The organism is Paenibacillus sp. FSL H7-0323 (assembly GCF_038002725.1).
In the GTDB taxonomy this organism is placed as follows: domain Bacteria; phylum Bacillota; class Bacilli; order Paenibacillales; family Paenibacillaceae; genus Paenibacillus_AQ; species Paenibacillus_AQ odorifer.
Window position 1 is genome coordinate 5,536,030 of sequence record NZ_JBBODB010000001.1, and the last position, 57,671, is coordinate 5,593,700.

The window sequence follows — 57,671 nt, forward strand, 5'->3', positions numbered from 1 at the left end:
GGAGTCGGGGTACCATAATTTATGGTGGCAGTGACCCCTTATTTGGTGAAGAGCATTCTGGTGAAATTAGTGGGCTGAATCATTTGAAGGTGTATAGAATCGATGATGCCAATCATTCGCTGGAGGTAGGCAGTGTCAACGAGTCACTAGCAATACTGCTGGTCATCATTAATTTCTATCATGAATTTTTCCGGGATGCTTTAAATCCATAACTTTAGGAGATGATGAGTGTGATTTTGGAAGCTGCGATGCTGCAAGTGAAGCCTGGTTTGACTACTGAATTTGAGCAAAGCTTCAAGGAGGCATCAAGCTTAATCTCCTCGATAGAAGGTTATATGGGCCATGAATTACAACATTGCTTGGAGGAGGATCATAAGTATCTGTTGCTGGTGAAGTGGAGAACGCTTGAAGACCACACTGTTGGGTTTAGAGAATCCAGCCAATATCAGGAATGGAAAGCACTCCTTCACCATTACTACGACCCATTTCCGGTAGTTGAGCATTTTACCCGCATTAATCTGGACTAAATGGAGGATGCCGAATGAAGGCGAAGCTTGTTGGGGAAGGCAGAACAGCGGAGATCTGGCAGCATGACGATCAGAGGATTCTTAAATTGTACCGGGAGGATATAGCAGAGCAACACGTCAGCCGGGAATATAAAATCAGCCAGTTTGTACATGCGCGGGGTGTTCGGACCCCCCAGCCTTTTGAGCTTATTTCTGAACAGAATCGACAAGGTATCGTTTTTCAACAAATTCAGGGTCCCTCTTTACTAAAGGTGATGGGTGAGAAGCCTTGGAAAGTTACCCAATATGCCAGGCTGATGGCGGGGCTTCATTGTGATTTACATAAGCTTGAAACTACAGAGGAAATCGGCCAGCAAAAGGATATGCTGAAAAGTCAGATCATGGTTGCCCCTATGCTGAGCGAAGAGGAAAAATCCGTCATTTTGAAGTATCTGGAGAAGCTGCCGGAAGGCACTCGTTTATGTCATGGGGATTTTCATCCCGACAATGTGCTTATGGATGAACAGCTCTGGGTGATCGACTGGATGACGGGTGTAGTGGGAGAACCTGCTGGAGATGCTGCGCGTTCCGTAGTGATGTTCAGTTTGGGAGCTATGCCTCCGGGAGCTTCGGCCTTCTCCAAATTAATGTTAGGTTTTATAAGAAAAAGATTAACTAAGGGATACATTCAAGAGTATCTCAGATTATCAGGACACACTTATGAGGACGTAGACCGCTGGATTTTGCCGATCGCTGCCGCACGTCTGGTGGAGGGGCTTTCGCCTCCAGAGAAGGAGCTGCTGGTAAAAGAAGTTCGTAAACGTCTACACACCTTAGCCGCAGAGGTAAGCTGATCATGGCACAAAAACGGAGGCGTATTCTATGACTACCTATATAGCGCTGCTGCGTGGAATTAACGTGGGCGGGAACAAAATTATTAAAATGTTGGACCTGAAGGCGATGTTTCAAGCGCTTGGATTTGCAAATGTACGAACGTATATTCAGAGCGGAAATGTCGTGTTTGAGAGTGATGAAGGTTCGGTGAGCCTGCTTAGCGGAGTCATTGAACGTCAGATTCATGAGGTTTTTGGATTCGAGGTCTCTGTTATTATCCGTACTTTAGCAGAAATGGAGAATGTGATCGCTAACGATCCCTTTCAGCTGTCCGAGCCAGAGGAATTCAAAAGATGGTATGTTACTTTTTTACCAGCCGAGCCTTCAGCGGAAGCATTGGATAAACTGCGCACTTATGAGAATGGACCGGATAAAGTGCATTTTGTCGGCAGAGAGATGTATATATTATATGAGGTCAGTGTGAGCCAATCGTCGCTTTTTAAAGTCCCTTTTGACAAAATACTCGGGATGCCCATTACCGCACGCAACTGGAACACGGTGAATAAGCTTGTTGCCATAGGCAAGATGGAATAACATAGTTTGGATTGAACAGGGTACCGAAAGGCTCCACATTGTGGGGTCTTTTTTGCGTGCCGGCAGCCTCATTTATTCAGCAAACATTCAGCTTGCACTCATTGAGAGTTAAGGTATGGATGAAATAATACACCTACGGAAAGCTTGGGCCGGAGTTACAGAACTGCCGGCATATAGAATGATCAAGGGATAGGAGTGAAATGGAGATGAGTTTTGCTAGAAAAATAAGCTCGGATCTTATACTGTGGCTCATTTTAATACTCGCTGCTTTTTTGTACGGTTATGGAGTTTGGAATGACCACTATGTGAATACATACTACACCACTGCTGTGGGAAGTATGCTGCAAAACTTTCATAATTTCTTCTTCGCTTCACTCGACTCTGCAGGTTCAGTCACGGTGGATAAACCACCAGTCACCTTTTGGATTCAGACTCTTAGCGCACTCATTTTCGGGCTGCATGGCTGGAGTGTGATTTTACCTCAGGCGCTTGGGGGCGTGGGCTCCGTGTTGCTCGTATACCTTCTGGTAAAACCTACCTTTGGTAAAGCAGCAGCACGTTTAGCAGCGCTGGCCATGGCAACAACTCCAGTAGCGGCGGCTGTTAGCCGGACGAATAATATTGATGCTCTGTTAGTATTCACGTTACTGTTGGCGGTTTGGTTTTTATTTAAAGGAACGAAGAGTAATAAGCTGGGCAGTCTCCTTGCCGCATTTGCTTTAATCGGTGTTGGGTTTAATGAGAAGATGCTGCAGGCTTATATGGTTTTGCCGGCATTTTATCTCTTTTATGTCTTGGCTGCGAAAGTGAACTGGAAGCGGAAAACCGGAGTATTAGCGGCCTCGACAGCTATATTACTCGTGGTCTCGTTATCCTGGGCAGTGATAGTGGATTCAATTCCCGCTAGTAAACGACCTTATATCGGCAGCAGCGGTACTAACTCCGTGCTCAATCTTGCCTTTGGTTATAATGGTGTCGCCCGATTGACGGGTGATCGGGGGACAGGTGGTGGCGGAGGTGGAATGCCTTCAATGAATGATGGTGAGATGCCGAACATGAATGGCGAGATGCCAGCTATGAACGGTGAAAGACCCGCTATGAACGGGGCAGATGCTGAAAATGGTACGGATAGCGGACGTGGAGCATTTTCGGGTCGGCAAGGTATAAATTCAACCTCAGACAGTCAAAATGGCGCCGATGATGGAGGTTCTCCAGGGCAACCACCCGGCGGTGGAACAGATAATCAAAACCGGCAATTTGGTGGTGAAGGTGGGGGCCAAGGACAACGCGGCGGCATGAATGGCGGCGGTGGAGGAATGTTCAATACTGGAACCGCAGGTCCACTGCGCCTGTTCCAATCAGAGCTGTCAGGTCAGGCAAGCTGGCTGCTGCCTTTTGTATTGTTTGGTTGTATTGGATTATTCGCTAATCTGCGGAGAAGGAACTTTACGCAAGGGCATAAAGAAGCTCTATTCTGGTTAGCATGGCTGGTGCCGGTGATGGGATTCTTCAGTATTGCGGGATTCTTCCATCAATATTATCTGGTGATGATGGCTCCGCCGATAGCCGCGCTGGTCGGTGCAGGCTGGTCAAAGCTCTGGAGTCTGTATCGCGAGCACTCTGGTTGGCTGTCATGGCTATTACCAGTTGCAACGCTGGTTACAGCAGCTTTTCAGTGGTACATTATTCATCCTTATGACGATACGATTGGCAGTGGCTGGTCGATTGGTATTCTGGCTGCCGGTATAGTTGTTTCTCTGGTGCTGGTCGTTCTTAAAGGCAAACAGAAGCCATTTGTTTTCTCGGCAAGTATTGTTGCTGTACTAGTATTGTTAATTGGCCCGCTCTACTGGGCAGCTACCCCAATTACTTATGGCCTGAACAGTCAAACCCCTGAAGCAGGACCAGGCAGCAGTGAGGGCAGAGGAGGAATGGGCGGCAATTCTAGCAACTTTGGACGTAATAGCGCCACAAGTGCGAATGAGAGTCTGTTGTCCTATCTGGAGGAAAATAATACTGGGGAGCCTTATCTGTTTGCCGTATTGGATTATGGCACAGCAGCTCCTTATATCGTCGATAAGGGGGCATCGGTTGTTATTCTGAACGGGTTTTCCAATTCGGACACAGTATATACCACAGATACCCTAGAGGCGTTAGTAGAGAGTGGAAAGGTGAAATACTTCCTGCTGAGCAGCGGCGGTATGGGGGGGGGACGTGGAGGGAACTCTACGCTATCTACCTGGATTACCGACAATGGTACAGAGGTTCCAGCAGCGGATTGGGCAGGAAACGATGCTGGTAACAGCGGAACGTTATACAAAGTTACAGTTAACTAGTTCAGTGTTTTAGAGTACGAAGCGTGCTAATACATTTGCAGGCACGCTTCAGCATTCAAATTAAAGGAGGAGCTGCTCATGAGTATCAACGTGCGCTATTCCATTATTATACCGATGTTTAATGAAGAGGCAGTCATTCAGGAAACGTATCGCCGTATTAAAAAAGTGATGGCAATGACGGAGGAAGTGTATGAGCTGATCTTCGTGAATGACGGCAGCACCGACAACTGTGCCCAGATGATCGAGGAATATAGCTATTGGGATGAGAGTGTGAAGCTGATCGATTTGTCACGTAACTTCGGACATCAGATCGCTATTACTGCCGGAATGGACTATGCCCTTGGGGATGCAGTTGTCATTATTGATGCTGATTTGCAAGACCCGCCTGAGCTGATCTTGGACATGATTGCGGAATGGAAGAAGGGGTACGAAGTTGTATATGCTAAACGGGTGAAGCGTAATGGTGAATCCTTATTCAAAAAGTGGACGGCCAGCCTCTTTTATAGAATTCTGCGTTATTCAACCGATATTTCTATCCCTGTGGATACGGGTGATTTTCGGCTTATAGATCGTAGGGTCTGCGAAGAGCTCAAACGTCTACCGGAGAAAAACCGTTTCGTGCGCGGACTGGTCAGCTGGGTTGGTTTCCGTCAGAAGGCGATTGAATATGAACGGGATGAACGTCTGGCGGGGGAAACTAAATATCCACTAAAACGTATGATCAAGCTCTCTTTGGACGGAATTACCTCCTTTTCCTATAAGCCGCTGAAGCTGGCAGGATATTTGGGCGCACTGCTGTCGGCTTCTGGTTTTCTGTACCTTATGTATGTTTTGTACCTGGTGATTTTTACAGACTCAGTTGTTAAGGGCTGGGCTTCGATGATTGGAATTACGCTGACCTTCAACGGATTTGTACTCATTATGCTAGGAATACTAGGTGAATATGTCGGCCGGATTTATGACGAAACTAAGGGACGTCCGCTTTATATTGTCCAAGAGTTCTATGAAGGTAAGGGGCAGCAAAAGAACATTCGTGAGCACCCTGTGACCCATCTCCGTAAATAAACTGCAAGGGAGGGATTCATGATGAAGATTAGAAAAGCTGTCATTCCCGCCGCGGGCTTAGGCACTCGTTTCCTGCCTGCCACTAAGGCTCAGCCAAAAGAAATGCTGCCCATTGTGGATAAACCAGCGATTCAATATATCGTAGAAGAAGCCGTCCGCTCTGGTATTGAAAGTATTATCATCGTGACCGGCCGCAATAAGAAGTCGATTGAAGATCATTTTGATAAATCGGTGGAGCTGGAGCAGACGCTTTTGGAAAAAGGGAAAGAGGATCTACTTCGTGAAGTACAGCTAATCAGTGAGCTAGCGAGCATCCATTACATTAGGCAAAAAGAGCCGCTGGGACTAGGCCATGCCATCCTTTGTGCGGAACAATTTATCGGTGATGAACCTTTTGCTGTTTTGCTTGGTGACGATATTATGGTTTCGGAGGACCCGGCGCTGCTGCAGATGATGAGATTGTATGAGCAAGAGGAGCAGACTATCGTCGGTGTGCAGCAGGTGCCACGGCAGGAGGTTAACAAATATGGGATTATAGCCTCCAGCGGCTCACTAAATGGAGTTCATGAAGTAAAAGGACTGGTAGAGAAGCCCTCGCCTGAAACAGCACCTTCAGAATACGCCATTATGGGGCGATACATTTTAGAGCCTTCGATATTCTCAGTGCTGGCTAACCTCAAACGTGGAGCGGGCGGTGAATATCAACTGACGGATGCTTTGCACGAGGTATCCCGGCAAGAAGGCTTGCTGGCGCTGGATTTAATCGGCAAACGTTATGATATTGGTGATAAATTTGGTTACATTAAAGCCACGCTGGAGGTAGGTTTGATGCGGGAGGATTTGCGCCCATTATTGGTTCCGTATTTGCAGGAGCTGGCTGCTAGTCTTAAGGGAAGAGAAGAAGAAGTGGATTCCTTGCATTGGAGTATACACAGTTGAGGGAGAGGAACTGTTTCAAACGATCATAACATCGGCTTCGGTGTTGGGATGAGGTTTTGAAGCAGTTTTTTTGCGTGTGGTGTTCAAAGGACGGTGAGGGACGAGCAAATAAGTGTACTTTATACAATTAAAAGTATGGGGGGACAGCTGCAAATCGATTTAGTTGCACTTGATACATCTATATCTTTACATTTTAGCTAGAATGCTCAGTTAGCCTGTTTTTAGTTGCATAAAATACACTTAAAACAGCCGTGTGGGTGTTATTGTATGAAATAGCTGCATCAAGTGCAGTTATTTTAAAATTTCGTAACTTGTTTCTCCTGGGTGACGAAAAAATCCGAAAGACCGATTCCTAAGAATCATCCTCCGGATTTATGTTTTGAGTATAGATTAAGCTTTCAGCACATCATGATCAACGTAACGCGTACCATTTAACTCGCTAATTACATTAATAGCTACCTTCGCACCATCGCCTGCGGTAATAATGGCATGTACACTTACTCCAGCAACAGTACCAGCAGCCCAAATACCTGCGATATTCGTTTTGCCTTCAGCATCAACGGCTACTACAGTTTTGATTCTTGGCTCTGTACCATCCTTAGTCTCCACACCAGCTTTGGCAGCTAGATCTGTAAGGGCGCCGGTGGCAAGAATGACATGTTTTGCTTCATAGATAATTCCATCTTCAGTTTCAATGACAAAACCATTGCCGCTGGAGGTGAGGTTGATAGCCTGTTCGGAAACCAGCTCAGCGCCAAATTTAACGGCTTGCTTATGGCCGGTTTCGACCAGCTCAGGACCACCTACTTCGGAAATTCCATAAAAGTTCTCAAACCAACCTCTGCGGGTCATGCCCTTATCGTTGTCGATCAGCAGCGTTTTTTTGCCCGCCTTGGCGGCGAACAGGGCTGCGCTTGCACCGGCAGGACCGGCGCCAATTACGGCGATTTCGTACATGTATTTACCTCCTAAAAGTTTTGTGGAGCGATGCTCCTTAGAATGGACTACATAGCAAAACTGGCAACGAAAGCATACGCTTAAGTTTTGTGGAGCGATGCTCCAGTTCCTCTTAATTATAACGGTTGTTACTCTTCCTTGGCTAATCCTTCCTCGCAAGGCAGACTAACCGTAAACGTTGTCCCCTCGCCAACGGTGCTATTTACACTAATCTTGCCGTGATGTGCCTCGACAATAGATTTTGTGATGGAGAGACCCAACCCTGATCCGCCGTATTTACGTGTGCGAGAGGAATCACTGCGGTAGAATCGATCAAAGATATGTGGGATATGCTCCGCGGCAATTCCGTAGCCATTATCCCGCACGCTTAATAGAGCTTGATTTCCTTCCGCTTGTAAAGAGAGATGAATGCTCCCTGTCGTGGCATCGGTATGCTGAACTGCATTGTGGAACAGATTCAGAATCACCTGCTTGAGCTTATAGGGATCATATTTACCACGGATGCCATAGGAAATATCAAATGTAACTTTCCGTTGATCTGCGAGCAAAAGCAGATGCGGCTTCATTTCGTGAATTACCTCGCTGAGAATCAGATCAGTCATCTGCAGTTGTGGAGCTCCATCCATTCGAGCGAGCAGTAGCAGATCCTCGACCAGCTTGTTGATCCGTTTCGATTCACCATGCATGCTTCGCAACGAGTTATATAACTGTTCTTTATTATCGGCGGCGCCCCGCAGCAAGACCTCAAGAAAACCGTGTATTGAGGTAAGCGGAGTTCTAAGCTCGTGGGAAGCATCGGCAGCGAACCTGCGCATCTGCTCCTTGGCCTCCCGTTCATTATGAAAGGATATTTCGAGACGTTCGAGCATACCATTGAATGAATGAGCAAGCTTGTCGATCTCGGCCTGTCCTTGGTCAACTGGAAACCGAATGTCCAAATTACCGGCATTAATGATCTCAGCCGATTCTCCCATATTAGATAGAGGAACTAACGTCTTTCGCAGGGCCGGTAAGTATAGGAATAATCCAGTCAATAAAGCAATCACTGACAAACCTGCGTAGATCAGCAGCTGCTGCATTATCACATCCGTCAATGGCCCTGTGCTCACACTCATTTGCAGCAGCAATCTAGTATTTCCAGGTCTATAAAGATTCATGAATATAGCTAGATGTTCAGTTCCGTCTTCAGCTTGGATGAGCTTGTAATTTCCTGTTGCCCTATCCGTGGTGTGAATCAGCAGCGCATCGTATTGCTCATTGGTCAGCCTGGGTGCTGCTATATCTGAGAGGGTTAATTGCTGTAAATCCCTGAAGGTGCCATCCGAGCTGTACATGGCGAGAGTTGTATGGGCATCAAGCAGAAGCGGGCGCCGGTTCTCGCCAGTTCGCAGCCCACTTGGCATTTTATTCATGTCTTCTCTTTCCAACGGGAAATTGCTGTTAAACTCGTTGTTCGTGTCATTTATACCTGTGCTGTCCTCGTCATAGGAATTAAAAAAGTTAAAAAACATCTCACGGGGGACAGAACGTATTTGCGCTTCCATAGACTCGGCTCTATTGCTGTATATAAAATCTCGCATAAGGATATATTGTAAGACTCCAATTAGCAGCAGCAATCCTGATAGAATAAGCAGCGATGTGGCAAGCAGCTGTTTACGCAAGGAACGTGGTGCAGGCAGTCTGCGAAGCCATCTGAAGATGGGAGTGCTCATAGATCCACCCGGTAGCCTGCACCCCGCAGGGTACGGATAATACGGTGCTCCTTATCTCCGAGCTTCTCACGAAGCGAACGGATATAGACCTCAACAATATTTTCCTCACCGCCAAAATCATAGCCCCACACTTTATCAAGAATCATAGGCTTGCTGAGTACAAGGCCGTGATTGATAACGAGATACTGTAATAACTCGTATTCCGTAGGGGAGAGTTCAAGTACTTCCTCCCTGAAGCGAATTTCCTTTCGCCGACTGTCAATTCGGAAAGGACCGCAGCGGACCTCACCTAGCAGCCCCGGAAACTGATTCCGCAGCCGCGCTTGGATCCGCGCTAGTAATTCATCAAAGCTGAAGGGCTTGACCATATAGTCGTCAGCACCAATAGATAGTCCTTTTACGCGATCATCCACTTCGTCTTTTGCAGTAAGCATGATGACAGCTACCTCTGTCTCTTCTGAGCGCAGATAGTGACATACCTCGAATCCATCCATACCCGGCATCATAACATCCAGGATAGCTACATGGGGCTTGAATTCAGCTGCAATCGAAATGGCGCTTAGCCCGTCCGACGCGGTTCGTACTTCAAAACCTTCGTTAAGGAGACCCAGCTCCAGGAACTGTAATATATGAGGCTCATCATCTACGAGCAGAAGTCGAACTCCTTGTACTGCTTTCATCATAGGTTCCTCCAAATCGGTGATAGATAGCTTCATTATGCCATATCCGGTTGAATGTTTGCTGAAGACCGAATGATTCTTTTTCTAGAATAAATGAGTGAATTTCTTTCACATGGCTTTAAATTGGTTAATCTAGTTATAAGGAATATTAACGTGTTTAATGACAAACAGGGTTAAAAATTCCGGATTTTCGGAATTGCGATAAAGGGTTTTGACGAAGAATATAGAACACTTTACAATAAGGATAATCTCCTGATTCAGGCTCCTGATTTTGGAGAATGCTCTCCCTATTTTAGGTTAGATCATCCGAACGTGTAAAATTTCCTTCCTCGTTTTTTCAACTTTGTCATCTTCCTATCAAGGCTCATTTCTTTCTGGTGTATTTCTTTTCTAATTCACTTCTTTTTGGAATTCTGTTCATTCATCCTAGGTTTGCTGAACTTTATATTACCCATAAGTCAAGGGAGGCTTTTCCATGAAGAAAAAAGAAATGGTAGCCATGCTATTGGCTGGAGGCCAAGGCAAAAGATTGAAAGGTTTAACCAAATCGCTTGCCAAGCCCGCTGTCTATTTTGGGGGCACTTATCGGATCATCGACTTTCCTTTAAGTAACTGCTCCAACTCGGGTATTGATACTGTTGGTGTATTGACACAGTATGAGCCACTTATACTACATTCTTACATCGGAGTAGGCAGTGATTGGGATTTGAACCGTAAGAATGGTGGAGTATTCGTATTGCCACCGCATGAACGTGAGAATGGAAGCAGCTGGTATCGGGGAACAGCCGATGCGATTTATCGAAATCTTAAATTTGTAGATCAGTTCGACCCCGAGCATGTTCTTATTCTATCCGGTGATCACATTTATAAAATGGATTATCATGCTATGCTGCAATACCACAAGGAGAGAAACGCAGATTGCACGATTTCTGTGATTGACGTTCCGCTGGAGGAAGCAAGTCGATTTGGAATCTTAAATACGGAGGACGATCTGAAAATTTACGAATTTGAAGAGAAGCCTGCACAGCCAAAAAGCACGCTAGCTTCTATGGGTGTGTACATCTTTAAATGGGAAATTCTCCGCAAGCATTTGCTGGAGGACGGAGAGAATATAGGGTCATCTCACGATTTTGGTAAAGATATCATTCCTTTGATGCTGGAAGATGGGAACTCTTTATTTGCGTACCCTTTTGAAGGGTATTGGAGAGACGTTGGTACGGTAGCAAGCCTGTGGGAAGCGAATATGGATTTACTGAGCGATAATCCACCGCTTAATCTAAATGATCCCAGCTGGCGCATATTTACACGTAATCCGAATCAACCTGCCCAATATGTCGCGCCTGGGGCGAAAGTGTCAGGATGCATTATTAATGAAGGCTGCATTGTGCATGGTGAAGTGAAGCACTCGGTTCTTTTTTATGGCGTAGAGGTAGGTGAAGGCAGTGTGATTACGGACTCCGTAATTATGCCTAAGGTTAAGATTGGTAAGAACGTACGCATTCATAAAGCGATTATTAGTGAGAATACGATAATCGACGATTATATGGAAATAGGCATCGAGCGGGAGAACGAGAACGAAATTCTGCTGATCGACAATAAAAGCAAGAAACGTAAATCAGCTGTGGCCAAAACCATATAATCAAGCTAAAACGCCTTCGGCGTCCTTCTAGGGACGGTAAGCGTTTATGCGAGATTTATAAGGATAAAGTATATAGTGAAACTTATACTTTCTTATAAATTATAAGAGGACGGTGGATTCCGATGAAGCAACTCATGGGTGTAATTAATCTGGATCATGAACTCGATAAACTAAATGAACTCACTTATTTCCGCTGTGGTGCAGCCGTACCTTTTGCCAGTCGTTATCGGTTGATAGATTTCGTGCTTTCCAATATGATGCGTGCGGATCTGGAGAGCGTGGGCCTGTTTGTTCGCCGTAAATACCGTTCTTTAATGGACCATTTGGGTGACGGGAAATCTTGGGATATGAATCGCAAGCATGGGGGACTATTTATTTTGCCTCCGGACTGGAATGATCCCACCGATACTTCTCTTGGCGACCTTCAGCATTATCATAATAATCTGGATCTTTTTAAACGGGGATCTGCAAAATATATTGTGTTTTCCGGCAGCCAGCATATTAATACTATCGATCTCCAGGACTTGTACAGCTACCATTTGGAGAAGGGTGCCGATGTTACAGTAGTATACAAAAAAATAGAGCAATTGCAGCCAGAGCATGAGTTATGCCAGCGTATTGAAGTGGACGAAGAGAATAATGTGACCAATATCCATCATGAGAAGGATCATCCCAATTTATATCTCGATATCTTCATTATGGAGAAAAAACTGTTCCTGGAGCAGGTGGAACATTGCATTGCACATGGGGAGAGCTACTTTTTCCGTGATGTCATTCAGAAAAACCGCCATAAATTCAAAATCGCTGCTTATGAGTATCATGGCTATCATGCCGTAATTAATTCATTGGAAAGCTATTATAAGAATAGTCTGGAGCTGCTTCAGCAGGAGAATTACTTTAGTCTGTTCAAAGAAAGTCCAGTACAGACGAAGATTAAATATGAGGCTCCTACCCGATATTTAGAGAGCGCAAATGTCAGCAATTCACTGGTGGCTAACGGCTGCATTATAGCGGGAACGGTGGAGAACAGCGTGATCTTTCGTGGGGTTCAGGTACGTAAAGGAGCGAAGATCATCAACTCTGTAATTATGCAGAAGTGCATTATAGAGGAAGATGCTGTTATTGAGAATGTGATCATGGATAAGGACGTACATTTAAGTAAGAATCGAATTCTCGTCGGGGATAGTAAACGTCCATTTGTCATCGCCAAGAGCAGCAAAATATAAACCAACTGGATTAGATGAAACGAAACAGTATAACCTATCTGATCTACAGGCATAGTCTAATGCATCCCTAAAAAAAGCTTTTGTCAGGAGGAACCTGCTGTTGTTTAACGATAAAGAAACTTTCAAACAGGTGTTTCGCGAGACGCTCATCAGCAAATTGGGCAAACCTTTGGAGGAAGCCTCGAATGCTGATGTCTATAAAATATTAGGCAACATGATTCGCGAGAATGCCGGGAAAAATTGGGCGGATACCAATCAAAAGTACAAGACGGATAAGGATAAGCAGGTATACTATTTTTCTATGGAGTTTCTGATCGGAAGACTTCTGGGGAACAATCTGCTGAATATGGGCGTGCTGGAGGTCGTGCGTGAGGGATTGGCCGATCTTGGTTTCTCGCTGCAGGATATTGAGGAGGTAGAAGCCGACGCTGGGCTTGGCAATGGAGGACTTGGACGTCTAGCTGCTTGTTTCTTGGATTCACTGGCCTCCCTGCAATATGCGGGGCATGGTTGCGGCATACGTTATAAATACGGCCTGTTCGAGCAGAAAATCGTTGACGGGTATCAGGTGGAACTGCCCGATTACTGGCTGCAAAATGATAATGTATGGGAAGTGCGTCGTGAAGACAAGCAGGTAGAAGTAAGGTTCTGGGGCGTGATTGAGACTCGGGAGGAGAACGGGCGGCTTATCTTTGAGCATAGTCAATATGAGGCCGTTCGTGCAGTTCCGTATGATGTGCCTATCATTGGTGCAGATCGGCGGCATGTGAATACACTGCGCAACTGGAGCGCGGAGTCCATCACCCAGCCTACCAGAACCTTTGGCTCTTTTGCCGGATCAGACTATCATAAATTCCTGGAATATAAACGTTCCGTAGAATCCATCTCGGAGTTCCTGTATCCGGATGACTCTCAATACGAAGGCAAGCTGTTGCGGTTGAAGCAGCAATACTTCCTCTGCAGCGCTGGCCTGCAAAGTATTCTGCGAACCTTTGGAAAGCTTGGACTCCCTATACAATCGCTGCCCGACAAGGTTGCACTTCATATCAATGATACACATCCGACGCTTGTAATTCCTGAATTGCTGCGGATTCTGATGGATGTACATGGATTAGGATGGGATGAAGCGTGGAGTATTACAACTCGTATGGTGTCCTATACAAATCATACGATCTTGAGCGAAGCCCTGGAGAAATGGCCTATTCAAATGGTCAGGGACTTGCTTCCACGTATTTTTCTTATTATTGAAGAGATCAATGCCCGCTTCTGCGGCGAGCTGATGAGTCGTTATCCCGGTGATCAGGACCGGATTTCACAGATGGCAATTATTCATGACGATCAGGTTCGCATGGCTCATCTGGCGATTGTGGCGAGCCATAGTGTCAATGGGGTAGCAGCGCTGCATACAGAAATATTGATGAAACGCGAAATGCGGCTCTTTAATGAAATGTACCCGCACCGCTTCAATAATAAGACGAATGGGATTACTCACCGGCGCTGGCTGATGCATGCCAATCCGGATCTGGCTAACCTTATCAATCAATCGATAGGAACCCGCTGGATGAGCCATCCGCAAGAGATGATTGGCTTGATTAAATATTGTGAGGATGCATCCTTCCAGGAACAAGTGGCCAGCATTAAACGGCGGAATAAGCTCAAGTTGGCTGAATACATCTACAGCAAGCATTCGGTACATGTAGACCCCGACTCTATTTTTGATGTCCAGGTGAAGCGCCTGCATGCTTATAAGCGGCAGCTGCTAAATATTTTGCATATTCTGCATATGTACAACCAAATCAAAGATAATCCTTCGATGGATATGGTACCGCGCACATTTATATTCGGAGCAAAGGCGGCACCAAGCTATCATTTGGCGAAGCGAATTATCAAGCTGATCAATACTGTGGCGGAGGCTGTCAACAAGGATCCGGATGTTAAAGGCAAGATCCGTATCTTTTTCCTTGAGAATTATTCGGTATCCTTGGCCGAGAAGATCATTCCTGCTGCGGATATTAGTGAACAGATCTCTACTGCGAGTAAAGAGGCCTCCGGCACGGGGAATATGAAGTTTATGATGAACGGTGCATTAACCGTAGGTACGATGGACGGTGCTAACGTGGAAATGCATGAGATGGTAGGGGACAACAATATGTTCCTGTTCGGTCTTCGTGCTGAGCAGGTAATGGATTATTATCAGCATGGCGGCTATCACGCACGTGATATCTACAATGGGGATAGCCGTGTGAAGGAAGTATTGGATCAGTTGGTTAATCCGGGACCTATATGCTGTCATGGTGCGGAGTTTGAGACCATTTTCCATTCTCTTTTGGATAATAACGATGAATTCTTTGTGCTTAAGGATTTCGCAAGTTATGTCGAGACTCATGTCGAGATTGACCGGGCATACCGCAACCGTCAGGAGTGGCTGAAAAAGTCTATTATAAATATTGGTCATTCCGGTAAATTCTCAAGTGATAACACGATTAGCCGCTACGCGGCGGAGATTTGGAATATCAGTCCGGTACGGCTATAGGCTCAACAAGAATAGGCTGTCTTATAAGTAGGAGATTCCTACAAATGAGACAGCCTATTTCTTATGCTCTATAGAGCTGCTTTAGATAACTTCCGATACCAGGGCTGCGAACCGCTCCAGGAACCGGCGTTCCTCATCATCAAAACGATCTTTCAGCGGACTGTCGATGTCGAGTACGCCAAGCAAACGATCATCCTTGATCAGCGGGACAACAATTTCGCTGTTTGAAGCGGCGTCACAGGCGATATGTCCCGGGAATGCATGCACATCTCCAACTACTAACGTGCGTCGTTCCGCAGCAGCCGTTCCGCAGACTCCACGAGACAACGGGATGCGGATGCAGGCAGGAAGACCTTGGAAAGGCCCGAGCACAAGCTCCTTGCCATCAAATAAATAAAAACCGGCCCAATTCGTATCCGGCATAGCGTGTTTAAGCAGTGCCGAAGCATTGGCCAGGTTGGCCGTAGCACTTGGTTCGTCCTTTACTAATGCTTCTAGTTGGATTAGAACCGCTTCAAACTGCTCGTTGCGTGTTCCATCGTAAGGCATAGCTTGAAACATGAAGCATCACCTTCCTGTACTTTAAATTCAAATATGAAATCCTAACTGTAATTATCAACATAGTACAGCTAGACATGATACGTCAAGCGACAATACCAATCTGTAACAATATGGAATGTTCCTTGAAGTCCATGAAATGCGGAACAGCTACAATAATGTTTCCGAGGATCGGTCAGAGGGTAATGCTAGTATAAATACCGAAGGCTATATAGCCGGAAGAGGTGGAATATGCGCGCTGATGTACAGAACTTGTTCATAGGAATTCATATGCTTTATTGTGCACGGGATAAAGATGTGACGATCTCAGAGATGCTGCTCGGACTTGAAGATCTGGGGTATCGTGTAGGAGAACGCGAAGTGAAACAGGAATTGGAAAAGCTGACACTGGACAACTTTCTGACTGCCCATACCGAAGGGTACAGTATTACGGGGACTGGAATTGAAGAGTTCAAGGATATTCGCGCCAAACTTCAGGTGTTATGCAGTGAAGTTATTCATGAAACGGAATGAAATCATTGTAGTTAAGTTTAATAAAAAGCGTCTGTATTTAGGGAGTGTTTGCTCCCTGTTGCAGACGTCTTTTTACGTTAACACATAGAATTTGTTCTTTTCAATGTTAAAGAATTTAGAACTTTTATCTTAAGGATATACTCTTGAATGATGTATAATTGATAAGTTGAAGGGGGGCAGAGACTTGTATATCTGCAATGGAGTGATACCTACACTGGTCGGCAGTAGAGTGAAGCTGTGTGCTATGACTACTGAACATGCTTCAGCATTATATCAGGTCTGGTCTCATCCAGAGGTCACCCGCTGGCTGGGGGCTCCAGCATTATCCTCTATCGAAGAGACTAAGCAACTGATTGCATTTTTATCACAGATGGCTCAGGAAGAGGACAGCTTACGCTGGAGTATTGTAGGACCCGGAGGTGAAGTTATAGGGAGCTGCGGGTATAACTATTGGCAGTTACAGGGAGCTTACCGCGGGGAAATTGGCTGCGATCTGGCGCCTGCCTTTTGGGGGCTTGGATATATGAAAGAAGCGCTTGGTTTAGTGCTCAACTTCGGCTTCAATAGGATGGGGCTGAATCGGATAGAAGCGCTGTGTCATCCTGCTAATAATCGTGCGGAGAGGCTGGTTCAAACGCTCGGCTTTCAGAAGGAAGGTATACTGCGTCAATATCGCCAGACCCCTTCCGGCTTTCAGGATGTGACTCTACATGCGCTTCTGCGTGGGGAATGGCAATGATTTTATTACATAAAGAGAGGGTTTGGAACATTGAAGTCAACAGGGGATTTAGAACGTAAATTAATACTGATAGGGGTGCTGCTAGCTACCTTTCTGGCTGCGATTGAAGGAACGGTAACAGGACCAGCGGGTCCAGCTATCGTAGGTGAATTTCAGGGAATGCAGTGGCTTAGCTGGATATTCACTTCTTATTTGCTGGCAATGGCTATTACTACTCCTATTTTCGGCAAAATCAGTGACCTCTTTGGACGCAAGCCGGTGTTCATGTGGGGGGCAGCTGTTTTTTTATTAGGCTCATTATTATGCGGTATTTCGCAAAGTATGGAACAGCTGATCCTGTTCCGGGCAATACAGGGGATTGGCGCGGGTGCGCTCATTCCAATGACCTTTACAATCATCGGGGATATTTACAGTATTGAGGAGAGAGCGAAGACACAAGGATTACTTAGCTCTGTATGGGGGATTTCCTCTTTGGTAGGCCCTCTTCTTGGAGGATATGTTGTAGATTACCTAAGCTGGCGCTGGGTATTTGTCTTTAATCTGCCATTTGGTTTACTAGCAATGGTATTTATTGCCCGTTATTTGAAGGAAGAGAAGGTACGTCGGAAAGCACAAATTGATGTGGCAGGGGTGCTGCTATTCGCTGCTGGTATGGGCGCATTACTCTTCGGTCTCTCCACAGGAGGACAGAATCTGGAGTGGACATCCCCACTGCTAATTGCAACTCTAAGTGTGGCTGTTATCCTGCTAGTTTTATTTTTCTTTGTGGAGCGTCGTGCTCCTGAACCTATGTTGCCGCTGGGTCTATTCTCGAACCGCAACATAGCGGTGTCTACTGGGGCTAACCTGCTGGTAAGCACATTAATTATTGGGCTTTCTACGTATGTGCCATTATGGGTGCAGGGTGTATCCGGAAAAAGCGCCGCCATCTCAGGTTTGCTACTGGCGCCGATGTCGGTAGGCTGGATGTTTGGTTCGATCGCCGGAGGGCGGATGATTCTAAAAGCGGGTTCGCGTCGAACCGCAATGCTTGGGTTGATTATGATCGCTGCGGGGGCTATTGGCCTGGCTTTCTTAACAGGGGAGTCTTCACAGCTGCTGCTCTTATGCTTGATGCTGGTCTGTGGAGTTGGCTTTGGGTATTCTTCTACAGTCTTTACGATTATCGCGCAGTCCTCTGTTGCGTATGAGCAACGGGGAGCATCTACAGCGCTTAATGCGTTCACGCGTTCTTTAGGACAGACTGTTGGGGTGGCTATTTTTGGTTCCTGGCTGAACTTGAATATTGATAAGCTGTTAAGAAAACAACCAGATTCGAACATCTCAGGAGATGATATTAATAAGCTGCTTGGATCACATGCAGGAACCAACCTGTCTGGGGAAGTATCAAACAGTCTGCGTGATGCCCTTGAAGGTGGTCTTCATTCATTATTTATCGTAATGGCAGTTTTCGCTGTTTTGTCGCTGATAATTTCCTGGGGTTTGCGCAAGGGTGTGCCTTCAGTAGAGGATGCTTCATCGTCCTTGAAAAAGGCATAACTTATTAGGTAGATAGCGTGTTAAAGTGGTTGAACCATACGAATTAACTCCCTGGAGTGGCGTACGGAGTGACGCATGGAATGACCGACGGTGTGGCTATGGAATGACGCATGGAGTGACGCATGGACTAACGGAGAGTATCACATGAAATGACGCATGGACTAACGGACGGAGTAGCACATGGAATGACGTATGGAGTGACACATGGAATCACGCACGGAGTAGCACATGGAATAACGGACGGAGTGGCGTACGGAATGACACACGGAAAGACGCACAGAGTGACGCATGGAATGACACATGGAGTGACGCACGGAGTGATGCATGGAATGACACATGGAATAACGGATGGGTGGCACGCCAGATTGATGTAACCTCTTGAGTAGAGCGTCGATGGAAGCAGTGGAAGCAATCGTTAGGCAAATTTAGTTGTATTTTGTACAACTATAATCCTGCCGTTAACTCTTCAATGGATATAGCTGTATTTAGTACATCTATTTTCTTGATTTACTCGCCTAGGGGTACTTTTTCTGGTTTTTAATTGTACAGAATACACTTAAAGTTAGAATAATCCGATTTGCATACGAAATAGCTGTATAGAATGCAGTTATTCCTTTAGTTACTGCTCAGGTTCCCATCAAGATCGGGCGCTGAAAATATAGCGGGTTATATCAAAAGTGGATTTTACCGAAAGTGGGTTTTACTGAGAGTTATAGTTACGGTTAGCTAGAAGGGACGTCCAATCGGAAGTGTGCTCGCCAAGTCCAATCGGAGGTGTGCTACGCCAAATCCAGTCGGAAGCGTGCACGCAAGTCATGCCGAATAAGGATGACGATGATCCGAGGTTTGCCAAAAGCGGACCTCAAAGTCCGTCTTCGGCATCGACTTACTGCCCTAACTGATCAGTTCCCAACTAATGTTCGGCTAACGGAGGCTGTAAAAAGGCACTCAAATTTTGCTCAGAGGGGTCATAAGGACTTATATCATCTGCTCAAGTAAACTGCCGCAGAACAAAAGAAAACCAATGGGCGATTCTCAAATAAATCGGAGAATCGCCTATTGGTTTTCTTTTTACCATTAACAGAAATCAACAACAGCTTGTCTAAAACACATAAATAAGCGACTCTTACTTACGAGGAAGAGGGGATAGCTTCTCAGCTTGTAGACCCATCTTTTTGAGCAGAACAATCATTTGTTCCTTCTCATCATCATTCAGACCGCTGAAAGCAAGATGCAGGCGTTCTGAATATTTCGGATACATCTCATTCATGAGACGTTCACCTTCCGTAGTCAGCTCCGCAAAAATCACACGGCGGTCGCTCGGACAAGGCTTACGCTGCAAATAGCCGCGTTCCTCAAGCTTATCGATTACGTAAGTAACGTTGCCGCTTTGCAGCAGCAGCTTGGCGCCAATTTGTTGAATGGGTTGTGGTCCCTTATAGTACAACACTTCCATAACGGCAAAGGCAGTCGGATTAAAACCTTCAATTTTGCTGCCGGTAACAGCATGTTCATTAATGCTCTTAAAAGACTTGGCAAATACCCGGTACAAATGTAGTGTTAATTGCGTATCACGTTCGTAAGATTGTATCATGCTTCTCCACCCTCTATCGTTAATCATGTGTGAACTCATCGCACAGTTTGCAATCAATAGTCATTAGTGCACGGGTTACCTGTGCAACGAACCTTGAGATAACCTTAGAATACGTGAAAGAGCGAATGAAGAACATGTGATTTGTCACAATGAGCACACTTTTAATTATTAAAAATCAAACAATTTTTTGAATGCGATAAAAACGAAGGTTTTTTTGATTTCAGTCTTTGAAAGGATAAGAATTTCAGTCTTAGGTTCAAGCGCTATTTACGCCTTCAGACGGATGATTGATGTTCTCCAATATTTTACTATTACTTCATCGAGAAATAGTAACGGGGAGTGAAGTAAGATGGAGGAACAACTGGCTCATGATTCAAAAGAAGGAAAGCTAACGGCGAATAAGCCCTTTATGCTGCTTATTGCCGCACAGCTTGTATCGAATGTGGGAGACTGGTTGCATATCCTAGCGCTACTGACAATGGTAGGTTTTAAATGGAATGCGACACCGTGGGAAATTACGGCTATATCTTTATGTATGGCTGTGCCGTTGCTCTTAGGAGGACCGTTCGCAGGTTATTTAAGTGATCGTTTTAACCGCAAGGCGCTGATGATTGGTTCGGATCTAGCTCGTGCCGGAATCGTTGTTTGTTTGGTATTTGCAGGTTCTCTCTGGCAGGTATATGTCCTGCTGGTGGCTAAAGGGATCATGGATGTACTCTTTTCACCAGCCAAAAGCGGAAAGCTCAAGGAGCTTGTCCCTGCGGCCCAGATGGATAAAGCCATGGCGCTTAGCTCATCTATCGAACAAATAACCAAAATTGTTGGTCCTGCTCTAGGTGGACTGCTGGTTGCCGCATTTGGTATTGCCGCTTGTTATGTGATTGACTCGGCTACCTTCATTTTATCGGCGGTCATCTTAATAGGACTGCCGCGTGCGGCTGCACTGAAGAAAGATGCAGCAGAGGATAACACAGGGGAGAATGGTGCTCAGAAGTCTTTTCGCCAAGAAATGTCGGCGGGTCTGCAGGTGATCGTGGGAATGCCAGTAGTACTTTGCGGGATTGCTATGCTGGTACTAGTGCTGCTAATGCTGCAAATTGGTGATTCGCAGATTGTAACGTTATTCCGGGAAATTCCGGGTGTGAACGGTGATCTGCTGGGTTGGTGTGTGGCAGCCAGTGGTCTTGGCACCTTACTGTCAGCCTTGCTTGTAAGCCGTATAGGCAGTGGTAAACATACGCTCGTCTTCATGGGATTGGGAGCTGTAATTATGGGGGTTGTTTTCTCAAGTGCAGGAATTGTAACTGCCCACGGTCAGGCTGGATTATGGATGAACATCGCTTTATTTGGTTCTTTTATGTTTGCTGGTGTGGGAGCAGGCCTTGCGTTCATTCCCTTCAATTCTATGCTGCAACAGCGGACCCCTGCGGAATACACGGGCCGTGTATTTGGAACTATAGGCAGTCTAACAAGTGCGGCTGTTATCTTGGGACCTGTGGCCGGTGGGGCTTTAGTTACAGCGTCAGGACCTGTCCCGGCTTTCATTCTCTCTGGTTTGCTTACAGCCCTGCTCGGAGTGTTACTGTTAATGCTGCGTGGTAAAGTCGAGCGTAGAGATGAAGCGGCAATTAAACGTGAAGAAGAAATTTCAGCAACAAATAACCTAGAGCTTCTCGGACAGACCTCTCTTTAATGGGAGGTTTCTTTTTTAAATAGGAGAGTAGTTCTCTGAGCTGTGAAAAAATCAGTTTGCTTCCTTGGAGAAAGTATATATAGTACGATTAGAGAAGCTATCTTTCTGGATTGGAATTTCGATAATAATATTCATTAGAAATATTTAGGAGTTGGCGAATATGGAGAATGTAGAAATAACAGGGGATACCGAGAGCGACGAAGAGATTGTACTCGATGTTGAGATCGATGAAGCAGGCTATGAAGCAGGTGCCCCATGCATATTCGATATTTCATTTCAGGTGCGGCGTGGACAGCTGCTCGGACTGATCGGACCAAACGGTGCGGGAAAAAGTACTACAATCAAAACACTGCTCGGTTTGCTTAAGAATACCAAAGCTAAGGTCTCCTTTAATGGAGTTAATAAATCTTATGCTTATGTACCGGAGCAACCGGTGTTTTATGAGGACCTGACCTTATGGGAGCACTTAGATTTGGCTGCTGCTGCTTATGGACTAAAATATGAGCAGTTTCAAGAAACGGCGGAGAGGTTACTGAAGCAGTTCGGCATGAACCATGTCCGTGATGATCTTCCAGCTGGTTTCTCTAAGGGTATGAAACAGAAAATGATGCTGATGCTTGGCTTTTTGGTGCAGCCGGATGTTTATATTGTGGACGAGCCTTTTATCGGCTTGGATCCTCGGGCCACTAAAGATTTCCTGCGACTGCTGGAAGCGGAGCGGCAGCGCGGAGCTGGTGTATTAATGTCTACGCATGTATTGGATACTGCTGAGAAAATTTGCGATGATTTTGTGCTGATCTCGGGTGGCAGGGTTGCCGCTGCTGGAACGCTCGAAGATATACGTGATTATGCTGGGTTGCCGGAGGCGTCGTTGTTTGATTGCTTCGACGAACTGACATGAGTAAGCAGAAGCAGCGAGGGTTTGCTTTTCCTACCTCCAAAAAGCTATTCTGGCGGCGATTATTTTCTCATTGGCGTGAGCAATCTGCTATTATCCGTACGGCTGCCGATTGGACTGTGCTGTTATATATACTGATTCCCGGGGGATTTCTGGGAGGACGGTTATATTACGGGTTCTGGAACGAGGCATTGCCAGCTTGGAGTGGAGATTTGCCGTTTATGCTCATTCCTTCATTATTAGTGCTCCTGCTCTGTAGAGGGGGACTGGTGCTATTATTGCAGGAAGGCGATCTATTATTTCTAAGACAACGGCAGCGATGGATAAATACGATTATGTTTCGCGGGTTGCTGTACAGCCTGATCGTAACATCGTTGAAGTTCTGTGTAGCTTTTGTGCTGTTATTACCTTTTCTGGTTCGGGGATATGGAATGCTGTCATCCGAGGTATGGGCGCTGTTCGCTCTGACTCTGGCATGTAGCTGGTGCATTAAATTACTGGGGCATATTGTAAAAGTACAAAAGCAAGGCTGGCGGCGCTGGCTGTGGCTGATTCTGGCCGTCTCCGTTCCTTGTGGGATTTATTTCCGTGCAGCTACGTTTTGGAACAACAGTCCAGTTTTTATGCTGCTGATTGCAGCACTCTTTGCAGTCGTAGCGGTAATCGCTCTTCGGCGGCGTATGGTGATGCGTGGGACATTCATGAACGATGTGCGTGAAGATTATAAGCAGCGGATGAAAATAGCGGCCCTATTACTCCGCGGCGTACTGGATAAGCCACGTCCGACCCGCCATAAGCCGTGGATTTTCCGGAAATCACAGCCTTTGCTAAAATCAAAAACTGCCGAGAGCCGTTTCTCTGCGGCAGCGATTAAGGCACTTGTACGGAATCCGGCTCATTTAAAGCTCTACTTATCGTTTACTGCTGTGTCCCTTTTAGCGATATTTATCATTCCATCAGGGTTCAAATGGCTGGGCTTTATAGTTTTAGTTTCTCTCATGACCAATTGGCTGTTGTCGTTCTGGTCGTTATTCGTGGGAGATGATTACATCGGAATTCTGCCGTTTTCAAAGGAACAAAAAGCCGAAGCGGGGCTGCGTGCGGTCCCTATCTTACTGCTTCCTTTTTCAATCATTTGTTCTGCGCTGATCTGTATTTCCTTATATGGATGGTTTGGGATTATCCTGTTCATCCCGCTAGGTTATATCGTTGCACTGTTTAGCTCTAGAATATTTGGAACATTTCGCTTAGCGAAATAAAGATATAAATAGAACGGAAGAGTGCCTCATAAGCCGTGAAAAGGCTGCTGGGGCACTCTTCTTTTTTTGTCTTGATTCGATCTATTGCACGCACGTACGTATGAGGTACCTAGCTAGCCTATCGGTCACAGCTGCCCCTAAACATACTATTTTTCCACTTTTGGGATGCTAACGGACTCCATAGTTGCTATTGCCATGAAAAACACCATATATGAGTCTCGTTATAATGAATAGCGTCGTTGGAGTCCGAAACACTGCCCATAAGGTGATAAATTCGCAAATAACGTCATCTGGGTCCGAAGCCGCAGTAGCTGATTAGGACAGACGCTCCACATAGCAGCTGAGGAACCCAAAACAGAGGAGCGATTCTCCAATTAATGAGAGAATCGCGCAGACCGCCATTTTCAAAGTAGTAAGCTGCTTGGAGGATATTCACGTTGCATTAGAGATTATTCCAGTCGAATGTCAGCAGCGTGCTTGCCTGCTGTATATCCTGTTGAGAAGGCCGCTGTTATATTGTAGCCTCCTGTATAGCCATGGATATCGAGTACCTCGCCGCAGAAGAATAACCCCGGCATAAGCTTCGATTCCATTCTTTTGGGATCGATCTCCTTCAGGTTTACCCCGCCCCCGGTAACAAAGGCCTCGGATAGGGAACGGGTGCCATGCACATAAACCGGCATGCGTTTCAAAATCCCAGCTAATAGAAGCAACCCATTCTTGGAGACGTGATGGCCAGTTGTATCCCCATCTAAGTCAGCTTTAGTCAGCAAGAGGGGGATGAGACGTTCTGGCAACAGTCCTTTCAGCGAATTGCGGATCGCTTTCTTAGGTTCCTGATCCAGCTTATCCTGCAACATAGATTCTACTTCCTGTGTGTTCAGATCAGGGAAGAGATCAATGGACATCTCCACCGTATCTGTGCCGGATTTACGTTGGACTTGTCTCAGAAATTGGCTGCACCGCAGTGCAATGGGCCCTGATAATCCAAAATGGGTGAATATCATATCTCCTCGATGAGAGATGACCTTCTTTCCTTTAGGATTCCACACAGTGAGGGCTACATCACGTAGCGACAGGCCTTGCAGCTCGCCGGACTTAATCCATTCTTCCCGTGAAAGAATCGGCACCTCTGTCGGAAACAGCTCGGTGATCGTGTGCCCTGCGGCTTCTGCCCAAGGGTAGCCATCTCCAGTGGAGCCGGTCTGTGGTACAGACTTGCCTCCGGTGGCGATGATAACAGCAGTGCAGGCGATCGTCTTGCCCGAGCTCAGCTGGACTCCCTTAACAGCCCCTTCGTTATAGATTATTCTTGAGACGGGACTGTCGGTCATAATCTGCACGCCTAGACTCCGTACTTTGCTAATTAAGGCAGATACGACACTAGAGGCCTTATCGGAAACGGGAAACATCCGCCCGTTATCTTCTTCTTTTAATGCAATGCCTAAACCTTCAAAAAAGGCGATGATATCCTGGTTATTAAAATGGTCGAAGGCACTATACAAAAAACGCCCGTTTCCTGGAATATGGGCGATTAGCTCGTCTCTTTCCTTGACGTTGGTAACATTGCAGCGTCCGCCACCAGATATTCCGAGCTTTCGGCCTAGTTTTGCTCCCTTGTCGATTAGCAGAACGGATGCCCCGTGTTCTGCAGCGGCCACGCTTGCCATTAGACCCGAAGGGCCGCCTCCAATGACGATCACATCGTAATTGCTCATGAAATTTTACTCCTTTACATGTTAAGACACGGAAGCGATTTCCGCGGGTATTCCTAACGGAATCATACCATTCTGATTCACATGTAACCAGTCTTGTCCAATCATTAGGTGATTATCGTTGTCAGGAGAGTAATCCTGTGCTTTAATCTAAGCATGTAGGGTAATTTGTCCATTTTGGGGTGTGATTGTAATTATTGGTGCGGTTAAGGATATCTTATTGCAAATATCGGCAGCATGCTCCTTTCTTTTTCTTTTTCAATGGTGGGTGGACCGTAGATTTGTGACTCGGAAAAAGGGGAAGCTCCCAAATGATCAGACCTTTTTAATTTTGGCATGTACGTTTAGTCTTATCCTGTGCTCTCTTCTTTCGACAACTCTGTTTGGTGTAGCCTATTTGAATTTAGGATTAATCCCTGCGTATATTGGTATTTTATATGGAACTACCCGTTCGGGCATTTTGCTGTCCATTTTCTTGCTTATCTGCAATGTAATCATTGCGGAGCCTACAGGAATCAGTAACGTGATATTGAATTCAGGGGTTTTATTATATCCGCTACTGTTTGGACTGGCCAAACCTTTTAAGAAAGGTACAGTAGTTGAGAAGATCGGTATGTTATGGATGATTCTTTGTCCAAGCATGCTATTTATTGCGTTAGTCCCGATTATAGGCGGGGAAAATATATATGAATCAAATTCCGTACAAGCATTTCTGATTACGGTGTATCTGTTTTTTACCATCGCGCTAGGTGGTGTTTTTGTATATTTTGTTGAGATGGTTAGAAGTAGATTGCGGGATAAAGTACAAATGGAGAGTATCAGTGAAAGTTTCCAGTGGGAGTCCGAGAAGCTGCAGCAGATTACCAATGTAGTCCCTCTGAGTATTATGTCTCTGGATGAACACGGAGTTGTAACTGATCTTAATGATTGTATGTTAGGAATGATGAGGACTCATTATCCCAATTTGCGAAAAGAGGATATTATTGACGAACCGGTAAAAAAGTTTTTTCACAGCTCAGTGGATACACAGGCATATATGCGGGTAAGTGATAATATCCGCTCTAAACGGCGTTCCAGTGAAAAAATGATTCATGAGTCGCGCATCTATCAGATTTATTCAGCGCCGTTAATGCATAAGAGCTCAGGGGTAACAAGTGGTGCTGTAATTATTGTGCAGGATATGACCAATGAGGAAAAACTACGTGTAGAGCTGGATCATGTGGAACGTTTGAGCTTGGTCGGGCAGATGGCTGCTGGAATTACCCATGAGATTCGTAATCCTATGGCGGTAGTTCGGGGTTTTTTGCAGCTGATGAGAGAAAAGAGTGCTCAAGAATTGGATTCTTATTATCAGATTGTGATGGAAGAGCTGGACCGCGCTAATAGTATTATTAATGATTTTTTATCCTTGGCACAGAGCCGGGTTTCTGATAAAGAGAAGGTGCTGCTGCACCATATTATAGAAGAAGTTAGTCCATTGCTGTGGGCTGATGCTAATCTTCGCGGTCAAAGTGTGGAACTGAAGCTGAGCCCATCACTGCATGAATTGGAGCTAAATGTCCGGGAAATCAAGCAGCTTATTCTCAATTTAGGACGTAATGGTATGGAGGCTATGGGACCCAAGGGGGTGCTGACGCTGGAGACACGCAGTACTCATGATAAAGTGGAGTTGATTGTCACCGATAGCGGCGTTGGTATGTCAGAAAGTCAACGCGAGAAGCTGTTTTTACCCTTTTTTACGACGAAAATTCAGGGAACAGGTCTAGGCTTATCCTTGTGTCTTAGTATTGTGGAGCGGCATAACGGTAAAATAAATGTAGAGTCTGTAGAAGGAGAGGGCACGGTATTTACGATCTCCTTCCCATTGAATAAGGAGGAACCCAGCGAGGTTCGCTCTTAGATTGAATCACCCTCTACAGCATCTCTTGCTTTCACAGAGTATGAATGTATAATAAAGTTAGTAAGTACTGCTGTAATATTATCTGACAAACAGTTGAAAAGTGAAGGAGAGTGCAGAGAAATGTCCATGTCTTTTAATCAATATATGAGAGATTCAATTCAGCCTATGCGTGATGACCTGACAAGTATCGGGTTTCAGGAGCTTATGACTCCAGAAGAGGTGGAAGCAACTCTTCCAACCGCAAAAGGAACATCGCTTGTAGTCGTAAATTCGGTCTGTGGTTGTGCTGCTGGACAATGTCGTCCAGGTGTAGCTCAGGCTTTGCAAAATGAAATCACTCCGGATCACTTGTTCACAGTGTTTGCAGGTCAAGAGAAAGAAGCTACTGCTAAAGCACGTGAATATTTTGCTCCTTATCCGCCATCCTCACCTTCCATCGCACTGATGAAGGATGGAGAACTCGTTCACTTTATTGAACGTCATGGTGTAGAAGATCGTTCGGCTGCTGAAATTGCTGCTGAATTGAAAGAAGTCTTCAATCGTTTGTGCCAGTAAAAACAGTTATTCCATATAATCTCGCATCAGCCGGTAAATCGGCTGCATGCGGGATTTTTCAAAATATAAGAGCAATAATGGGATAGAATATGCTTAGAAGCATGAGCTTCGTTTTGGGTGGATATTTTGATGGATATGGAACCATTTCTGATGGAACGAGGTGTGTTTGGTGAGTTTACAGAAAGAAATTATTGCGGATCTTGGCGTGAAGCCAACGATTGATGTAGAGGTTGAGGCACGAAAACGGGTTGATTTCTTAAAGTCGTACGTGCTGAACGCAGGGGCTAAAGGATTATTGATCGCCATTAGTGGTGGAGTGGACAGTGCGGTAGCCGCGGGTCTTTGTAAACAGGCTACGGACGAGCTGTCGGCAGAAAAAGGCACAGAGTATATGACGCTTGGAGTATTCCAGCCTTATGGGGTTCAGGAAGATATTCAGCACAGCTACGATGTTGCCAAAGCTTTTAATCTGACTCATACTGTGGAGACCAACATTGAGGAAGCGGTAAATGAAATTGCCCTTGAAGTTGAGCATGGTCTGAAATCAATAGGCCAACACCGTCATATGACGCATCAAGGCAAAGGAAATGTTAAAGCCAGAACACGTATGGTTATGCAATATGCACTCGCTTTTGAGAACAATCTGATTGTAGTAGGAACGGATCATGCTTCTGAAGCGATTACCGGCTTCTACACGAAGTGGGGCGATGGCGCTGTAGATATTACACCACTATCCACACTTAATAAACGTCAGGTACGTCAATTGGCTGCACATATCGGTGTGCCTGCGGATATTGTCACAAAAGCACCTACGGCGGGCTTATGGCCGGGTCAGACGGATGAAACCGAGCTGGGCATTACTTATGACGATAACAGCGACTATCTGGAAGGTAAACAGGTTAACCCTGAAGTAGCTGAGAAGCTTGAGAATTATTACCGGAGAACGGCACATAAGCGTAATGTTATTCCGGGGATTTAGAATAGGTTGAACTAGAAATCGCCACGGGTCTGCGTAGCAGCAGAGCTCGTGGCGGTTTTTGTGAGTTGGATAGCTGGATAGACTAAGAAGAATAATTATTCTGTAAGCGTAAGTGTCTGATCGATAAAATTAGTTGTCGCAGCAATCGCGAACTCTAATTGCGGAGTCGTGCCAGCAAAAGGATGCACAGTGTTGAACGTATGATTACCCTCAGGAACCTGCACCCAGCTAATATCTGGCCGAAGTTTGATGAGATGCTCAGATCCTTGGCGGAGATGTACTCCATCTTGACTGCCTTGAATAAGGACAACTGGGAAGGACGCTTTCTGTATGCGTTCAAGGATGTTATAGCGTTCTTTGTTGTTCTCCATATCTTCTAAAATTACAGCATCCAGCGGCATTTGTTGGCCAGTACGTCCATTAAGGACATAGGTTCTTCCTGTTTCCTTCATCTGCTGCTTTTGTTCTTCCGTCAGCAAATCGAGTTTCGTAACCCCGTTCCAGGAGATTACTCCGCTGATCTCATTGGGATGATCAAGCGTGTAGACCAAACAAATTCCCCCTCCGAGACTGTGGCCGAGAAGGAATAACGGCAGGCTGCCGAATTTCGGGTGTTGACTAAGATAGGACAACAGGATTTCCATGTCCTTCAAGCTGCGGCGATAGGTGTTGCGGGCGAACTTCTCAAGTTCAGTGAAATGCAGCAGATCTTCCCCGATGCCAGCATGAGAGAAGTTAAAAGTAATTACTTCATGCTCTTGGCTGAGAGTTGTGGCTATGTAAGGAAACATTCCCCAATCTTTAAAACCTTTGTAGCCATGGGCTATAACTATAACGCTTTTGGCTTTGCCTTGGGCTGGGAAGTGTGAGCAGCGGAGAACAGCTCCGTCTCCGGCAGGTATTTCAAAATTACGATGATTCATAGGGTAATCCCCTCTCCATATATAAAAATGAAGTAAATCAGCTAGTCTATCGTGAAGTCGCTGGATAGTCTTATTAGACTTAGAGCGCATTTTCTTTTAAGATAGCAGAAAGAATCTTGCAGGACTATTACTTTTAATAATACTTCATATGATTGATCATACCATTATTGAAGCAAAATGGGATACACGTCCATAAGGAGCGTGAAGTGTTGATTTACGGAATCGGACATGATGTGTTAGAAATTGAACGAATCTCAGAGGTAATAAATAGAGGACTGGGTAAGAAATTTAACCAGCGGGTCTTAACAGAGCAAGAATATCAACTTGCTGAAGAGCGAAGCGGGAGGTTGGCTGAGTTCGTAGCCGGACGTTTTGCTGCCAAGGAAGCAGTTGTGAAGGCTTTAGGCTGTGGCATCGGCAATGTAGTTGGGTTTCAGGATATTGAGATATTGCCTGATGCTAAAGGAAAACCAGAGGTAACTTTATCGTGTGAAGCTTGGAGCAGACTAGATCTGCCAAATGGACAGAGGTACACCATTCATCTTACGATAACACATGGCCGTGATTTGGCTTCGGCTTTTGCTGTCGTGGAAGGGCCAGGTTCATAAATTGAACCCTGATTATAGAAGGGCAAGGAGCGTTATAATGACACAACAAGATCTACAAGTTCAAGACGAACAGGAGCTGCGGGAGGCTAAGCAATATTTCAGCTATCATTTGCTGGAGTGGTATCAAGGGCAGAAACGGGATTTGCCTTGGCGTCGGCACCGCAATCCTTATTATATTTGGATTTCTGAAATAATGCTGCAGCAGACAAGGGTGGATACGGTAATCCCGTATTTCAATCGGTTTATCGAAAGGTTTCCTACCGTGGAGTCGCTCGCCGATGCACCAGAAGAGGACGTGCTTAAGTGCTGGGAAGGCTTAGGTTATTATTCTCGTGCTCGCAATATACAGCATGCGGCCAAACAGGTCAAAGAGCTGTATGGCGGGCAGGTGCCGAATGATCGCGAGGCTGTGTTCAGTTTAAAGGGAGTGGGACCTTATACGGCAGGGGCTATCCTTAGCATTGCGTTCAATCGGCCGGAGCCAGCGGTCGACGGCAATGTGATGCGGGTGTTGTCCCGATACTTCCTGATAGAGGATGATATCGCCAAGGGACCCACCCGCGTAAAAATGGAGCGCCTGGCAGCTGAACTGATCCCGGAGGGGGAAGCGGCATCTTTTAATCAGGCGCTGATGGAGCTTGGGGCGCTCGTATGCACTCCTAAATCACCGCGCTGCTTAACCTGCCCGGTGATGGAGCATTGCGCCGCGCGCCTGGCGGGCTGCGAGACCTCGCTGCCCGTCAAGACCAAGGCCAAGCCGCCGCGCCCTGAGGAGCGGCTGGCGGCCTTAATCGAGGGCCGCGGTGCCCACGCGGGCCAAGTACTCATCCGGCAGCGGCCACAAAGCGGGCTGTTAGCCCGCATGTGGGAGCTGCCGCACTGCCGGCGCCGCCTGTGGAAGGCGGCGCCAAAGGCGCGCGGCTGCCGGAAGCGGCGGCGCTGGATGGCTGCGCCGGTCACTTCGGGAGGCCGGGATCTCTGCCCGGCCTGAGAAGCACTGGATGGCTGCTGAGCATATCTTCAGCCATATCGTGTGGACGCTGCAGGTGTACCGCTGCAGCGAAGAGGACGCCCTTCCGCTGCCGATAGCGGCAGAAGGACGGGCGGTGTACAACGCGGATGCGGACTTATTCTCGGGGATCGACAGCAGCATGCCTATCGAGAGATTTGAGGACGGGACCGCTAGTCCAGAGGATGGCGGAGCAGTGCGCTGGATCAGCCGCGAAGACATGGCTAACTATGCGTTCCCTAACGTTTTTCTGAAGCTACTGAACCTTTATTTTGATGAGCAGGAAGAGCGGGCGAAGCTAGAGAAGTAGGAGATTCGCCGTGTTGCGTTGCTAAAGTGCTAAATGTACAAAACCTGAGTTTGATGTATGCACCTAAGTAGGGTCGTATGCTTCAGTCTCTTCGTAGCAAATATTTGTTTATTTGGCTCAGACTAGTTCAGTCTTGTTCCAACTAAATTCTTCTGGTGTTCCTATGGCTACGAGAGTGAATGAAATTTAATTAGGGAATTTTTCCCTAAAAATAGGTCGATTTGGCTTGTAATTGATCATTTTAGGGAAAACCTCCCTAATAATTAGGAAAATATCGGTTTTATGCCCAAAACGGATAATTTTTAGGGAGTATTTCCCTAATTACTCGTGTTTATGGAGTATATCGCAGAATTTTAGGGAGTTATTCCCTAATCTATTGCTCAGCTACTCCAAACGCAGATTCTCGTAAGCCGAGTATAGATTTATTGCGATTTATTCCGATTTATTCTCATCTATACCGATCTATTCTGATCTATACCGATCCAGTTGCATCCATTTAAGCGACGCAAGCGGCGTGAAATGCGGTGTCTGGGAGGATCTCAATCAATCTCTGTCTTTATCTTTATCTTTATCTCTCTATATCTCCAACCTAAAAAAAGAAGGTATCCCTTAGCCTATTCGGCTCTGAGATACCTTCTTTTTTAGTTAAATGGCATAAGCCAAATGGAATTTCTTATTTTGCGCTTTCGTAACGTTTGCCAACTTCTTCCCAGTTTACTACGTTCCAGAACGCTTTGATGTAATCAGGGCGTTTGTTTTGGTAGTTCAGGTAGTAAGCGTGCTCCCATACATCCAGTCCGAGGATTGGAGTAGCGCCTTCGCTGATTGGGTTGTCTTGGTTAGGTGTGCTTGTTACTGCCAGTTTGCCATCTTTAACAACTAGCCAAGCCCAGCCGCTGCCGAAACGAGTAGTTGCTGCTGCTGCGAAATCTTCTTTGAATTTTTCGAATCCGCCCAGTTCTTTATCGATAGCTTCAGCCAATGCGCCAGTTGGTGCGCCGCCGCCGTTTGGTCCGATAACTTCCCAGAACAAAGTGTGGTTAGCGTGTCCGCCACCATTGTTGCGAACAGCAGTACGGATAGCTTCAGGTACAGCGTTCAGATCTGTAAGAAGCTCTTCAATGCTTTTGCTTTGCAATTCAGGTGCTTTTTCCAAAGCTGCATTCAGATTAGTTACATATGTGTTATGGTGTCTGTCATGGTGAATTTCCATCGTCAATGCGTCGATGTGTGGTTCGAGTGCGTTGTTCGGATAAGGAAGTGCCGGTAATTGAAATGCCATGGAAAAATCCCTCCTGAGTTATATTAGAATTTTGTTATAGATAAAGAATTCTGGCGAACTAACGTCAAAATCCTTTATTGTAAATATGTACTATAGGGTTTCGCCCAATAGGATACTTTAATTAAACCGTATCTAGACCAATAATGCAACACTAAACAAACATAAATGTTTATAAAGTATAATTGGAGAGGGAAAGGGTTTTACAATTGTATTTAGAATGTTAAAATAAATAGTCCCTAACCTATAGACATATATCCTTATTAATACCCTTTTAATGAAGAAATGAACCCCATCCGAAATGTAAACGCTTGATATTAAGCGCTTTCAAAAGAAAAATGATGATATCACGAGAAAAGTGTGCTTTAATAGATTTAAAAGCAGGTATTCCTCGATATTTGATGCTTTTTTTTATTTTCTCTATGTTAAGGGAACCCCTTCTTTTTGTTAAATTCATAAGCCATAGACAAGGGAGATTTTAAAGAATGCACGTTCGTTCCTTTCAATTAAGCGACGTTAGCCCTATGACTGATTTGCTGCAAACCGCATTATCGGAAGAGTGTTTCGAGAACACTATCGAGCCTTTCTCCAGGCAGCTTTCTTGGGATTCAGATCTCATTGTAGTTGCGGAAGATGAAGAAGAAATTGTTGGAGCACTGATTGGTACAATTGAGAAAAACCACGGTTGTTATTTCCGGATTGCTGTACATCCTGATTATCGCCGCAGAGGAGTCGGTAGAAGTCTGGTATCAGCTATGGAATCCAGGTTTCAAGCTCGTAAAGTCAGTGGTATCTATGTAGCCGTCGATGAGCATAATTCTTTTGCTTTGCCGTTGTATGAAGCTATGGGATATAGCGAGAATCAAATCTTCAAATCTGTCCGGAAGCTGAGCATTGTTGGGTAATTTTGATCACTCAGCTGCGAAAGCGGAAACATTTTCTAGAAAAAAGAACTATAGCTGACGATATAGTCTGTTTCATTCATACTCGAGCGTATTTTCCAGAAGTCCATTGCTAATGGCTGGGAGATATGCTTTTTTATTGTTATAATATCTGCAAGTATAGACTTCAATTATTGAGAACAGAGGTGACATATTGAATCAGGAGCCCCAAGTAGATTACACGAGAAATAGGAAACAAAGACATAGATCCTCCAGATCCAAGACTACCCTGGGCGGTCGTTTGGTCTCGGAAATGAAGGATTGGCTGCTTACAGCTGTGATTGTTTTTGCTGTGATGTCTGTTCTTAATGTTTTTGTGTTCAATATATCAACGGTTAAAGGTCAGTCTATGCAGCCAACGCTCTGGGAGGGTGAGAGGCTCTTCATTAATAAAATTTCATTGCTCTTCGTAAATCCAAAACATGGTGATGTTGTCATTCTTCATGATCCAAGTACCGGACCTAGTCATAAGGAGTATTTAGTGAAGCGAGTGATTGGCATACCTGGAGATATCATAGAGGTACGGAATCATCAGTTATACGTGAATGGAAAAATAGTGAATGAGCCCTATATCGATACTGAGATTGAAGATCCGGATTTTGCAGCGTTAACCGTGGAAAGTGGCAATTATTTTGTAATGGGCGATAACCGTCATGCTTCAGCCAGCAAGGACAGCCGTTACTTCGGCTCTATTTCACAGGATATGATTGTCGGCAGGGCTGATTATATATGGTGGCCTCTGTCAAAACTGAATAGATTATAAGAAAGTCAGCGAAGATATGAAAGGAGAAGGCGGAAATGACCAATACATTTCAGTCATCGTATGCTCCCCCGCCTTCCAAGTGGGCACAGCTTAAAGCAGAGATTCAGGAGGCTGCGACATCACTCGGTATTGATGATATCGGGTTTACAACAGCAGAACCTTTTTTATATTTAAAAAATATACTGCAAGACCACCGGGACAATGGATATGAATCTGGCTTCGAGGAACCCGATCTGGATAAAAGGACAGTTCCAGCATTGTCTTCTGGAGACAAGCCGTTATCTATTATTTCGATTGCAGTCGCTTACCCTTCTAAAATGGAGAACCCTCCTAAATCTGAGCCGGGTGCACGTAGAGGCATCCTCGCCCGGGCATCTTGGGGCAGGGATTATCACCATGTGCTGAGGGAAGCCTTAAGTAAGCTAGAGGAATTTATTCACGAGCGTGTACCAGAGGCTGTGCTGGAAAGTATGGTGGACACTGGTGTTCTAGTAGATAGAGCGGTAGCGGAAAGAGCGGGAATAGGCTTCAGCGGCAAAAACTGTTCTATCATCTCGCCCAAATGGGGATCTTGGATTTATCTTGGGGAAATGGTTACGAACATTCCTTTTGCTCCGGATGAACCTGTTGAAGAAGGCTGCGGGGACTGTACCAAGTGTATTGATGCTTGTCCGACCGGAGCGCTGGTGGGTCCGGGTCAGCTTAACGCACAGGCGTGTATTTCTTTTTTGACGCAGACTAAAGGGTTCCTCAGCGAGGAGTATATGACCAAGATCGGCAATCGTCTATACGGCTGTGATACTTGCCAGATTGTATGTCCCAAGAATAGAGGTAAGAACTGGAATCATCGCCCTCAGATGCAACCTGATCCTGAAATTGTGAAGCCGCTGCTGCTGCCGATCCTTGATCTTAGCAATCGTGAGTTCAAAGAGAAATTCGGCAATAGCTCAGCAGCCTGGAGAGGCAAAAAGCCGATGCAGCGAAATGCGATCATTGCCCTAGGCAATTTTAAGGAAGCCGGGGCTGTGCCAAAGCTATCAGAGATTGTTCTGAAAGAGCCGCGGCCAGAGATGCGGGGCACTGCTGCTTGGGCGCTTGGACGTATTGGCGGTGATGAGGCTCTAGCGGCTGTAGAAGCGGGTTTAGAGCGCGAGGAGGATAGCACGGTGAGGGAAATGCTAAGCCGGGCGCAGGATGTGCTCCTTACTGGGAAGAAGGCACGGGAGGACAGCGATATTAATGGAGGAAAAAGTTCATAGACAGGTTGCATATTGCCAATTGCTGTCCAGTTCCCGAAATGCTATGATAGATTCGCGTGCCATATGGCGATGCAGACAATAGAGTGTAGAGGTGGGCTTTAGATGAGTATCGCATTACCTATTATTACATTGGTCGTAGGTCTCATCGGTGGTTTTTTCATCGGTGTATATTATCTGCGCAAACAAATGACAAACATGCAGAATGATCCTGAAATGCTGCAAAAGGTTGCAAAGCAAATGGGTTATAACCTGAACGGGAAGCAAATGCAGCGTGCCCAGCAAATGATGAAGACTCAGGGACAGCCAGGTGCGCGCCCAGGAGCAGCTAAAGGGAATAAACGTAGAAGTAAGTAACCGGGTCCGGATAACATGTATACGGGTGCGGAAGGGGGAGACATCATGGGGAACATCAAGGAATATGTGAACGGTAAAGTTGCAGAGAACCGTGAGCAAATCGAGTATCACGTTGAGAAAATATTAGAATTAATCGGTGAAGATACCGGCCGCGAGGGACTGCTGGAAACACCGGCACGTGTTACGCGGATGTACGAGGAGATATTCGGCGGTTATTCGATAGATCCCCGCGAGGCGCTCGGCGTTACTTTTGATGAGTCTCATGAAGAGCTAGTGATTGTTAAGGATATCGTCTATTACAGCCAATGTGAACACCACATGGCTCCTTTCTTTGGTAAAGTGCATATAGGATACATTCCGAGCGGACGTATTGCTGGACTCAGCAAATTAGCTCGGCTTGTTGAAGCAGTAAGCCGGCGTCTACAGGTTCAAGAACGCATTACGGCGCAAATTGCTGATATTATGACGGAGGTGCTAGGCCCCCACGGTGTTATGGTTGTTGTGGAGGGAGAACATCTGTGTATGTGTGCACGCGGAGTGAAGAAGCCAGGCAGCAAAACGGTAACTATGGCTACTAGAGGGGTCTTCCGTGAGGATGCCGCCGCTCGTGCGGAGTTTCTAAGCTTGATTAAGGAATAAATATCGGGGTGCATACCTCGAAATTGGAAGGACCCATCGTTCACGTAATGTGAATGATGGGTCCTTTTTGGTCAGGGTGTGGGAATAAGAGTGATGTTCACTGTGAATTGAAATAATATCAAAAAGGCTTCCAGGCCAGTTTACTGGCAGCAGCATAACGTTCTGAGACGTAAGGCCAGTTAACGACCTTCCACCAATCCTCAATATAATCGGCCCGATTATTCTGATGTTTAAGGTAATAGGCATGCTCCCATACATCCAGAGCCAGTAACGGAACCACGTCCCATTGTGACAGGTTCTGATGTTTCTCCGCAGTCAAAATCTCCAGTCTATGACTGCGTGGACTCCAGACGAGAATAGCCCAGCCGCCACCTTCAACCTTATTCGCAGCTTCTGTGAACTGTTTCTTGAAGCTGTCATAGCTGCCGAAGCTTTGTTCAATGGCTTCCAGTAAGGCTCCAGTTGGACGCCCGCCACCTTGTGGAGACATTACGTTCCAGAATATTGTATGGAGATAGTGGCCTGCCCCATTAAAGGCTAGCTCCCGCTCCCAATGCTTAACGAGATCGAAATCTCCTTTCTTGCGAGCCTCAGCTAGCTTGTTCTCTGCTTTATTTAGTCCATCTACATAACTTTGATGGTGTTTATCGTGATGAATCCGCATGGTTTTCTCATCGATGTATGGTTCCAGCGCATTATAAGCATAAGGCAATGGAGGCAGCGTATGTCCGCCAATTGGCACAGCACTCATTTCACGAATATCAAGGATAGTATCTGTAGAAGGAATAAGTCCCTCATTCCGCGTGACATTGTCCTCTTCTGTTCTTACGACATAGTCGGCTGCTGTATAATCTCTCATAATTTGCGTGAGCTGTCCGGGCGAGCTCAGAGTGTGCAGTACGGCAAGGAAATACTCTGATTCGCGAATAATATGCAGGATCACAGTGGTTGCAAGGGGGACGGCTTTGACGGCTGCGCTACTTTCCATAATGGCAAAAAGCTGCCGAACAAATTCTTGGGATTGGGTACAGGAGATATGCAGCAGCTTTTCTGTTTCCGCAGTGAGTTCAGCCTGACTTGGTGGAGAAGCAGAGAGGGCAGAATTCAATAACTGCTGAGCGGCCATCTCTGTGGCACCGAAGACCACTGCCCATTCATCCAGCAGTTTAACATAGGGTTCCTCCAGGTTAGGTACGATTGCTTTGATAACCTCGGTATGCTCTTTCTCTTGTGTTTTCCAGAATACGATTTCTTCTAAAATACGTACTGGCAGCATCGGCCCGTATACATATAACATTCCAAGAAAACCTCCCGTGATATGTCTTCATCAGTCCATTATATGTGTGCTCATGATAGCTTATGAAGAGCATAAGAACGCGATAATAATATCGTTGACAACCGTTTGATATGGTGAAATAATACAGGAAAATAAAGGCAATGATACCGAAAGGTACAACCTCGCGAAAAGGAGGGTGTACCTTTTTTTTGTCGTGTGGACCGATTAATGAAATCCTATGGGGTAGTAGAAAAACTTTGAGAAATGAGATGAGGGTATGAACAAGCTTGAGAAGAAGCAATTTTATAATCAGCTGTTGAAATTAGCGGTACCGATATCCCTCCAAAGTCTAGTCATGGCGGTGCTGTATTTAGTAGATCAATTGATGGTAGGGCAGCTTGGGGGTGTAGCAATCGCTTCGGTTGGGATGGCTAGTAAAATCTATAGCGTGATTTCAGTGGTACTGGCGGGTCTTGCTACGGGTCTTGCTATATACGCGGCTCAATATTGGGGGAGTAAAGACCGAAAGAGCATCACACCACTACTGGGATTAAGTCTTGGAATTGGCCTGATCTTGTCGGGTTCATTTACGATATTTGTTTTTTTCAACCCTCGGCTATGTCTGTCTATTTTTACAACGGATAAAGAAGTGTTGGAGAATGGGTACATTTTTCTGAAAATCGTTGCCCTCAGTTATATTCCAACGATGTTGACGATGCTCTATTCGGCGGTTCTACGAAGTTCAGGACATGTAAAGTATCCAATGATTGTTAGCATAGCTGCTGTAGGAATGAATATTATTTTAAACTATGCGCTTATTTTTGGGCATTGGGGATTTCCAGAGCTTGGACTTGCAGGTGCGGCATATGCAACGTTAATCTCACGTATAGTCGAAAGTGCTTTGATTGTCGGAGCCATATATCGTGGAAAGCTGCCGGGTGCCGGAGGTATCAAGGAACTCAGTTCGTTTTCGAAAGCGCTGTGCATACCTTTTTTAAGGACGATAGCGCCTATTGTTTTAACGGAATTGGTTTGGGTCTTAGGGGAGGCTTGTTATTCCGTAATATATAGCCGTATGGGCACAGCGGAGATGACCGCTATGACAGTGACCTTTCCGCTGCAGGGGTTGACGATTGGGCTTCTGGCAGGGCTTTCTGGTGCAGCTGGCATTATGGTCGGACATAAGCTGGGAGAGAATAATAATGCAGGTGCTTTTCAGTATGCTCGTTTTTTTGTTCGAATAGGAGTAGGGATTTCATTGCTGCTTGGTGTTCTTATTGCTGTTCTTGCCCCGCTCTACGTCTCAGCCTTTAACTTAACAGTGGAAGAGCGACGAATGGCCACTTCCGTTATCTGCTTTTTTGCTCTTTTTTTATGGATAAAGGTGGGCAATATGATGATTGCGGGAGGGATCCTGCAGAGTGGTGGCGATAGTAAATTCGTCTTTATTATGGAAGCCTCCACAACTTGGTTGCTTGGGGTGCCTCTAGGGCTACTGTTGTCATGGGGATGGAAACAGCCTCTTCCCTGGGTATACTTCTTTCTGTCCCTGGAAGAGGCTGTTCGATTGGTTATAGGTTACGTGCGTTTTCGCCGTGGTAAATGGTTGAAGCAGCTGACCCATCAGGGGACAGAGGCGGATTGTAGTGCTTAACTAGTTACTTGCCATCGCCGGCTGGTTGCCATTGTAGGTTTTGGCTAGTTGAACATTTCCTAAGAAAGCAGAGACTCGCCGCAAATACTCACGCGGGTGCTCACGGAACAGCAATTCATGATGGCTGCCCTCTACGACCCAGGAATCTGAGAACGGATTGCTTTGGTTCGCGGCCAGCTTTTCGGCAATAGGATAAGGAGCTTTATCATCTTCGGTTCCATGCATGAGTAGAATAGGGAAAGGATAATCTTCGGATTTGACCTTCGCATAAGGAATTTGATTCAGCCCCGTACCGTTTAGAACTGGGAACAGCATTTCCATAATCGCCAGGGAAGGCTGGCGGGGCAGATCAATATTTTGCTTAATATTATGATACAGCGTATCTGGCTCTAACAAAAAGGTGCTGTCCAGAATCATCGCGTCAATGTCCTCTGATACTAATCCTGTTTGCAGTGCTGTGCCTGCTCCCATGGAGAAGCCCCATACCACTAACTCCTCAGCTCCACGTTCCTTAGCAAAATCAATAGCGCCTAGAAGCTGCTGGGATTCTTTTTTACCTCCGGTTGCAATATCCTTGTTGCCTTGGGCAGCAAAGCCGTAATCAAACATCACGACATTGAAATTCAGACTGTGTGCATAGTGAGCGAGATCGTACATAGGTACCCAAGATTCTTCCCGGTTGGCGCCATAGCCATGGCTGAACACGATAGTTTTGGTAGCCCCTTCGGAGGGAATATACCAGCCGCTCATCATCCGACTTCCATCTTTAGCTGGAAACGTCACATCCTCGTATGCGAGACCTTTGGCCTGCATGGGATTGGAATACAGAGGTGCGACCGTTGGATTAGATAATACCCAGGCGATATAGCCATGAAGTGAGACAAAGCAGAAGGCTAAGAAGAAAAAAATAGATAATAGCAGTGCAACGATAATATGCTTCACACGAATCATCCGCAGCGATAGCCGGGATGAACTGCCTTGTTTAGGTAGTTTAGGTCGACGGGAGACGGTTGTGCCGGTTTGGCGAGTTGCCAGATCCATATGGTCCCCTCCTAAGAATGATGTGAGTACTAGTGCCTAGAAGAATTTGTAAAAATGATTCTAAAGCATCAGTAGATAATTTAATATGTTAATCGTATGAAAAAGCCCTTACAAAGTCAATGAATTAGATGCTTTTGTAATGTAACTGTAAAGTGCGGCCCAACCTTTTCCGGCACATTTTTGGCACAACTCCGGCGGAGTGAATATACTGGACTTTCCATAGAGTTTTGCACTAAGATAGAGTTAGTTATAATGTAACCGAGTTTCATTTGATGAAACACGAGGGGGAGATTGTCATGGAGGACCGAAAGCTTACAGTGCGTGCGGTAGAACGTGCGCTTGATATATTGCTTTGTTTTACGCAGGACAGAGATTTAGGGTTGACGGAGATCGCTTCAAAGATTGATTTACATAAAAGTACCGTCCATAGGCTGCTGGCAACCTTGGAGGAAAAGGGCTTCCTCATTCGTAATCCGGCCACTGAGAAATACAGCTTGGGTATACGAATTTGGGAATTGTCTACGCATTTGCCTGCTTTTGATGAGTCGGCCGCGGTATTATTGCCGTCAATGGAACGGCTGCGGGATCGGCTAGGGGAGACCGTTAGTTTATACTTACGCGACGGCATAGAACGTGTGCGGATTCAGGCGGTTCAGAGCCAGCAGGCCATCCGGCGAGTGGCGCAGATCGGTGCGAGATTGCCTTTATCTGTGGGCGCATCAAGTAAAGTGCTGGCAGCCTATGCTCCTCCAGAGGTGCTGAAAGAATTGCTGGAGAGTTCGGGATGGCCGGACTACGTTGAGAAGGATGTCTATCAAGAGCAGCTTAATGACATTATCCGGCTCGGATATGCCACCAGTTTTGAGGAACGCGAGCCCGGCGCGGCCGCGGTGGCGGTGCCTGTTACGGGCCGCAGTGGAAATGTGATCGCGGCGTTATCACTGTCCGGCCCAGTTAGTCGCCTATCCCGAGATACGCTAGTGGAATATGCCGCGGTACTGAAGGAAGCGGCTAGTGAAATGGGCATGATGATTCCTTAATTCGCTGGCTGAGACATACCTTGTTAAACAGCGAAGCAGCGATCTCTCCGTTACTGGAGGATCGCTGCTTTGCTGTTTTGGGGAGGGACTTAGCCGATTGTGGGTAAGTGGCTGAAAACTGATGGCTGAATGATGGGGGACTGACGGGTAACTGATGAGTAATTGAGAGTAATTGATGGCCTGATGAATGACTGACGAGTGATTGATGAGTGACTGACGAGTGGCTGATGAGTGACTGATGGGTAACTGACGGCTGACTGATGGGTAATCAACAGCTAACTGACGGCTAGCTAATGGCTAACGGCTCCCCTACCTTGCGTTGGTTTGGTGAGCTTCAGTGAATATACGTTTCTTTGGAATCCTCAGTAACTCGTAATGCTGAGGCTCGAGCGTTTGAACCCCGGGTCTAGATAGGCGGAGGGACGGAGGGGCGGGAGGATGGAAGGACGGGAAGGTAGAGAACCCACCATGAACCTACGAGCCAACGATCCTACGAACCTACGAACCTACGAACCCACGAACCCACGAACCTACGAGCCAACAAGCCAACGAACCCACGAGCCAACGAACCTACGAGCCAACGAACCTACGAACCTACGAACCTACGAACCTACGAACTAATGAACTTACGAACCAATGAACTCACAAATCCGCGAACCCGCGAACCCGCGAACCCACGAACCCACGAACCCACGAACCCACGAGCCAATGAACTCACGAGCCAGTGAACTCACGAACCTACGAGCCAACGAACTTACGAGCCAACGAACCCACGAGCCAACGAACCCACGAGCCAATGAACTCACAAATCCATGAACCCGCGAACCCGCGATCCCGCGAACCCGCGAACCCACGAACCCACGAACCCACGTATCTCATAACTCGTACACAAGTAATCTCGGTTGTTATTTGATATTTATCCGGACTTATTTGCCCATTTAAAGCCTTTTTATTCGGACCCCAGTGCAGCTATTCGGCAAAAATTCCTGTAGCGTGTTTTTCATGCCTCTATGGAGTCCGATCGACGCTAAAAGTCGGATAATCGAGCGTATAGAGTCATCCCGATTTAAAGCCTATTTTTGACAGCAGAGTTTCGGACCCCAGTGCAGCTATTCGGCAAAAATGGGCTCCTGTAGCGTGTTTTTCATGCCAATAGGGTCTATGGAGTCCGATCGCACGCTAAAAGTCGGATAATCGAGCGTATAGAGTCATCTGAGTCCGATAGCGCGGAATCCTAAGCGTCCCCTGGGGCGTGCGGACTCAGGGGACGCTATTTGCGAATTGACAGCCATTTTGGCGAGTTTCGGACCCCAGTGCAGCTATTCGGCAAAAATGGGCTCCTGTAGCGTGTTTTTCATGCCAATAGGGTCTATGGAGTCCGATCGCACGCGTAAAAGTCGGATAATCGAGCGTATAGGGTCATCTGAGTCCGATAGCGCCAATAGCGATGGAGTCCGATAAGCGTCCCCTGGGTCCGTGCGGACTCAGGGGACGCTATTTGCGAATTGACAGCCATTTTGGCGTAGTTTCGGACCCCAGTGCAGCTATTCGGCAAAAATGGGCTCCTGTAGCGTGTTTTTCATGCCAATAGGGTCTATGGAGTCCGATCGCACGCCAAAAGTCGGATAATCGAGCGTATAGAGTCATCTGAGTCCGATAGCGCGGAATCCTAAGCGTCCCCTGGGCGTGCGGACTCAGGGGACGCTATTTGCGAATTGACAGCCATTTTGGCGTAGTTTCGGACCCTAGTGCAGCTATTCGACCAAAACGGGAACCTTTAGTATGTTTTTCATGCCAATAGCGACTATGGAGTCCGATCGCGCGCCAAAAGTCGGATAATCGAGCGTATAGGGTCATCTGAGTCCGATCCCACGCCAAAAGTCGGATAATCGAGCGAATAGAGTCATCTGAGTCCGATAGCATGGAATCCTAGGCGTCCCCTGAGGCGCGCGGAATCCTAAATGTCCCCTGAGCCTCACGCAGCAATGGTGAAGATTCCAAAGACAACAGACAGAAGCACCCTACCCGCCGCAAATTGGCTGCTGGAACCACCCCATAAAAAAGGGACTGCTCACAGCCACTCATGGCCGTGAAACAGTCCCTTTTTAAGTTACTTTAAATCTATTCTACCGACACCGCGGAAGAGTCTGTAGCATCTGCCAGCATCTGGCGAAGAACAGTCTGCAGGATACCGCCGTTGCGATAGTAATCAATATCGACTGTACTGTCGAGTCGTGCAATGACAGGGAAATCGAATTGTGTGCCGTCTTCACGGGTAGCCGTGACAGTTAGCTCTTGACTTGGCGCCACGTTGTTATCGAGACCAGTAATGTTGAAGGTCTCGCGTCCTGTCAGTCCCAAGCTGCTCCAGCCGTGGCCTTCTTGGAATTGAAGTGGGAGTACACCCATACCGACCAGATTGCTGCGGTGAATCCGCTCAAAGCTCTCAGCGATAACTGCTTTAACGCCAAGTAGAAGCGTACCCTTAGCCGCCCAGTCACGTGAGCTTCCTGTACCGTACTCCTTACCAGCGATGACGATCAGATTTTGTCCAGCATCCTGATAGAGCATGGAAGCATCATAGATGGACATAACCTCGTCGCTTGGCAAGAAGGTAGTAACGCCGCCTTCTGTACCAGGAGCTACTGCGTTACGAATCCGAATGTTAGCGAACGTACCGCGCATCATGACTTCGTGATTTCCGCGGCGTGAGCCGTAGGAGTTGAAGTCTGCACGTTCTACACCATGATCGCGCAAATATTCGCCAGCAGGACCAGAGGTAGAGATATTACCCGCTGGTGAGATATGGTCGGTTGTTACGGAATCAGCAAGCAGCGCTAGAACGCGTGCATCTTTGATATCCTTAATGTCTCCCAGACCGTCTGCCAGATGTTCGAAGAATGGCGGATTCTGGATGTACGTGGAATTATCATCCCACTCATACAGCTCGCCTTGCGGAACAGGAATCGAATTCCAACGTTCGTTAGCGGTGAATACATTTTCGTATTTGCTACGGAACATCTCCGGACTAAGGGAGAGACCAATGGCTTCACGAATTTCAGCAGTGGTTGGCCAGATATCTTTCAGGAATACTGGCTCACCTTGCGGATCAAATCCAAGTGGCTCAGTTTGCAAATCGATATTTACTGTACCAGCCAGTGCGTAAGCAACTACGAGCGGCGGTGAAGCCAAGTAGTTTGCTTTTACCTGAGCATGTACGCGGCCTTCAAAGTTCCGGTTACCGGAGATGACTGCGGCTACGGTCATGTCATTGTCAGTAATGGCTTGACTAACTTCTTCAGGCAATGGACCGGAGTTACCGATACAAGTGGCACAGCCATAACCAGCCAAGTAGAAGCCCAATGCTTCGAGTGGTTTCAGCAAGTCTGCTTTTTGCAGGTATTCAGTAACCACCAAGGATCCTGGTGTCAAGCTGCTCTTAACGTAAGCTGGTTTGGTCAGACCACGTTCCACAGCTTTTTTCGCCAAAAGACCTGCTCCAAGCATAACGCTAGGGTTGGAAGTATTCGTACAGCTAGTAATAGCTGCGATTACGACTGCGCCTGTGCTGAGCTTGCTGGTAGTATCATTTTTGTGCTGTACTTCTACGACTTGAGCGATTTTCTCATCGCTGAGACCATAACCGCCTTTGTCTACAGGTGTACGGATAATACCTTCGAAATTTTCCTTCATATGCGTAAGTTCGATCCGGTCTTGTGGACGTTTTGGTCCAGCCAAGCTAGGAACGACAGAAGCTAAGTCAAGCTCAATCACATCGCTGAACTCAGGGTCTGGCGTATCCGAGGTACGGAACATCCCTTGTGCTTTGTAATAAGATTCAACCAACGCCACCAGATCATCCGGACGGCCCGTGCTGCGAAGATAAGCGAGTGTCTCGTCATCTACAGGGAAGAAACCGATAGTTGCTCCGTATTCTGGCGCCATGTTGGCAACAGTTGCCCGGTCAGCCAGACTGATGTTAGCAAGGCCAGGTCCGTAGAATTCGACGAATTTGCCGACTACACCCTTTTTACGCAACATTTCAGTTACTGTCAGTGCCAAATCCGTTGCTGTAGCTCCTTCGATAAGGCTGCCTGTAAGCTTGAAGCCCACTACATCAGGTGTAACAAAATAGAGCGGTTGTCCAAGCATTCCTGCTTCAGCCTCAATACCGCCTACACCCCAGCCCACAACACCCAGACCATTGATCATCGTGGTATGGGAATCCGTTCCTACAAGGGAATCTGGATAAACGACAGTTTCACCATCGATAGTTTTAGTAGTGGCAACGGAAGCTAAATACTCTAGATTTACCTGGTGCACGATACCTGTTGCTGGTGGAACTGCACGGAAGTTGTTAAAAGCTGTCTGTGCCCAACGAAGGAAACGGTAACGCTCCTCGTTGCGTTCGAACTCAACGTTCATATTGTATTCCAAGGCGTCTGCTGTACCGAAAGCATCAACCATGACAGAGTGGTCAATTACAAGGTCAACCGGGACAAGCGGATTGATCTGTTTAGGATCTCCTCCGGCTTTTTTTACAGTATCACGCATAGCTGCGAGATCCACGACTACCGGAACTCCGGTGAAATCCTGAAGCACGATACGAGCAGGGATAAATGGAATTTCTTTATTACGGTCAATGTCACCTGACCAATCGGCCAGTTGTTTCACATGTTCTTCAGTAATTGCCCGTCCGTCAAACTGACGTACAGCAGCCTCTAGTAGGACTTTGATCGAAAAAGGCAGGGAAGAAATAGAGCCCAATCCTTGTTCCTCAAGGGACTTCAGATCATAATAGCGATAAGATTTGCCGCCTGATTCCAGGGTCCGAGCCAATGAAAAATGATCCTTGCTTGGCATATATGCGCCTCCTTGTTTCGTCTAATGAAACCCAATTTCAAATTGCTTCTAGCTTAATTATAACGGTTACAAAGTGGGGAGTAAAGTTTTTTTTCCTACATCTAAAGCCCGAATTATGCCTGAGAAAATGCCAAGCTACCCTTCCATTGTTATATTGTATCGTTTCGGGATATTCTTTTTACCTCAAAAAGAGCCATTTAAAGGAGATAATACGAAAGAATTCACCGGAATCCTTGGTTTTACTTAATTATTAGGCGAAATACACACTGAATTTCCCTTCCTCAGTCATTAGGTGATAGGGTCCTCGTTGTCGATGTTGGATTGAGATGTCGGACTTGGGGTTAGAGTTTTTGCCTGAAACATCCTTAACTATTCAACCGATCTGTATAGCGGCCTGTTTCCTTTCATATACATAGAACAGCAGTTAAAAGGGAAAGAAGGGGCGCGAGTATAATGGAACAACAGTGGAAGCAAAGTCTTTATGTATATGTTGATCAAGTGAATAAGGCCAGGGTGGAGCCTAAGTCATCATCGCATACCGTTTCCGTATCCGTTAAGGATCCGCGTTTTCTGGTAGAACAAGGGGAGCGTTCAAGACGTCTTGCGGAGTGGTATAAAGAACGTGGGATAACTCCTTTGCGCGGAGAGACAGGGGTTAAGACTTTGCGGACCGTCCGGCAGACTCCGACCGAGGTAGTAGCAGAGGTTACACTGCATAGTGCGCTTTATTATGAAAAAGGCGGCGTTAACCACCGCGAGGATATTATCGAGCTGGAGCGGCTAACCTTTGTACGGGACGGTGGGGGCTGGGAGATTGCTGGTGTGGAACGAAGTGTCCCTGAAAGAAATACGGTTCATCGGGCAGAGGTAGAGCTATCGGGCAGACTATCCAAATGGGGAGAGGCTTTGCCGGCACCGCTGCCATCACAGCCCCTGCTTAACCGGAATGTTCTCGGAGAAATTGCGGGTTCAAGAGAGGTTCGTTATAACCGTGAAGAAGCTGTGGCGTATGCCGACCGCTGGTGGAAAGACGGCAATCCGGAGTTCGAAACCTTCGAGGTGGATTGCACAAATTATGTCTCCCAATGTCTCTTTGCAGGGGGAGCACCTATCAACTATACTGGTAAAAGAGAAACGGGCTGGTGGTACAAAGGTTACCAAGGCAAACAAGAATGGTGGAGCTATAGCTGGGCTGTGTCAGACAGTCTGCAACGCTATTTGAGCGGAAGTCGGAGCAGTGGCTTGCGTGCGGAAGTCATGGAGCGGCCGGAGCAATTGATGCTGGGCGATATCATTCAATATGACTGGGATGGCAACGGGCAGTATCAGCACAGCACAATCGTCACAGCTTTTGATGCAGGAGGTATGCCGCTTGTGAATGCACGTACCGTTAGCAGCCGTCATCGCTATTGGGACTATCGTGATTCCTACGCATGGACTGATCAAACGAAATACCGTTTTTTTCATATTAACGACTACTTATAGTACAGAAAGAGGTTAAGGGAATGGGGAACGCAAAACTAACCGTAGGGCTGGTGTACGGGGGCAAATCAGGAGAACATGAGGTATCGCTACAGACGGCTTTTGCCGTGATGAACTCATTTGATTATGATAAATATGAGATTATACCTTTTTACATTTCAAAACAGGGATTGTGGAAGGTTGGAGAGAAGTTATCAGCTCCTTACAGCCAAGTGGAGCAGCTCAAGCTTGCAGAAGCGACCGAAGATATGGGCACAGCCCTGAACGTGGTATTTAGTGGATTATCGGGTGCTGACCAAACAGTGGACGTAATGTTCCCGCTGTTGCACGGCACGTATGGTGAGGACGGAACGATTCAAGGGTTGTTCGAAATGGCGAATATTCCTTACATCGGTGCTGGTGTTCTTGCCTCTTCGGCAGGTATGGATAAGGTGGTCATGAAGAAGCTGTTCGCTGATGCCGGTCTGGATCAATGCGAGTTTTGTTATTTCAACATCAGCGCTTGGAAAAGAAAACGTCATGAGTTGATTGTTGGTGTAGAGGATAAACTGGGATATCCGGTATTCGTGAAGCCTGCCAATCTAGGCTCAAGTGTAGGTATTTCTAAGGCTGCCGATAAGGATAGTCTTGTAAAAGCCATTGATTTTGCTTTCCGCTATGATACCAAAGTTATTATTGAGGAGTTTGTGGATGCGCGTGAGGTAGAGGTTGGCGTGCTTGGAAATGATGAACCAGAAGCCTCTGTTCCGGGTGAAATCGTTTCTTCTGGTGAATATTATGATTACGCAGCCAAATATACGGACGGCAAATCGCAAATGATGATTCCTGCACCAGTGGATTCTGAAGTGGCCGATCGTTTGCGGGAGTCCGCGATAGTTGCTTTTCGAGCGATTGAGGGCAGTGGAATTACCCGGGCAGACTTCTTCTTGCGAAAATCAGATGGTAAAATTCTAATTAACGAAGTGAACACGATGCCTGGTTTCACTCCTTACAGCATGTATCCGCTATTGTGGCGTGAGACGGGTGTATCTTATAGAGCTCTGTTAGACCGAATGATTGAGTTAGCCTTGGAGCGCTATAATTTTAAACAAGGTCTTAAGTACGACAACGAGTAATAGAAGCTATAGCGGGAATATCCCGACTGGAAGGAGAGAAGAAACATGGGTTTTCAAACAGAATTCAACTCCGTCTGCAAATTCAAGAGTGAACAAGAGCTGTACGAGCTGCTGGAATATGGGCGCACCAAAATGGTGAAACAAGGCTTTCGTGTGTATCCGACGGGTCAAAAGGTTATTGCTTACACCCCTGAGAACGTAGCTGTAGCCATTGTCAAAATTTCAGCCTCGATTGCAGAAATTAATTTTCAAGGGCATGAGGTTACCGCGGTAGAGATGGAGCTTGTGCGTAAGCTGAATGAAGAAGAGTCCAGAGTGCAGACGGCTTTGGCTGAGGAAATGTTTTTTGGAGCACAGGGATGATTGTCCGCTTCGGATATGTAGCGATGTCCACCGTTATCAAAGACTGCTCCCCATCTAAGACAATGACGATGGCCTCTTTTAAGAAGCTGGATGACCGTGAAGCGGCACTTCGGCGTTTGGAGAACATCGCTAGAATGAATCTGCATAATACGCTGCGGTTGATGAAGCATAATGTGGCTTCGGACATCATGGTGTACCGCCTCACTTCCAAAATCATTCCTTTGGCGACGCATCCGGATTTGCAGGACTGGAATCCGTTTGCGGCGCTCGCCGAGGAATTTGCGGAAGTGGGCCAATATGTGAAAAAGCACGGGCTGCGTGTTTCTTTTCATCCAGATCACTTTACAGTACTTAGTACACCCCGTCCGGAGGTGCTGATAAACTCCGTACGGGATTTGCAGTACCATGTGGACATGCTAGTTGCTATGGGGCTTCCTGCCATGGCGAAGAACAATATCCATATTGGCGGAGCTTATGGGGACAAGCCTGTAGCGGCGAAGCGATTCGAGGAGCATTTCCGCGCGCTGCCGGCAGCGCTGCAGGAGCGTATAACGCTAGAGAATGACGATAAGACATTTACAGCTCCGGAGACACTGGCAGTCAGTCAGAGCGTAGGATTACCGATGGTGCTGGATATTCACCACCAATGGGTGAATAATGAAGGAGAGCTCCCTTGGGAGCTGTGGCCTGACATTTTGCAGACATGGCGAAGCGAGCTAGCACAGAAGGACGTTCCTTCTGGAGAGCTTTTGCCGCCTAAGATTCATGTATCCAGTCCGCGCAGCCCGTCTGATCCGCGCAGCCATGCGGATGGCGTGGAACCTGCGCCTTTGCTGGCTTTTCTGAAACGTATTGCCGCAGATACGCCTGCTGTCGATGTTATGATTGAGGCGAAACTAAAAGATGGCGCGTTATTTGGATTGATGGAGGCTATGAAGGAGCTGGCTGAGGCCGGTAACGGAATTTCCTTATTAAATGGGGCAAGCGTGAATATTGAACCTTAAACAATGAAAATAAGGAGATAGGTCCCGAATACGGGTCCTATCATGACTTGATATGTAACTTGAAATAGGGTACGTTGAATGAAACTTTAATCGCTTATCGTCTTTATATGGACCTAGGGCATTTATGCTCGCAGGTGAGAATTGGGTCCTCTTTTGGCGGAACTTTGGGAACTTGGGGAACGTTTTGACGTATTGCACGGTATTGTGAATAGGATTGCTTTAGAATTAAAGCCATTGGCGATTATGTTCAAGAAAGTGGAGTGAAGATATGAGTCCTTTAAATCCAGAGGGTAAGAATGAACGTGAACCCTATGTAGTAACAAGCAAGGGACATACGGCGGTGGCCATTAATGCGGCTGCCAAAGCAGGAGAATGGATAAAGAGCAGACAGGGTCTCGTGAAGGAGCTGAATACAAAAACTTCAGCACAAGATCTGGTTACGGAAGTTGATAAAGGCGTTGAGCAAATGATTCGCAGGCTGATCCTGACACATTTTCCCGACCATGCCATTCTCGGGGAAGAGGGGGTTTCGCCGGGAGCAGCAGCGGCTACCGCTGCATTGGAAGAAGCTCGTGAGCATGAATATTTGTGGATTGTAGATCCTGTAGATGGTACGACTAATTTCGTACACGGATTTCCTTTTTACTGTGTCTCCATAGCATTGGTGATTCGCGGTGAACTAACTGTAGGCGTTATTTATGATCCGACTCGTGATGAAATGTTCGTCGCTGAAAAAGGAAAGGGAGCTTACATGCACGGTGTTCCTACCTCGGTCTCTACGGAGACTGATTTTGGGGACAGCCTGATTGCTATGGGCTTTCCGCCGGATCGTGAGTTTGCACAACCTGTGAATATGGCAGGACTGCAAAGTATTCTTCCGCAGATTCGTGGTATTCGTGCCGGAGGCGCGGCTGCTCTACATTTAGCTTATGTGGCGGCAGGCCGTGTAGATGGCTATTGGGAAGTGGGCTTAAGCCCTTGGGACTGTGCAGCAGGAGTACTGCTTGTACTTGAATCAGGAGGCAAGATTACGGATACCCTAGGACGTTCATATGATATTGGTACACGCCATGTAGTAGCAAGTAATGGCCACATTCACGAATATTTGGTTTCGTCACTGAAGAATGCTGAAGCAACAGGATATAAGCTTTAGGGAGGACGATACAGCATGAGTGAGAAGGATGATTTGGAACGCAAGCTGAGCGAAATGTTGGTAGATGGTGAGATGGAACAAGGCGATCGTACGGCTAAGGAAATCCGGGAAATCTCACCTAAATATGAAATTCGTATTCAGACTACGCTCGATCCTATTGTGGAAGAAACATTACGTTATCGTAAGATTGGATATGAGCTGGATGACCGTTATGATAAATATCTGGAGCGTGCAGGGCAGAAGTTAGAGTCAGATGAAGATTCAGACAATAATAGCCAGTGATTTGCGAGGGGCGGTTTCCTGAATATAGGAGGCCGCTCTTTTGCGTTGCTATCCTGGATGGTAGAATGGAATTAGAACAATTTGGGAGGGATACGATGCTAGGCAATTGGAAAAAAATTTGGGCAGCTGGCATAAGCAGCCTGCTTTTGTTATCTGCGCTGATTAGCGTAGGAGCAGGCACGGCAAATGCGGCTGACACGACTGCAATACAAGACTCTGGGCAAGATGTCTTTCGCATCGTAGCTCTAGGTGATTCCATTACTGCTGGCTACGAGCCAGGAATGACGGACGTGAATACTAAGCCATACGGCTATGCGGAGAGATTGCTTGAGCAGGGCTGGTATCATGGCAGAAGTGCACTTACTAATTATGGTATTCTAGGGCTGACTACGGCCGGATTACGTAATTACACAGGAGCGATCAAGGATGGTTCAGTGATTACTGCTGAAGGAGTTCAGGCAGGTCTCCCAGATCCACGAATAGAGCAGTTCGTGAAGCTAACTCCGCAGATCGCAGCAGAGCTTAAGGAAGCTGATCTGATTACCATTACGATTGGTGGGAATGATGTAAGCAGTCTGTTCTTGCAGTTCAAGGAGCTGACGGATGCGGATTTCCAAACACAGCTGGACCAGCGGCTAGCGGATTATCAAACAAATGTGAAGGCAGTGCTGGAGAATATTCGTGCGGTAAGTCCGCAAACGACGATTATACTGGCCGATCAATATCAGCCTGCCCCTAAGGTTGCGCTTGGTCAAATGTACAACAGATTAATGACGGCAGCGGGCAAATTTACGGAAGCAGCGGATAGTGTAGCTGCAAGCGTGAACCAAGAGGGAGCGAAGGTGCTTGTAGCTCATGTTGCGGCAAAGTTTGCCGGGGTAGAAGGCTCGCTGACACATATTATTGGAGCAGGGCAAACTGATTTTCACCCGACGCAGCTTGGATACGAGACTATTGCTAAGGTCTTTGCGGAGTTACAATGGGGAGAGTATCGCGTTCCTACTGTAGCTACAATGGCTACTGCATCGGTACCGATGTCGATTGTAGTGAAGGGCGTGGAGTTGAATACACCCAATAAGCCTATCCTTAAAAATGGGCAGAACTTTTTGGCGCTAAAAGATATTCTAAATGCCGTGGGCGCAAGCGGGAAGTGGGATAACAAAACCTCCAGCGCTACCATCGTGTATGGTGGGAGAACCGTTGTGATCACCATTGGCTCGAAATTTATTAAGGTGAATGGAGAGAACGTGGCTATTGATACTCCAGCTTTTCTGCAAAAGGTAGGCAAGGAGGACAAAACCTACTTACCCCTTGCCGCTTTGGCGACAGGACTTGGATTCGATGTTAATTACAGCAGCAAACTGCGAACTGCTTTCATAAATCCATAAAGCTGCATACTATACATCATAAGAAATTAAATTAAGCCCGTAAGGAAAAGGTGGATGGAATATTGTCTAGTTCAAAATATAATGCTGAATATATCATCACCATGGATGATATAGTGCGGGAGGGTCATCCCGTACTTCGTACCGTAGCACAACCAGTAGAGCTTCCATTACAGGCGGAAGATCGTGAGGCTTTGCAATGTATGCTTCAATTTCTGAAGAACAGTCAGGACCCGGAGATTTCCGAAGAATATAAGCTGCGCTCTGGCGTAGGTCTGTCGGCGAATCAAATCGGACTGGAGAAGCGTATGTTCGCGATGTATCTTACAGACGAGAGAGGGCGGGCTGTAGAGCATGCTTGGGTTAACCCTAAGATCATAAGCCACTCCTTGTCTATGGTGTACTTACCAGAAAGCGAGGGCTGTCTGTCCGTTGATCGTCCCGTGCATGGCTTTGTACCTCGGTATGAAACCGTGAAGGTGAAGGGTTATGATCTGGAGGGCAAGGAGGTTGTCCTTAAATTTAAGGGCTACCAAGCTATCATCATCCAGCATGAAATAGACCATCTCGATGGGATTATGTTCTATGACCGAATTAACAAGGAGAATCCGTTTAAGCTGCCTCAGGGCGTGGAGATCCGGAACTTATATGAGTAGGAGAGTAACTCTGAATTAAAAAGCGGGCGACCTTACAGCGTAAAGCTGATGGTCGCTTTTTTTTTTTACCTATCGGCAAGATTATGATATTTCAAATATTTTACAAATCAATCGAAAGGATGTACCCTTACAATTAATGGATTTAAATTAGTAATAAGAGGAGGGCGTTAAATGAACTGGAGCAGAATGCCAATTAGAGGATTCGCCAACGAATACAATGATGAGGTTAAAAAGATTGATGAGCAGATTTTGAGTCTGATTCAGGAACGTAAAGCTATAACAGGCAAGAAACGATTATCCCCTGATAGTAAGCTACTTGAGGAATGGGCAACTAGATTCGAGATGAATACTACTCAGATTGTGCAGCATTTGCATCTTATGAATGAAACTGTACCTAGAAGACAATATTGGGAAGAGCCTGGTTTATTGCTGGGAGTGCTTCCGATTGTGAAGCGGACGGTCGTTGAAGAATGCGAGTATATACTTACGCATGCTATGCAGTATGAAGCCTTCAGCATAGTTACTGTGGAAATCAAATATTTAAAAGAAGCTGTAGGACATATCCATCTTCGAACGGCTTTAACGCTTGAAGTGGCGGGTGAGAATGAATATGAAGTGCAGCCGCATGGTGGTCATGGAGGTGGAGCGCATACACAAATGCAATTCTTGGTCGCCCCAACGCTGCCGGAGCATCTGGAGGGTGTAGAGTTTTCACTAGTGCCTGGGAGCGAGCAAATGTTAAGACCGTTAATGACTGAGATTACGTTGGACAAGCAGGTGGATTTTACATGAGAGCAGTAGAATATTTGGACTTCCAAACGCTGTTAGCGGATGAAATCTATAGATAAAGGTGGTCACTATCGCTCACACTCTTACAAAACGATTCTTTCTTTAACCCCTAGAACTATATACGGTGTGTATTTGAGCTTTTTGCGGTGTGAGCTACAGAGCCATTAGGGAAAAACTCCCTAAAAATAACCTATATTCTCTGTAAATGAACAGAATTAGGGATTTTCTCCCTAAAAAACGGGGTAAGTTCCTTGTTTTCCACTAAATTAGCTAAATTATAGGGGGATTTCCCTGATTATCTATCGAAGCTCCCTAACCCTTGCACTAAACACGGGGAAGGTCCGGCGATCCCTGTTACGCAGCATATAGAAATTGACGCTTGAGATCGGCTGGCTTAAGCTTGCCACAAGCTACAGATGCAGGCCGTGGATGAGTAAAAATGCAGAGCAGCGATCCTCCAATATAGGAGAATCGCTGCTCTTTTAACATTTGCGGTTTATGGGACTGGGACAGCTCCTTAATCTATTCAGCTTTTTTTAGCTTATGAAGCACTGCCGTTTCAAAACAATCTTATTTCTCAGCCGCCATAGCGCGGAAGGATTCTTCAGCTGCGACAAGTGTAGCATCAATATCTGCATCAGTATGTGCTGTGGTCAGGAACCAAGCTTCGTATTTCGAAGGGGCAAGGTTAATGCCACGGTTCAGCATATGCCGGAAGAAGCTGGCGAACAATTCGCCGTCTGTATCCTGAGCCTCGTCATAATTCGTAACCGGATGATTACAGAAATGAGTGGAAAACGAACCACGGATGCGGTTGATTGTCAGTGGAATGCCATGACGGTCTGCAGATGCTTGAAGTCCATCGGCGAGGCGGATTGCAAGCCGATCCATTTCTTCGTATACACCCTCTGCACTCAGAACCTCTAAACAAGCAATCCCTGCAGAGATAGACGCAGGATTGCCCGCCATTGTGCCGGCTTGATATGCCGGTCCAAGTGGAGCTACCTGTTCCATAACATGCTTGCGGCCGCCGTAAGCGCCGATAGGCAGGCCGCCACCGATGATTTTGCCAAGTGCAGTAAGGTCAGGAGTAATGTCCTCATGATTATCCAGCCCCGCATAGGTTTGTGTAGAACCATAATGGAAGCGGAAGGCAGTAATGACTTCGTCATAAATAACAAGGGAGCCATTATCGTGAGCCAGCTTGCAAAGTCCTTCGAGGAAACCAGGCTTAGGCATCACCATGCCGAAATTCCCCACAATCGGTTCAACCATAACAGCTGCGACATCTTCGCCCCATTTCTCCAGCGCCTCTTTCAGGCTGTCCAGATCATTAAAGGGAACGGTGATTACCTCCTGGGCGATACTGCTTGGAACACCGGCACTATCTGGAATGCCAAGTGTAGAAGGTCCGGATCCTGCTGCTACAAGCACCAGATCAGAGTGACCGTGGTAACAGCCAGCGAATTTTACGATTTTGCTGCGTTTTGTATAGGCACGGGCTACACGAATCGTTGTCATAACCGCTTCGGTTCCAGAATTGACGAAACGTACTTTATCCATAGAAGGAATGGCTTCTTTTAGCATTTTAGCAAGTTTAATTTCGAGCTGGGTTGGGGTTCCGTAAAGAACACCATTTTCTGCTGCTGTCGTAATTGCTTTGGTAATATGAGGGTGGGCATGGCCGGTAATGATCGGTCCATAGGCTTGGAGATAATCGATATATTCATTGCCGTCTTCATCCCAGAAGTGAGATCCACTGGCGCGTTTCATAAATACAGGTGCTCCGCCGCCAACGGCTTTGAAGGAGCGGGAAGGGCTATTTACACCCCCAACGATATGCTGGAGGGCTTCGTGATAAAGTTGTTCAGATGTGGAGCGATTCATAATGTGATCATCCTTTCGATTGTTGGTGCTCAAGGGAACGGGCGAACAACGGTGTTTTCCGTTGTCCGCCCGTATTATACCAAGTCACTGCTTTGTGTACATGTGAACTTTGCTTGTCAGGCCCTTAATGGGTCCCGCCAGAACTGCTATTGGAGGTGTTCTCCGATGTAGGGGTTGGTGTTGGCTCAGGACCATTTATGGTATCCTGTATAAATTCTTTTAGCTTCTTTTCGCTACGAATTCCGATAACCTGTGATCCGTCACTTGTAGTCTCCTCAGTGAGCAGATCCATTGGCGGAATTTGCTCACTGCCACCCATACTGCTATTATACCCTACGCTTGCCAGCTTCCACATATCATTAACTGACATATTGGTTTCAATATAAGGCGTAACCTGCGACAGGATATTTGGCAGCTTGACAATGGAGGTGGTGCTGATCAGCTTATCAGCCACAGCCTTGAGAAAACCGCGTTGGCGCTCGGTTCGAGTGAAATCGGAGGTAGCGTCATGCCGAAAGCGAACATATTGTAGCGCCATGTTGCCGTCAAGATGCTGATATCCTTTTTTTAGATCAATATCATATTCCGGACCGTCTGCAACGGTTTTGTAGACCATATCTTTTTCGACTTCAT

At 46.5% G+C, this 57,671-nt stretch carries 50 protein-coding genes and 2 pseudogenes (2 of these 52 only partly in view); 39 read left to right on the forward strand and 13 right to left on the reverse strand.

The features are described from left to right. The 7 genes from MHH89_RS24910 to galU form a co-directional block, all read left to right on the forward strand. Nucleotides 1–212 carry the end of a hypothetical protein gene (locus MHH89_RS24910; protein WP_340397695.1) on the forward strand. It extends 415 nt beyond the left edge of the window, so only the last 212 of its 627 coding nucleotides appear in the window; its start codon lies off the left edge, out of view; its stop codon occupies nt 210–212. Between the two features lie 18 nt (nt 213–230). Next, on the forward strand, nt 231–527 hold the full coding sequence (locus MHH89_RS24915) for an antibiotic biosynthesis monooxygenase family protein (protein WP_340397696.1): 297 nt from the start codon (nt 231–233) through the stop codon (nt 525–527). A gap of 14 nt (nt 528–541) precedes the next feature. Further along, nucleotides 542–1,360: a phosphotransferase family protein gene (locus tag MHH89_RS24920; RefSeq protein WP_076186267.1), complete on the forward strand. Its 819-nt coding sequence runs from the start codon at nt 542–544 to the stop codon at nt 1,358–1,360. 28 nt (nt 1,361–1,388) lie between these two features. Continuing rightward, entirely contained in the window at nt 1,389–1,934 is a 546-nt protein-coding gene (locus MHH89_RS24925) for a DUF1697 domain-containing protein (protein ID WP_076279654.1), read from the forward strand. A 206-nt stretch (nt 1,935–2,140) separates the two neighbouring features. After that, entirely contained in the window at nt 2,141–4,270 is a 2,130-nt protein-coding gene (locus MHH89_RS24930; protein ID WP_340397698.1) for a glycosyltransferase family 39 protein, read from the forward strand. A gap of 78 nt (nt 4,271–4,348) precedes the next feature. Further along, nucleotides 4,349–5,335 carry a glycosyltransferase family 2 protein gene (locus MHH89_RS24935; RefSeq protein WP_076138397.1) on the forward strand — a complete coding sequence of 329 codons (987 nt, stop codon included), beginning with the start codon at nt 4,349–4,351 and terminating at the stop codon, nt 5,333–5,335. An 18-nt stretch (nt 5,336–5,353) separates the two neighbouring features. Beyond that, nucleotides 5,354–6,274: a UTP--glucose-1-phosphate uridylyltransferase GalU gene (galU, locus tag MHH89_RS24940; RefSeq protein WP_175619984.1), complete on the forward strand. Its 921-nt coding sequence runs from the start codon at nt 5,354–5,356 to the stop codon at nt 6,272–6,274. Between the two features lie 390 nt (nt 6,275–6,664). Here the strand turns inward: galU and MHH89_RS24945 are convergent, their stop codons facing one another. The 3 genes from MHH89_RS24945 to MHH89_RS24955 form a co-directional block, all read right to left on the reverse strand. Next, nucleotides 6,665–7,231 carry an FAD-dependent oxidoreductase gene (locus MHH89_RS24945; protein WP_076124415.1) on the reverse strand — a complete coding sequence of 189 codons (567 nt, stop codon included), beginning with the start codon at nt 7,229–7,231 and terminating at the stop codon, nt 6,665–6,667. A 128-nt stretch (nt 7,232–7,359) separates the two neighbouring features. Continuing rightward, complete coding sequence (locus tag MHH89_RS24950) at nt 7,360–8,943, reverse strand: sensor histidine kinase (protein ID WP_076124414.1); 1,584 nt, start codon at nt 8,941–8,943, stop codon at nt 7,360–7,362. Further along, entirely contained in the window at nt 8,940–9,623 is a 684-nt protein-coding gene (locus MHH89_RS24955; RefSeq protein WP_038568592.1) for a response regulator transcription factor, read from the reverse strand. The genes MHH89_RS24950 and MHH89_RS24955 overlap by 4 nt, the downstream gene beginning before the upstream one ends. 475 nt (nt 9,624–10,098) lie before the next feature. Between MHH89_RS24955 and MHH89_RS24960 the strand changes: the two genes are divergently transcribed. The 3 genes from MHH89_RS24960 to MHH89_RS24970 all read left to right on the forward strand — a co-directional run bounded on the left by MHH89_RS24960 (nt 10,099) and on the right by MHH89_RS24970 (nt 15,021). Continuing rightward, nucleotides 10,099–11,262 carry a glucose-1-phosphate adenylyltransferase gene (locus tag MHH89_RS24960; protein ID WP_076275458.1) on the forward strand — a complete coding sequence of 388 codons (1,164 nt, stop codon included), beginning with the start codon at nt 10,099–10,101 and terminating at the stop codon, nt 11,260–11,262. A 122-nt stretch (nt 11,263–11,384) separates the two neighbouring features. After that, complete coding sequence (gene glgD / locus MHH89_RS24965) at nt 11,385–12,488, forward strand: glucose-1-phosphate adenylyltransferase subunit GlgD (RefSeq protein ID WP_036676786.1); 1,104 nt, start codon at nt 11,385–11,387, stop codon at nt 12,486–12,488. A 100-nt stretch (nt 12,489–12,588) separates the two neighbouring features. Next, complete coding sequence (locus tag MHH89_RS24970; protein WP_036676789.1) at nt 12,589–15,021, forward strand: glycogen/starch/alpha-glucan phosphorylase; 2,433 nt, start codon at nt 12,589–12,591, stop codon at nt 15,019–15,021. Between the two features lie 81 nt (nt 15,022–15,102). On the opposite strand, the gene MHH89_RS24975 is transcribed toward MHH89_RS24970, so the two are convergent. Next, the gene (locus MHH89_RS24975) at nt 15,103–15,582 is read right to left on the reverse strand and encodes a GAF domain-containing protein (protein WP_036676791.1); all 480 of its coding nucleotides are present in this window, start codon (nt 15,580–15,582) and stop codon (nt 15,103–15,105) included. Nucleotides 15,583–15,810: 228 nt separating this feature from the next. Between MHH89_RS24975 and MHH89_RS24980 the strand changes: the two genes are divergently transcribed. The 4 genes from MHH89_RS24980 to MHH89_RS24995 all read left to right on the forward strand — a co-directional run bounded on the left by MHH89_RS24980 (nt 15,811) and on the right by MHH89_RS24995 (nt 18,744). Then, nucleotides 15,811–16,092 carry a hypothetical protein gene (locus MHH89_RS24980; RefSeq protein WP_341088398.1) on the forward strand — a complete coding sequence of 94 codons (282 nt, stop codon included), beginning with the start codon at nt 15,811–15,813 and terminating at the stop codon, nt 16,090–16,092. A gap of 184 nt (nt 16,093–16,276) precedes the next feature. Next, on the forward strand, nt 16,277–16,831 hold the full coding sequence (locus MHH89_RS24985; protein ID WP_341088399.1) for a GNAT family N-acetyltransferase: 555 nt from the start codon (nt 16,277–16,279) through the stop codon (nt 16,829–16,831). A gap of 30 nt (nt 16,832–16,861) precedes the next feature. Further along, a complete protein-coding gene (locus MHH89_RS24990) occupies nt 16,862–18,370 on the forward strand; it encodes an MDR family MFS transporter (RefSeq protein WP_076124409.1) in 1,509 nt (502 codons plus the stop codon). A 149-nt stretch (nt 18,371–18,519) separates the two neighbouring features. After that, nucleotides 18,520–18,744: a hypothetical protein gene (locus tag MHH89_RS24995; protein ID WP_076303397.1), complete on the forward strand. Its 225-nt coding sequence runs from the start codon at nt 18,520–18,522 to the stop codon at nt 18,742–18,744. A 752-nt stretch (nt 18,745–19,496) separates the two neighbouring features. On the opposite strand, the gene MHH89_RS25000 is transcribed toward MHH89_RS24995, so the two are convergent. Continuing rightward, nucleotides 19,497–19,964 (reverse strand): MarR family winged helix-turn-helix transcriptional regulator, encoded by a 468-nt coding sequence (locus MHH89_RS25000; protein WP_036676802.1) that lies wholly within the window; start codon nt 19,962–19,964, stop codon nt 19,497–19,499. Between the two features lie 349 nt (nt 19,965–20,313). Between MHH89_RS25000 and MHH89_RS25005 the strand changes: the two genes are divergently transcribed. The 3 genes from MHH89_RS25005 (at nt 20,314) to MHH89_RS25015 (ending at nt 23,814) form a co-directional block, all read left to right on the forward strand. Continuing rightward, nucleotides 20,314–21,657 (forward strand): MFS transporter, encoded by a 1,344-nt coding sequence (locus tag MHH89_RS25005; RefSeq protein WP_076279658.1) that lies wholly within the window; start codon nt 20,314–20,316, stop codon nt 21,655–21,657. A gap of 160 nt (nt 21,658–21,817) precedes the next feature. Continuing rightward, the gene (locus MHH89_RS25010; RefSeq protein WP_036676805.1) at nt 21,818–22,558 is read left to right on the forward strand and encodes an ABC transporter ATP-binding protein; all 741 of its coding nucleotides are present in this window, start codon (nt 21,818–21,820) and stop codon (nt 22,556–22,558) included. Then, nucleotides 22,537–23,814, forward strand: coding sequence for an ABC transporter permease (locus tag MHH89_RS25015; RefSeq protein ID WP_341088400.1), 1,278 nt, complete (start codon nt 22,537–22,539; stop codon nt 23,812–23,814). The genes MHH89_RS25010 and MHH89_RS25015 overlap by 22 nt, the downstream gene beginning before the upstream one ends. 449 nt (nt 23,815–24,263) lie before the next feature. Here the strand turns inward: MHH89_RS25015 and MHH89_RS25020 are convergent, their stop codons facing one another. Further along, entirely contained in the window at nt 24,264–25,532 is a 1,269-nt protein-coding gene (locus MHH89_RS25020) for a BaiN/RdsA family NAD(P)/FAD-dependent oxidoreductase (protein WP_076279660.1), read from the reverse strand. A 394-nt stretch (nt 25,533–25,926) separates the two neighbouring features. On the opposite strand from MHH89_RS25020, the gene MHH89_RS25025 reads away from it, so the two are divergent. From MHH89_RS25025 to nadE, 3 genes are all read left to right on the forward strand, one after another. Further along, nucleotides 25,927–27,429, forward strand: coding sequence for an ATP-binding protein (locus MHH89_RS25025; protein ID WP_139330153.1), 1,503 nt, complete (start codon nt 25,927–25,929; stop codon nt 27,427–27,429). Between the two features lie 120 nt (nt 27,430–27,549). Continuing rightward, nucleotides 27,550–27,984, forward strand: coding sequence for a BrxA/BrxB family bacilliredoxin (locus tag MHH89_RS25030; protein WP_036676813.1), 435 nt, complete (start codon nt 27,550–27,552; stop codon nt 27,982–27,984). A gap of 169 nt (nt 27,985–28,153) precedes the next feature. Continuing rightward, nucleotides 28,154–28,963 (forward strand): ammonia-dependent NAD(+) synthetase, encoded by an 810-nt coding sequence (gene nadE, locus MHH89_RS25035; protein ID WP_076124401.1) that lies wholly within the window; start codon nt 28,154–28,156, stop codon nt 28,961–28,963. 95 nt (nt 28,964–29,058) lie between these two features. Here nadE and MHH89_RS25040 read toward each other — a convergent pair whose 3' ends face one another. Further along, complete coding sequence (locus MHH89_RS25040; protein WP_076124399.1) at nt 29,059–29,886, reverse strand: alpha/beta hydrolase; 828 nt, start codon at nt 29,884–29,886, stop codon at nt 29,059–29,061. Nucleotides 29,887–30,095: 209 nt separating this feature from the next. Here MHH89_RS25040 and acpS point away from each other — a divergent pair, with 209 nt between their 5' ends. Together acpS and mutY are read left to right on the forward strand one after the other, a co-directional pair. Continuing rightward, entirely contained in the window at nt 30,096–30,494 is a 399-nt protein-coding gene (acpS, locus tag MHH89_RS25045) for a holo-ACP synthase (protein WP_076124398.1), read from the forward strand. Between the two features lie 37 nt (nt 30,495–30,531). Beyond that, a pseudogene (gene mutY / locus MHH89_RS25050) lies at nt 30,532–31,813 on the forward strand (A/G-specific adenine glycosylase). A 673-nt stretch (nt 31,814–32,486) separates the two neighbouring features. On the opposite strand, the gene MHH89_RS25060 reads toward mutY, so the two are convergent. Beyond that, nucleotides 32,487–33,095 carry a superoxide dismutase gene (locus MHH89_RS25060; RefSeq protein WP_036676820.1) on the reverse strand — a complete coding sequence of 203 codons (609 nt, stop codon included), beginning with the start codon at nt 33,093–33,095 and terminating at the stop codon, nt 32,487–32,489. A gap of 482 nt (nt 33,096–33,577) precedes the next feature. Between MHH89_RS25060 and MHH89_RS25065 the strand changes: the two genes are divergently transcribed. The 5 genes and pseudogenes from MHH89_RS25065 (at nt 33,578) to folE (ending at nt 37,048) form a co-directional block, all read left to right on the forward strand. Continuing rightward, a complete protein-coding gene (locus MHH89_RS25065; RefSeq protein ID WP_340397702.1) occupies nt 33,578–33,997 on the forward strand; it encodes a GNAT family N-acetyltransferase in 420 nt (139 codons plus the stop codon). A 190-nt stretch (nt 33,998–34,187) separates the two neighbouring features. After that, nucleotides 34,188–34,796 (forward strand): signal peptidase I, encoded by a 609-nt coding sequence (gene lepB, locus MHH89_RS25070; protein WP_076101394.1) that lies wholly within the window; start codon nt 34,188–34,190, stop codon nt 34,794–34,796. A gap of 35 nt (nt 34,797–34,831) precedes the next feature. Then, nucleotides 34,832–36,028: pseudogene (queG, locus tag MHH89_RS25075) on the forward strand (tRNA epoxyqueuosine(34) reductase QueG); the annotation flags it as partial. A gap of 129 nt (nt 36,029–36,157) precedes the next feature. Further along, nucleotides 36,158–36,409 carry a YneF family protein gene (locus MHH89_RS25080; protein WP_036676828.1) on the forward strand — a complete coding sequence of 84 codons (252 nt, stop codon included), beginning with the start codon at nt 36,158–36,160 and terminating at the stop codon, nt 36,407–36,409. A 45-nt stretch (nt 36,410–36,454) separates the two neighbouring features. Next, on the forward strand, nt 36,455–37,048 hold the full coding sequence (folE, locus tag MHH89_RS25085; protein WP_036676830.1) for a GTP cyclohydrolase I FolE: 594 nt from the start codon (nt 36,455–36,457) through the stop codon (nt 37,046–37,048). Nucleotides 37,049–37,166: 118 nt separating this feature from the next. Here the strand turns inward: folE and MHH89_RS25090 are convergent, their stop codons facing one another. After that, nucleotides 37,167–38,345, reverse strand: coding sequence for a Fe-Mn family superoxide dismutase (locus tag MHH89_RS25090; protein ID WP_076138416.1), 1,179 nt, complete (start codon nt 38,343–38,345; stop codon nt 37,167–37,169). Between the two features lie 256 nt (nt 38,346–38,601). On the opposite strand from MHH89_RS25090, the gene MHH89_RS25095 reads away from it, so the two are divergent. Next, complete coding sequence (locus tag MHH89_RS25095; RefSeq protein WP_341088406.1) at nt 38,602–39,978, forward strand: MATE family efflux transporter; 1,377 nt, start codon at nt 38,602–38,604, stop codon at nt 39,976–39,978. Here the strand turns inward: MHH89_RS25095 and MHH89_RS25100 are convergent, their stop codons facing one another. Then, a complete protein-coding gene (locus MHH89_RS25100; RefSeq protein ID WP_139329954.1) occupies nt 39,979–41,019 on the reverse strand; it encodes an alpha/beta hydrolase in 1,041 nt (346 codons plus the stop codon). A 296-nt stretch (nt 41,020–41,315) separates the two neighbouring features. Between MHH89_RS25100 and MHH89_RS25105 the strand changes: the two genes are divergently transcribed. Together MHH89_RS25105 and MHH89_RS25110 are read left to right on the forward strand one after the other, a co-directional pair. Further along, nucleotides 41,316–42,059, forward strand: coding sequence for an IclR family transcriptional regulator (locus tag MHH89_RS25105; RefSeq protein ID WP_036676839.1), 744 nt, complete (start codon nt 41,316–41,318; stop codon nt 42,057–42,059). 438 nt (nt 42,060–42,497) lie between these two features. Next, nucleotides 42,498–42,680, forward strand: a complete 183-nt coding sequence (locus MHH89_RS25110) for a hypothetical protein (RefSeq protein ID WP_341088408.1) — start codon at nt 42,498–42,500, stop codon at nt 42,678–42,680. Between the two features lie 1,500 nt (nt 42,681–44,180). Here MHH89_RS25110 and acnA read toward each other — a convergent pair. Then, nucleotides 44,181–46,922, reverse strand: coding sequence for an aconitate hydratase AcnA (gene acnA, locus MHH89_RS25115; RefSeq protein WP_038568617.1), 2,742 nt, complete (start codon nt 46,920–46,922; stop codon nt 44,181–44,183). 453 nt (nt 46,923–47,375) lie between these two features. Here acnA and MHH89_RS25120 point away from each other — a divergent pair, with 453 nt between their 5' ends. The 9 genes from MHH89_RS25120 to MHH89_RS25160 all read left to right on the forward strand — a co-directional run bounded on the left by MHH89_RS25120 (nt 47,376) and on the right by MHH89_RS25160 (nt 55,154). After that, complete coding sequence (locus tag MHH89_RS25120; protein ID WP_080742388.1) at nt 47,376–48,407, forward strand: amidase domain-containing protein; 1,032 nt, start codon at nt 47,376–47,378, stop codon at nt 48,405–48,407. Nucleotides 48,408–48,427: 20 nt separating this feature from the next. Continuing rightward, nucleotides 48,428–49,519: a D-alanine--D-alanine ligase gene (locus tag MHH89_RS25125; protein WP_076130522.1), complete on the forward strand. Its 1,092-nt coding sequence runs from the start codon at nt 48,428–48,430 to the stop codon at nt 49,517–49,519. A 45-nt stretch (nt 49,520–49,564) separates the two neighbouring features. After that, on the forward strand, nt 49,565–49,882 hold the full coding sequence (locus MHH89_RS25130; protein ID WP_036679853.1) for a hypothetical protein: 318 nt from the start codon (nt 49,565–49,567) through the stop codon (nt 49,880–49,882). Next, on the forward strand, nt 49,879–50,886 hold the full coding sequence (gene uvsE, locus MHH89_RS25135; protein ID WP_036679855.1) for a UV DNA damage repair endonuclease UvsE: 1,008 nt from the start codon (nt 49,879–49,881) through the stop codon (nt 50,884–50,886). The genes MHH89_RS25130 and uvsE overlap by 4 nt, the downstream gene beginning before the upstream one ends. Before the next feature lie 268 nt (nt 50,887–51,154). Next, the gene (locus MHH89_RS25140) at nt 51,155–52,039 is read left to right on the forward strand and encodes an inositol monophosphatase family protein (RefSeq protein ID WP_036679857.1); all 885 of its coding nucleotides are present in this window, start codon (nt 51,155–51,157) and stop codon (nt 52,037–52,039) included. Nucleotides 52,040–52,054: 15 nt separating this feature from the next. After that, on the forward strand, nt 52,055–52,321 hold the full coding sequence (locus MHH89_RS25145; protein WP_076130524.1) for a hypothetical protein: 267 nt from the start codon (nt 52,055–52,057) through the stop codon (nt 52,319–52,321). A gap of 95 nt (nt 52,322–52,416) precedes the next feature. Continuing rightward, the gene (locus tag MHH89_RS25150) at nt 52,417–53,709 is read left to right on the forward strand and encodes a stalk domain-containing protein (RefSeq protein ID WP_076277888.1); all 1,293 of its coding nucleotides are present in this window, start codon (nt 52,417–52,419) and stop codon (nt 53,707–53,709) included. Nucleotides 53,710–53,810: 101 nt separating this feature from the next. Next, nucleotides 53,811–54,362 (forward strand): peptide deformylase, encoded by a 552-nt coding sequence (gene def / locus MHH89_RS25155; protein ID WP_036679906.1) that lies wholly within the window; start codon nt 53,811–53,813, stop codon nt 54,360–54,362. 171 nt (nt 54,363–54,533) lie between these two features. Beyond that, nucleotides 54,534–55,154 carry a hypothetical protein gene (locus MHH89_RS25160; protein WP_076220196.1) on the forward strand — a complete coding sequence of 207 codons (621 nt, stop codon included), beginning with the start codon at nt 54,534–54,536 and terminating at the stop codon, nt 55,152–55,154. Between the two features lie 567 nt (nt 55,155–55,721). On the opposite strand, the gene MHH89_RS25165 is transcribed toward MHH89_RS25160, so the two are convergent. Both MHH89_RS25165 and MHH89_RS25170 read right to left on the reverse strand, forming a co-directional pair. Continuing rightward, nucleotides 55,722–57,038, reverse strand: a complete 1,317-nt coding sequence (locus MHH89_RS25165; protein ID WP_076305529.1) for a glutamate-1-semialdehyde 2,1-aminomutase — start codon at nt 57,036–57,038, stop codon at nt 55,722–55,724. Nucleotides 57,039–57,162: 124 nt separating this feature from the next. Next, a protein-coding gene (locus tag MHH89_RS25170) for an LCP family protein (protein WP_076307387.1) crosses the window boundary here: on the reverse strand, nt 57,163–57,671 show its 3' portion. 538 nt of this gene lie beyond the right edge of the window; the window shows 509 of its 1,047 coding nt (coding positions 539–1,047); its start codon lies off the right edge, out of view; the stop codon is at nt 57,163–57,165.

Excerpts from the sequence above, each read along its gene's own strand:
- MHH89_RS24955 (WP_038568592.1), bottom strand. The coding sequence starts at position 9,623 with ATGAAAGCAGTACAAGGAGTTCGACTTCTGCTCGTAGATGATGAGCCT.
- MHH89_RS24980 (WP_341088398.1), top strand. The coding sequence starts at position 15,811 with ATGCGCGCTGATGTACAGAACTTGTTCATAGGAATTCATATGCTTTAT.
- MHH89_RS25160 (WP_076220196.1), top strand. The coding sequence starts at position 54,534 with ATGAACTGGAGCAGAATGCCAATTAGAGGATTCGCCAACGAATACAAT.
- MHH89_RS24975 (WP_036676791.1), bottom strand. The coding sequence starts at position 15,582 with ATGTTTCAAGCTATGCCTTACGATGGAACACGCAACGAGCAGTTTGAA.
- MHH89_RS24960 (WP_076275458.1), top strand. The coding sequence starts at position 10,099 with ATGAAGAAAAAAGAAATGGTAGCCATGCTATTGGCTGGAGGCCAAGGC.
- glgD (WP_036676786.1), top strand. The coding sequence starts at position 11,385 with ATGAAGCAACTCATGGGTGTAATTAATCTGGATCATGAACTCGATAAA.
- MHH89_RS24920 (WP_076186267.1), top strand. The coding sequence starts at position 542 with ATGAAGGCGAAGCTTGTTGGGGAAGGCAGAACAGCGGAGATCTGGCAG.
- MHH89_RS25000 (WP_036676802.1), bottom strand. The coding sequence starts at position 19,964 with ATGATACAATCTTACGAACGTGATACGCAATTAACACTACATTTGTAC.
- MHH89_RS25030 (WP_036676813.1), top strand. The coding sequence starts at position 27,550 with ATGTCCATGTCTTTTAATCAATATATGAGAGATTCAATTCAGCCTATG.
- MHH89_RS25095 (WP_341088406.1), top strand. The coding sequence starts at position 38,602 with ATGAACAAGCTTGAGAAGAAGCAATTTTATAATCAGCTGTTGAAATTA.
- MHH89_RS24945 (WP_076124415.1), bottom strand. The coding sequence starts at position 7,231 with ATGTACGAAATCGCCGTAATTGGCGCCGGTCCTGCCGGTGCAAGCGCA.
- MHH89_RS25100 (WP_139329954.1), bottom strand. The coding sequence starts at position 41,019 with ATGGATCTGGCAACTCGCCAAACCGGCACAACCGTCTCCCGTCGACCT.
- MHH89_RS25150 (WP_076277888.1), top strand. The coding sequence starts at position 52,417 with ATGCTAGGCAATTGGAAAAAAATTTGGGCAGCTGGCATAAGCAGCCTG.
- acnA (WP_038568617.1), bottom strand. The coding sequence starts at position 46,922 with ATGCCAAGCAAGGATCATTTTTCATTGGCTCGGACCCTGGAATCAGGC.
- MHH89_RS25165 (WP_076305529.1), bottom strand. The coding sequence starts at position 57,038 with ATGAATCGCTCCACATCTGAACAACTTTATCACGAAGCCCTCCAGCAT.
- MHH89_RS25060 (WP_036676820.1), bottom strand. The coding sequence starts at position 33,095 with ATGGCATTTCAATTACCGGCACTTCCTTATCCGAACAACGCACTCGAA.
- galU (WP_175619984.1), top strand. The coding sequence starts at position 5,354 with ATGATGAAGATTAGAAAAGCTGTCATTCCCGCCGCGGGCTTAGGCACT.
- MHH89_RS25110 (WP_341088408.1), top strand. The coding sequence starts at position 42,498 with ATGGAAGGACGGGAAGGTAGAGAACCCACCATGAACCTACGAGCCAAC.
- uvsE (WP_036679855.1), top strand. The coding sequence starts at position 49,879 with ATGATTGTCCGCTTCGGATATGTAGCGATGTCCACCGTTATCAAAGAC.
- MHH89_RS25010 (WP_036676805.1), top strand. The coding sequence starts at position 21,818 with ATGGAGAATGTAGAAATAACAGGGGATACCGAGAGCGACGAAGAGATT.
- MHH89_RS25005 (WP_076279658.1), top strand. The coding sequence starts at position 20,314 with ATGGAGGAACAACTGGCTCATGATTCAAAAGAAGGAAAGCTAACGGCG.
- MHH89_RS24935 (WP_076138397.1), top strand. The coding sequence starts at position 4,349 with ATGAGTATCAACGTGCGCTATTCCATTATTATACCGATGTTTAATGAA.
- MHH89_RS25105 (WP_036676839.1), top strand. The coding sequence starts at position 41,316 with ATGGAGGACCGAAAGCTTACAGTGCGTGCGGTAGAACGTGCGCTTGAT.
- MHH89_RS25065 (WP_340397702.1), top strand. The coding sequence starts at position 33,578 with ATGCACGTTCGTTCCTTTCAATTAAGCGACGTTAGCCCTATGACTGAT.
- MHH89_RS24950 (WP_076124414.1), bottom strand. The coding sequence starts at position 8,943 with ATGAGCACTCCCATCTTCAGATGGCTTCGCAGACTGCCTGCACCACGT.
- MHH89_RS25145 (WP_076130524.1), top strand. The coding sequence starts at position 52,055 with ATGAGTGAGAAGGATGATTTGGAACGCAAGCTGAGCGAAATGTTGGTA.
- MHH89_RS25125 (WP_076130522.1), top strand. The coding sequence starts at position 48,428 with ATGGGGAACGCAAAACTAACCGTAGGGCTGGTGTACGGGGGCAAATCA.
- MHH89_RS25090 (WP_076138416.1), bottom strand. The coding sequence starts at position 38,345 with ATGTTATATGTATACGGGCCGATGCTGCCAGTACGTATTTTAGAAGAA.
- MHH89_RS25080 (WP_036676828.1), top strand. The coding sequence starts at position 36,158 with ATGAGTATCGCATTACCTATTATTACATTGGTCGTAGGTCTCATCGGT.
- MHH89_RS25130 (WP_036679853.1), top strand. The coding sequence starts at position 49,565 with ATGGGTTTTCAAACAGAATTCAACTCCGTCTGCAAATTCAAGAGTGAA.
- folE (WP_036676830.1), top strand. The coding sequence starts at position 36,455 with ATGGGGAACATCAAGGAATATGTGAACGGTAAAGTTGCAGAGAACCGT.
- MHH89_RS25120 (WP_080742388.1), top strand. The coding sequence starts at position 47,376 with ATGGAACAACAGTGGAAGCAAAGTCTTTATGTATATGTTGATCAAGTG.
- MHH89_RS25040 (WP_076124399.1), bottom strand. The coding sequence starts at position 29,886 with ATGAATCATCGTAATTTTGAAATACCTGCCGGAGACGGAGCTGTTCTC.
- MHH89_RS24995 (WP_076303397.1), top strand. The coding sequence starts at position 18,520 with ATGACGCATGGACTAACGGACGGAGTAGCACATGGAATGACGTATGGA.
- MHH89_RS25140 (WP_036679857.1), top strand. The coding sequence starts at position 51,155 with ATGAGTCCTTTAAATCCAGAGGGTAAGAATGAACGTGAACCCTATGTA.
- MHH89_RS25020 (WP_076279660.1), bottom strand. The coding sequence starts at position 25,532 with ATGAGCAATTACGATGTGATCGTCATTGGAGGCGGCCCTTCGGGTCTA.
- def (WP_036679906.1), top strand. The coding sequence starts at position 53,811 with ATGGATGATATAGTGCGGGAGGGTCATCCCGTACTTCGTACCGTAGCA.
- MHH89_RS24930 (WP_340397698.1), top strand. The coding sequence starts at position 2,141 with ATGAGTTTTGCTAGAAAAATAAGCTCGGATCTTATACTGTGGCTCATT.
- MHH89_RS24925 (WP_076279654.1), top strand. The coding sequence starts at position 1,389 with ATGACTACCTATATAGCGCTGCTGCGTGGAATTAACGTGGGCGGGAAC.